General features: G+C 46.9%; 59 protein-coding genes and 2 pseudogenes (1 of these 61 running past the window's edge). 51 read left to right on the top strand and 10 right to left on the bottom strand.

What is annotated here, in order from left to right; all coding sequences use genetic code 11:
* The 13 genes and pseudogenes from ACTNB8_RS08715 to ACTNB8_RS08655 form a co-directional block, all read left to right on the top strand.
* Positions 1–36: the 3' end of an RNA-binding domain-containing protein gene (locus ACTNB8_RS08715; RefSeq protein ID WP_195255028.1), read on the top strand. Its footprint begins 1,287 nt before the window's first position; 36 of the gene's 1,323 nt are visible here — the last part of the coding sequence; its start codon lies beyond the left edge, outside the window; the stop codon is at positions 34–36.
* An 80-nt stretch (positions 37–116) separates the two neighbouring features.
* A complete protein-coding gene (locus tag ACTNB8_RS08710; RefSeq protein WP_441053888.1) occupies positions 117–332 on the top strand; it encodes a holin in 216 nt (71 codons plus the stop codon).
* Positions 332–1,741, top strand: a complete 1,410-nt coding sequence (locus ACTNB8_RS08705; RefSeq protein ID WP_441053887.1) for a phage portal protein — start codon at positions 332–334, stop codon at positions 1,739–1,741. The genes ACTNB8_RS08710 and ACTNB8_RS08705 overlap by 1 nt, the downstream gene beginning before the upstream one ends.
* A pseudogene (locus tag ACTNB8_RS08700) lies at positions 1,738–2,301 on the top strand (head maturation protease, ClpP-related); the annotation flags it as partial. The gene ACTNB8_RS08705 and the pseudogene ACTNB8_RS08700, both read left to right, overlap by 4 nt.
* Positions 2,302–2,694: 393 nt before the next feature.
* Positions 2,695–3,900: a phage major capsid protein gene (locus tag ACTNB8_RS08695; protein ID WP_118496677.1), complete on the top strand. Its 1,206-nt coding sequence runs from the start codon at positions 2,695–2,697 to the stop codon at positions 3,898–3,900.
* Between the two features lie 26 nt (positions 3,901–3,926).
* A complete protein-coding gene (locus tag ACTNB8_RS08690; RefSeq protein WP_118524254.1) occupies positions 3,927–4,265 on the top strand; it encodes a head-tail connector protein in 339 nt (112 codons plus the stop codon).
* A complete protein-coding gene (locus ACTNB8_RS08685; RefSeq protein ID WP_270203388.1) occupies positions 4,265–4,618 on the top strand; it encodes a phage head closure protein in 354 nt (117 codons plus the stop codon). The genes ACTNB8_RS08690 and ACTNB8_RS08685 overlap by 1 nt, the downstream gene beginning before the upstream one ends.
* Positions 4,596–4,973 (top strand): HK97 gp10 family phage protein, encoded by a 378-nt coding sequence (locus ACTNB8_RS08680; protein ID WP_441053884.1) that lies wholly within the window; start codon positions 4,596–4,598, stop codon positions 4,971–4,973. Before ACTNB8_RS08685 ends, ACTNB8_RS08680 begins: the two co-directional genes overlap by 23 nt.
* Before the next feature lie 10 nt (positions 4,974–4,983).
* Complete coding sequence (locus tag ACTNB8_RS08675) at positions 4,984–5,301, top strand: hypothetical protein (RefSeq protein WP_118524257.1); 318 nt, start codon at positions 4,984–4,986, stop codon at positions 5,299–5,301.
* 31 nt (positions 5,302–5,332) lie between these two features.
* Positions 5,333–5,947 (top strand): major tail protein, encoded by a 615-nt coding sequence (locus ACTNB8_RS08670; protein ID WP_107000215.1) that lies wholly within the window; start codon positions 5,333–5,335, stop codon positions 5,945–5,947.
* A 62-nt stretch (positions 5,948–6,009) separates the two neighbouring features.
* Entirely contained in the window at positions 6,010–6,837 is an 828-nt protein-coding gene (locus tag ACTNB8_RS08665) for an SPFH domain-containing protein (RefSeq protein ID WP_441053881.1), read from the top strand.
* A 66-nt stretch (positions 6,838–6,903) separates the two neighbouring features.
* A complete protein-coding gene (locus ACTNB8_RS08660; RefSeq protein WP_441053879.1) occupies positions 6,904–7,284 on the top strand; it encodes a hypothetical protein in 381 nt (126 codons plus the stop codon).
* Positions 7,281–7,445 (top strand): hypothetical protein, encoded by a 165-nt coding sequence (locus ACTNB8_RS08655; RefSeq protein ID WP_441053878.1) that lies wholly within the window; start codon positions 7,281–7,283, stop codon positions 7,443–7,445. Before ACTNB8_RS08660 ends, ACTNB8_RS08655 begins: the two co-directional genes overlap by 4 nt.
* A gap of 214 nt (positions 7,446–7,659) precedes the next feature.
* On the opposite strand, the gene ACTNB8_RS08650 is transcribed toward ACTNB8_RS08655, so the two are convergent.
* The 3 genes from ACTNB8_RS08650 to ACTNB8_RS08640 are packed head-to-tail and all read right to left on the bottom strand — an operon-like array spanning position 7,660 to position 8,682.
* On the bottom strand, positions 7,660–7,902 hold the full coding sequence (locus ACTNB8_RS08650; RefSeq protein ID WP_118491909.1) for a hypothetical protein: 243 nt from the start codon (positions 7,900–7,902) through the stop codon (positions 7,660–7,662).
* Entirely contained in the window at positions 7,883–8,464 is a 582-nt protein-coding gene (locus ACTNB8_RS08645; RefSeq protein WP_118651176.1) for a DUF3990 domain-containing protein, read from the bottom strand. The genes ACTNB8_RS08650 and ACTNB8_RS08645 overlap by 20 nt, the downstream gene beginning before the upstream one ends.
* Complete coding sequence (locus ACTNB8_RS08640; RefSeq protein ID WP_118651174.1) at positions 8,461–8,682, bottom strand: DUF3791 domain-containing protein; 222 nt, start codon at positions 8,680–8,682, stop codon at positions 8,461–8,463. Before ACTNB8_RS08640 ends, ACTNB8_RS08645 begins: the two co-directional genes overlap by 4 nt.
* Before the next feature lie 154 nt (positions 8,683–8,836).
* Between ACTNB8_RS08640 and ACTNB8_RS08635 the strand changes: the two genes are divergently transcribed.
* From ACTNB8_RS08635 to ACTNB8_RS08575, 13 genes are all read left to right on the top strand, one after another.
* Positions 8,837–14,746: a phage tail tape measure protein gene (locus tag ACTNB8_RS08635; RefSeq protein ID WP_441053875.1), complete on the top strand. Its 5,910-nt coding sequence runs from the start codon at positions 8,837–8,839 to the stop codon at positions 14,744–14,746.
* Positions 14,747–14,760: 14 nt separating this feature from the next.
* The gene (locus ACTNB8_RS08630; protein ID WP_118574001.1) at positions 14,761–15,537 is read left to right on the top strand and encodes a hypothetical protein; all 777 of its coding nucleotides are present in this window, start codon (positions 14,761–14,763) and stop codon (positions 15,535–15,537) included.
* A 15-nt stretch (positions 15,538–15,552) separates the two neighbouring features.
* Positions 15,553–17,466, top strand: coding sequence for a phage tail spike protein (locus ACTNB8_RS08625; RefSeq protein ID WP_441053873.1), 1,914 nt, complete (start codon positions 15,553–15,555; stop codon positions 17,464–17,466).
* Complete coding sequence (locus ACTNB8_RS08620) at positions 17,466–18,146, top strand: hypothetical protein (RefSeq protein WP_195488665.1); 681 nt, start codon at positions 17,466–17,468, stop codon at positions 18,144–18,146. The genes ACTNB8_RS08625 and ACTNB8_RS08620 overlap by 1 nt, the downstream gene beginning before the upstream one ends.
* A 20-nt stretch (positions 18,147–18,166) precedes the next feature.
* On the top strand, positions 18,167–21,565 hold the full coding sequence (locus ACTNB8_RS08615; RefSeq protein WP_441053871.1) for a hypothetical protein: 3,399 nt from the start codon (positions 18,167–18,169) through the stop codon (positions 21,563–21,565).
* A gap of 137 nt (positions 21,566–21,702) precedes the next feature.
* Positions 21,703–24,066, top strand: coding sequence for a GDSL-type esterase/lipase family protein (locus tag ACTNB8_RS08610; RefSeq protein ID WP_441053869.1), 2,364 nt, complete (start codon positions 21,703–21,705; stop codon positions 24,064–24,066).
* Between the two features lie 103 nt (positions 24,067–24,169).
* Positions 24,170–24,592 (top strand): phage holin family protein, encoded by a 423-nt coding sequence (locus ACTNB8_RS08605; RefSeq protein WP_107000202.1) that lies wholly within the window; start codon positions 24,170–24,172, stop codon positions 24,590–24,592.
* A 54-nt stretch (positions 24,593–24,646) separates the two neighbouring features.
* Positions 24,647–25,354: a LysM peptidoglycan-binding domain-containing protein gene (locus ACTNB8_RS08600; protein ID WP_441053867.1), complete on the top strand. Its 708-nt coding sequence runs from the start codon at positions 24,647–24,649 to the stop codon at positions 25,352–25,354.
* 65 nt (positions 25,355–25,419) lie between these two features.
* A complete protein-coding gene (locus ACTNB8_RS08595; protein ID WP_441053865.1) occupies positions 25,420–26,892 on the top strand; it encodes a glucosaminidase domain-containing protein in 1,473 nt (490 codons plus the stop codon).
* Positions 26,893–27,113: 221 nt separating this feature from the next.
* Positions 27,114–29,216: a recombinase family protein gene (locus ACTNB8_RS08590; RefSeq protein ID WP_441053863.1), complete on the top strand. Its 2,103-nt coding sequence runs from the start codon at positions 27,114–27,116 to the stop codon at positions 29,214–29,216.
* Positions 29,216–31,417 carry a recombinase family protein gene (locus ACTNB8_RS08585; RefSeq protein ID WP_441053862.1) on the top strand — a complete coding sequence of 734 codons (2,202 nt, stop codon included), beginning with the start codon at positions 29,216–29,218 and terminating at the stop codon, positions 31,415–31,417. Before ACTNB8_RS08590 ends, ACTNB8_RS08585 begins: the two co-directional genes overlap by 1 nt.
* Before the next feature lie 146 nt (positions 31,418–31,563).
* The gene (locus tag ACTNB8_RS08580) at positions 31,564–31,962 is read left to right on the top strand and encodes a hypothetical protein (protein ID WP_441053861.1); all 399 of its coding nucleotides are present in this window, start codon (positions 31,564–31,566) and stop codon (positions 31,960–31,962) included.
* Between the two features lie 124 nt (positions 31,963–32,086).
* Positions 32,087–32,908, top strand: coding sequence for a PD-(D/E)XK nuclease family transposase (locus ACTNB8_RS08575; RefSeq protein ID WP_441053860.1), 822 nt, complete (start codon positions 32,087–32,089; stop codon positions 32,906–32,908).
* A gap of 173 nt (positions 32,909–33,081) precedes the next feature.
* Here the strand turns inward: ACTNB8_RS08575 and ACTNB8_RS08570 are convergent, their stop codons facing one another.
* A complete protein-coding gene (locus tag ACTNB8_RS08570; RefSeq protein WP_441053859.1) occupies positions 33,082–33,423 on the bottom strand; it encodes a helix-turn-helix domain-containing protein in 342 nt (113 codons plus the stop codon).
* 111 nt (positions 33,424–33,534) lie between these two features.
* On the opposite strand from ACTNB8_RS08570, the gene ACTNB8_RS08565 reads away from it, so the two are divergent.
* From ACTNB8_RS08565 to ACTNB8_RS08555, 3 genes are read left to right on the top strand one after another with little or no spacing between them, the layout of a single operon-like run.
* Complete coding sequence (locus tag ACTNB8_RS08565; protein ID WP_441053916.1) at positions 33,535–34,071, top strand: recombinase family protein; 537 nt, start codon at positions 33,535–33,537, stop codon at positions 34,069–34,071.
* Positions 34,068–34,262: a hypothetical protein gene (locus ACTNB8_RS08560; RefSeq protein WP_441053858.1), complete on the top strand. Its 195-nt coding sequence runs from the start codon at positions 34,068–34,070 to the stop codon at positions 34,260–34,262. The genes ACTNB8_RS08565 and ACTNB8_RS08560 overlap by 4 nt, the downstream gene beginning before the upstream one ends.
* The gene (locus ACTNB8_RS08555; protein WP_441053857.1) at positions 34,250–34,537 is read left to right on the top strand and encodes a hypothetical protein; all 288 of its coding nucleotides are present in this window, start codon (positions 34,250–34,252) and stop codon (positions 34,535–34,537) included. The genes ACTNB8_RS08560 and ACTNB8_RS08555 overlap by 13 nt, the downstream gene beginning before the upstream one ends.
* 362 nt (positions 34,538–34,899) lie before the next feature.
* On the opposite strand, the gene ACTNB8_RS08550 is transcribed toward ACTNB8_RS08555, so the two are convergent.
* Positions 34,900–35,100 (bottom strand): hypothetical protein, encoded by a 201-nt coding sequence (locus ACTNB8_RS08550; protein WP_441053856.1) that lies wholly within the window; start codon positions 35,098–35,100, stop codon positions 34,900–34,902.
* Between the two features lie 291 nt (positions 35,101–35,391).
* On the opposite strand from ACTNB8_RS08550, the gene ACTNB8_RS08545 reads away from it, so the two are divergent.
* The 12 genes and pseudogenes from ACTNB8_RS08545 (at position 35,392) to ACTNB8_RS08490 (ending at position 42,291) form a co-directional block, all read left to right on the top strand.
* On the top strand, positions 35,392–35,640 hold the full coding sequence (locus ACTNB8_RS08545; RefSeq protein ID WP_441053855.1) for a DUF6941 family protein: 249 nt from the start codon (positions 35,392–35,394) through the stop codon (positions 35,638–35,640).
* 1 nt (position 35,641) lies between these two features.
* The gene (locus ACTNB8_RS08540) at positions 35,642–35,884 is read left to right on the top strand and encodes a hypothetical protein (protein WP_441053854.1); all 243 of its coding nucleotides are present in this window, start codon (positions 35,642–35,644) and stop codon (positions 35,882–35,884) included.
* 124 nt (positions 35,885–36,008) lie between these two features.
* The gene (locus ACTNB8_RS08535; protein ID WP_441053853.1) at positions 36,009–37,700 is read left to right on the top strand and encodes an AAA family ATPase; all 1,692 of its coding nucleotides are present in this window, start codon (positions 36,009–36,011) and stop codon (positions 37,698–37,700) included.
* 308 nt (positions 37,701–38,008) lie between these two features.
* Positions 38,009–38,887, top strand: a complete 879-nt coding sequence (locus tag ACTNB8_RS08530) for a DUF4365 domain-containing protein (protein WP_441053852.1) — start codon at positions 38,009–38,011, stop codon at positions 38,885–38,887.
* A 73-nt stretch (positions 38,888–38,960) separates the two neighbouring features.
* A pseudogene (locus ACTNB8_RS08525) lies at positions 38,961–39,128 on the top strand (VOC family protein); the annotation flags it as partial.
* Positions 39,129–39,509: 381 nt separating this feature from the next.
* Positions 39,510–39,794 carry a DUF7724 family protein gene (locus ACTNB8_RS08520; RefSeq protein WP_441053851.1) on the top strand — a complete coding sequence of 95 codons (285 nt, stop codon included), beginning with the start codon at positions 39,510–39,512 and terminating at the stop codon, positions 39,792–39,794.
* Positions 39,784–40,005 (top strand): DUF7723 family protein, encoded by a 222-nt coding sequence (locus tag ACTNB8_RS08515; RefSeq protein ID WP_005427329.1) that lies wholly within the window; start codon positions 39,784–39,786, stop codon positions 40,003–40,005. Before ACTNB8_RS08520 ends, ACTNB8_RS08515 begins: the two co-directional genes overlap by 11 nt.
* 2 nt (positions 40,006–40,007) lie before the next feature.
* Positions 40,008–40,289: a DUF4160 domain-containing protein gene (locus ACTNB8_RS08510; RefSeq protein WP_441053850.1), complete on the top strand. Its 282-nt coding sequence runs from the start codon at positions 40,008–40,010 to the stop codon at positions 40,287–40,289.
* Entirely contained in the window at positions 40,276–40,662 is a 387-nt protein-coding gene (locus ACTNB8_RS08505) for a nucleotidyltransferase domain-containing protein (RefSeq protein WP_441053849.1), read from the top strand. Before ACTNB8_RS08510 ends, ACTNB8_RS08505 begins: the two co-directional genes overlap by 14 nt.
* 389 nt (positions 40,663–41,051) lie before the next feature.
* A complete protein-coding gene (locus tag ACTNB8_RS08500; protein WP_441053848.1) occupies positions 41,052–41,531 on the top strand; it encodes a VanZ family protein in 480 nt (159 codons plus the stop codon).
* A gap of 129 nt (positions 41,532–41,660) precedes the next feature.
* Positions 41,661–42,044 carry an SMU1112c/YaeR family gloxylase I-like metalloprotein gene (gene gloA2, locus ACTNB8_RS08495; RefSeq protein WP_441053847.1) on the top strand — a complete coding sequence of 128 codons (384 nt, stop codon included), beginning with the start codon at positions 41,661–41,663 and terminating at the stop codon, positions 42,042–42,044.
* 115 nt (positions 42,045–42,159) lie between these two features.
* Positions 42,160–42,291 (top strand): GNAT family N-acetyltransferase, encoded by a 132-nt coding sequence (locus ACTNB8_RS08490; RefSeq protein WP_441053846.1) that lies wholly within the window; start codon positions 42,160–42,162, stop codon positions 42,289–42,291.
* Here the strand turns inward: ACTNB8_RS08490 and ACTNB8_RS08485 are convergent.
* The 3 genes from ACTNB8_RS08485 to ACTNB8_RS08475 all read right to left on the bottom strand — a co-directional run bounded on the left by ACTNB8_RS08485 (position 42,283) and on the right by ACTNB8_RS08475 (position 44,702).
* Positions 42,283–42,807, bottom strand: coding sequence for a GNAT family N-acetyltransferase (locus ACTNB8_RS08485; protein WP_441053845.1), 525 nt, complete (start codon positions 42,805–42,807; stop codon positions 42,283–42,285). The genes ACTNB8_RS08490 and ACTNB8_RS08485 overlap by 9 nt on opposite strands.
* Before the next feature lie 144 nt (positions 42,808–42,951).
* Positions 42,952–44,346, bottom strand: a complete 1,395-nt coding sequence (locus ACTNB8_RS08480) for an alanine/glycine:cation symporter family protein (protein WP_441053844.1) — start codon at positions 44,344–44,346, stop codon at positions 42,952–42,954.
* Between the two features lie 191 nt (positions 44,347–44,537).
* Positions 44,538–44,702 (bottom strand): helix-turn-helix domain-containing protein, encoded by a 165-nt coding sequence (locus ACTNB8_RS08475; protein ID WP_441053914.1) that lies wholly within the window; start codon positions 44,700–44,702, stop codon positions 44,538–44,540.
* A 214-nt stretch (positions 44,703–44,916) separates the two neighbouring features.
* Here ACTNB8_RS08475 and ACTNB8_RS08470 point away from each other — a divergent pair, with 214 nt between their 5' ends.
* From ACTNB8_RS08470 to glmS, 8 genes are all read left to right on the top strand, one after another.
* Positions 44,917–45,285 carry a hypothetical protein gene (locus ACTNB8_RS08470; RefSeq protein ID WP_441053843.1) on the top strand — a complete coding sequence of 123 codons (369 nt, stop codon included), beginning with the start codon at positions 44,917–44,919 and terminating at the stop codon, positions 45,283–45,285.
* Positions 45,286–45,466: 181 nt separating this feature from the next.
* Positions 45,467–45,874: a helix-turn-helix domain-containing protein gene (locus ACTNB8_RS08465; RefSeq protein ID WP_441053842.1), complete on the top strand. Its 408-nt coding sequence runs from the start codon at positions 45,467–45,469 to the stop codon at positions 45,872–45,874.
* A gap of 24 nt (positions 45,875–45,898) precedes the next feature.
* A complete protein-coding gene (locus ACTNB8_RS08460) occupies positions 45,899–47,080 on the top strand; it encodes a MerR family transcriptional regulator (RefSeq protein WP_441053841.1) in 1,182 nt (393 codons plus the stop codon).
* Positions 47,081–47,199: 119 nt separating this feature from the next.
* On the top strand, positions 47,200–48,219 hold the full coding sequence (gene rfbB / locus ACTNB8_RS08455) for a dTDP-glucose 4,6-dehydratase (RefSeq protein ID WP_296157734.1): 1,020 nt from the start codon (positions 47,200–47,202) through the stop codon (positions 48,217–48,219).
* A 2-nt stretch (positions 48,220–48,221) separates the two neighbouring features.
* Positions 48,222–49,169: a dTDP-4-dehydrorhamnose reductase gene (gene rfbD, locus ACTNB8_RS08450; RefSeq protein WP_441053840.1), complete on the top strand. Its 948-nt coding sequence runs from the start codon at positions 48,222–48,224 to the stop codon at positions 49,167–49,169.
* An 18-nt stretch (positions 49,170–49,187) separates the two neighbouring features.
* Positions 49,188–49,796 carry a dTDP-4-dehydrorhamnose 3,5-epimerase gene (gene rfbC, locus ACTNB8_RS08445; protein ID WP_441053839.1) on the top strand — a complete coding sequence of 203 codons (609 nt, stop codon included), beginning with the start codon at positions 49,188–49,190 and terminating at the stop codon, positions 49,794–49,796.
* A 45-nt stretch (positions 49,797–49,841) separates the two neighbouring features.
* Positions 49,842–50,738 carry a glucose-1-phosphate thymidylyltransferase RfbA gene (rfbA, locus tag ACTNB8_RS08440; RefSeq protein ID WP_441053838.1) on the top strand — a complete coding sequence of 299 codons (897 nt, stop codon included), beginning with the start codon at positions 49,842–49,844 and terminating at the stop codon, positions 50,736–50,738.
* A gap of 196 nt (positions 50,739–50,934) precedes the next feature.
* Entirely contained in the window at positions 50,935–52,773 is a 1,839-nt protein-coding gene (gene glmS, locus ACTNB8_RS08435) for a glutamine--fructose-6-phosphate transaminase (isomerizing) (protein WP_441053837.1), read from the top strand.
* 62 nt (positions 52,774–52,835) lie between these two features.
* Here glmS and ACTNB8_RS08430 read toward each other — a convergent pair whose 3' ends face one another.
* Complete coding sequence (locus ACTNB8_RS08430; protein WP_441053836.1) at positions 52,836–52,994, bottom strand: hypothetical protein; 159 nt, start codon at positions 52,992–52,994, stop codon at positions 52,836–52,838.
* Positions 52,995–53,115: 121 nt separating this feature from the next.
* Between ACTNB8_RS08430 and ACTNB8_RS08425 the strand changes: the two genes are divergently transcribed.
* Positions 53,116–53,952: a S8 family peptidase gene (locus ACTNB8_RS08425; protein WP_441053835.1), complete on the top strand. Its 837-nt coding sequence runs from the start codon at positions 53,116–53,118 to the stop codon at positions 53,950–53,952.
* A 115-nt stretch (positions 53,953–54,067) separates the two neighbouring features.
* The gene (locus tag ACTNB8_RS08420) at positions 54,068–55,276 is read left to right on the top strand and encodes an NADP-dependent isocitrate dehydrogenase (RefSeq protein ID WP_441053834.1); all 1,209 of its coding nucleotides are present in this window, start codon (positions 54,068–54,070) and stop codon (positions 55,274–55,276) included.
* Between the two features lie 36 nt (positions 55,277–55,312).
* On the opposite strand, the gene abc-f is transcribed toward ACTNB8_RS08420, so the two are convergent.
* Complete coding sequence (gene abc-f, locus ACTNB8_RS08415) at positions 55,313–57,226, bottom strand: ribosomal protection-like ABC-F family protein (protein ID WP_441053833.1); 1,914 nt, start codon at positions 57,224–57,226, stop codon at positions 55,313–55,315.
* Positions 57,227–57,344 lie beyond the last annotated feature (118 nt).

Here is a 57,344-nt window from a genome sequence, read left to right as displayed (position 1 = left end):
GGAAACGGAAGGCTGAGTACCTACGTTACCAAATAAATATCATTGTACGAAGAAGCATCTTGGCGAAAGTCAGGGTGCTTTTTTTATGTCATTTTTGATTTTGGAGGACAAGAACTATGAAGTATCTGATGAGTACAGAATGGTGGAAGGCAGCCGGCATCCGTGCTGCAAAGACGATGTTCCAGACCGGCGCGGCTCTGGTCGTGACCCAGATGCCCGGCGGAACTGTGGACTGGATGGCAGTTGGCAGTGCAGTGATCGTGGCAGGTGTTGCGTCCCTCGGTACCAGCCTTGCCGGTCTGCCGGAACTGGAGAAAGGGGATAAGGCTTAATGGGATTCTGGGAATGGATGGGGTTTGAGAACCCAAGGGATTCTCCCAAAACAGAACAGCCAAAAGAAGGTCTGCCGAAGGTCACGGATAACGTCCGAGATTCCGGGCAGACCTTTGTGTTTGGACGTTCCAATGCCGGGGAGCAGGTGGATGAAAAAGCTGCCATGCAGATCCCGACGGTATATGCCTGTGTCCGCCTGTTGGCAGAGTCCATTGCGGCACTGCCGCTGCATCTGTATCGGGTGACGGACGATAACGGCAACAAGGAAAAGGCACGGGATCATCCGCTGTATAAGATTTTATATCGCCAGCCAAACCCGGAGATGAGATCCTTTGTTTTCTGGGAAACGCTGATGACCCATCTGCTTCTCTGGGGCAACGCCTACGCACAGATCGTCCGGGATGGCAAGAACACGGTACTGGGTCTGTATCCGCTTTTACCGGAAAATGTCGAAGTTGACCGAGATGAAAGTGGCGAGCTCTACTATATCTACCACGCATACACGGATGAAGTTCCGGGAGAGCAGAACAAGGACATCTACTTCCGCCGGGACGAGATCTTTCATGTGCCGGGGCTTGGCTTTAATGGTCTGATCGGTTTCTCGCCAATCGCCATGATGAAGAACAGCCTCGGTACTTCCATTGCGGTAGATAAATACGGTTCCTCTTTCTTCAAGAACGGCGCACAGCCCAGTGGTGTGCTGGAGCATCCCGGCGTTGTGAAAGACCCGAACCGTATCCGTGATAGCTGGGAAGCGGCTTATGGCGGTGCAGCCAATGCCCATCGTGTGGCAGTGCTGGAAGAGGGCATGTCCTATAAACCAATCTCTCTTCCGCCAGAGGACAGCCAATTCCTCGAAACGAAGCAGTTTTCCGTGACGGAGATCTGCCGCATCTTCCGTGTGCCTCCGCATCTGGTAGCCGATCTGTCCAGAGCCACATTCTCCAACATTGAATACCAGTCACTGAATTTCGTGATGCACTCCCTGACCCCGTGGCTTGTCCGCATCGAGCAGGGCATCATCAAGGATCTGCTGCTGGAGGAGGAGCAGGATACCTACTTTCCAAAATTCAATGTGGACGGTCTGCTTCGTGGTGACTACCAGAGCCGGATGAACGGTTATGCGACCGGCATCAGCAACGGCTTCCTCTCTCCAAATGATGTGCATCGTCTGGAGAACATGGACCTCATCCCGGCAGAGGAGGGCGGTGACGACTACTACCTGAACGGAGGCTATGTGAAGCTGAAAGATGCAGGAGTGGCACAGCAGAATAAAGCTGCCGCAGTCCAGCAGAATCAGCCCAAACAGACACAGCCAGAGGAACAAGACCCGGAAGAAGAACCTGACAGCGATAACCGGCTGAGTGAGAGTAAGCCACGAAAGAATGAAGGAAGGAGAACCCGATGAAGAAATTCTGGAACTGGATCAAAAACAGTGACGATACCAGAATCCTCCGGCTGGAAGGCCCCATCGATGAGGAATCATTCTGGGGCGATGAGATCACGCCGCAGATGTTTCGGGATGAGCTGGAATCCGGCGAAGGGGATGTGACCGTCTGGATCAACAGTCCGGGCGGAAATGTGTTTGCCGCTGCCGAGATCTATACCATGCTTAAGGACTACAAGGGCAGCATCACGGTCAAGATCGATGCAATTGCGGCATCTGCTGCATCTGTTGTGGCAATGGCCGGTGATACTGTTCAGATGAGTCCTGTTGCCATGCTGATGATCCATGACCCCAGCACGGTTGCGATGGGCAACACCAAGGACATGGAGAAAGCCATTGAGGTGCTGACCGAAGTCAAGGAGAGCATCATCAATGCCTATGCTGCAAAGAGCGGACTCAGCCACGCCCGTATTGCCAACCTCATGAGCAATGAGACCTGGATGAATGCGAAGAAGGCTGTGGAGCTGGGCTTCGCAGACGAGATCCTCTTTGCAAAGAAAGAGGAGGAGCCGGACAGTGACCCGGCAGACCCGGAAAATCCGGAAGAAGACCCTGACAGTGAACCGGGCGAGGGCGAAGAAAAGAAGCCGTTCCAGAAGGATACGGCAGGGCACCTTTTCTCCAGCCGTCAGATGGATCTAATCGTCCTGAACCGTCTGGGGGTGAAGCCGGAAGACGTAGGTCAGAAGCACACTGAGCCGAAGGAGCCGCCTGCTGACCCGAAACCGTCTGCAGAGCCGACACCTCCGGCCGAACCACCTGCCAATTCTGGCCCTGTCCTTGATCTGGACGGAAAGACCGAGGATGGCAGCATCCCCTACAATATCCTGATGAAACAGCTTGAGTGCATGAAGTGATGTGCATTCAGGCTGTTTTTTATATCACCACAAATCAATCTATGGAGGACAAACACTATGAGTAAGATTCTGGAACTGCGCACCAAGCGCAACACTCTCTGGGAGCAGACCAAGGACTTTCTGGAGAAGAACCGCGGCGAGAACGGTCTGGTAAAGGCTGAGGCCGTGGAGCAGTACAACAAGATGGCACAGGAGGTCAAGGACCTGGGTGCAGAGATCGAGCGTCTGGAGCAGCAGGCACAGATCGAGGCACAGCTGTCCGCACCGACTTCCAGTCCTGTCCATGCTGACCCGAAGAACGGTGCCAAGAAGGATGTCAAGCCGACCGCCACTGCCGAGTATGCTGAGAACTTCTGGAACATGATCCGCAACCGCGGCCATTATGGCGAGGTCCGCAATGCCCTGTCTGTGGGTGAGGACACCGAGGGCGGCTTTACCGTTCCCGATGAGTTCGAGAAGAAGCTGGTGGAGGCACTGGAGGAGAACAACATCTTCCGTGGTCTGGCAACGGTCATCCGCACCAGCTCCGGCACCCGTAAGATCCCTATCGCGGAGGATACCGGTGAGGCAAGCTGGATCGATGAGGGTGAGGAGATTCCGGAGAGCGATACTACCTTCGGCCAGACCATGCTGTCTGCATACAAGCTGGGCACTATGATCAAGATCTCCAATGAGTTGCTGAACGACTCCGCTTTTGACCTCGCCACCTATATTGCCCGCCGCTTCGGTGTGCGTATGGGCAACGCAGAAGAGCGCGCCTTTATCACCGGTGACGGTGTGGGCAAGCCTCTGGGTCTGCTGGCTGAGACCGGCGGTGCCAAGGTCGGTGTGACCGCTGCCCAGAAGGATGCCGTTACCTTCGATGAGATCTTCAAGCTCTACTATGCACTGAAGGCTCCGTACCGCAAGAAGGCACAGTTCCTCTGCAACGAAGCCCTGGTGCTGCAGCTGATGACCATCAAGGACAACAACGGCAACTATATCTGGAAGCCGGGTCTGGAGATCGGCAAGCCGGATACCCTGCTGAACCGTCCGCTGAAGACTTCCGCCTTCATGCCGGAGATCAAGGGTGGCAGCAAGGTCATGGCCTTTGGCGATTACAGCTACTACTGGGTGGCTGACCGCCAGAACCGCACCTTCCGCCGTCTGAACGAGCTGTATGCCCGTACTGATCAGGTCGGTTTCCTGACCACCCAGCGTGTGGATGGCAAGCTGATCCTGCCGGAAGCCGTACAGCTTCTGCAGATGGCACCGCAGGGCTAAGAAAGTCTGGAAAGGAGGAGCCGGTTATGGCACTGATCCCGCTTTACGAAGCGAAGACCTATCTCCGCGTGGACAGCAGCGATGAGGATGCCCTGATCGGCATCCTTTTATCTTCTGCGGAGCAGATGTGTAAGGACGTGGGACGTTTATCGGAAGACCAGTGGGAGGCAGTTAATGCCGCTGACCGGGATGCCGAGAACGGAGTACAGCCCACAAGGGAACTGGAAGCCCTGCGCAGCACCTGCCGTGTGGCGATTCTGTATGCACTGGGGTATCTCTATGAGCACCGGGACGAAGCCGACCATAAGCAGCTGATGCTGACGCTTCGTTCCATTCTGTTTGCTGTGAGGGAGGGGGTGTTCTGATGATCGAGAAACTGAATGAGCGGATCACAATCGAGAAAAGCACGGTCGTGACCGATAAGGTCGGAAACCATCGGAACACATGGGAGGAATATTTCACCTGCTTTGCCTACGCTTCGACCTATCAGGCACAGGAAGAAGAAGGTGAGGTCACAGCCGAACAGAAGAGCGTGGTGTTTACGGTTCGCTGGTGCAGCGAGACCAGAGGATTAACTTCCACTGGTTACCGCATCCGCTTCCGGGAGCAGCTCTACAATATCGAATCCGTTGACCCGATGAACTATCAGAAGAAGATCCTGAAGATTCATTGCAGACTGGAAAGGAGGCAGCCGGATGAGCAGAACCGTCAGCATTGATGAGATGGCTGACGCCATCAACGAAGGCTTAAAAGAATATGCGACCCTTGCTTCTACGCAGGTGAAGAGTGCTGTCCGTAAGTCTGCCAAAACGGTCAGAGACCAGATCTCGGCCAATGCACCGTCCAGAACGGGCGCATACAAAGGAAGCTGGGTGGCGACCAAACAGTCCGAATCCAGCCAGAGCCTTCAGATGGTGGTGCATTCCAAGAACCGCTACCAGCTGGCACATCTGCTGGAAAAAGGTCATGCCAAGCGCGGCGGCGGACGGGTGGCAGGAAGACCCCATATCGCTCCGGCAGAGCAGGCCGGCATCGAGCAGCTCCAGTCTCTCATCGAAAAGGCACTAAAGTAAGGAGGAACCAATGACCCACGAAGAAGTAAAAGCTCTGGTGGAGGAGATGGGGCTTCCTTATGCGTATGACCATTTCGCAGAAGGGGAGAGCCCTGATCCACCGTTTATCTGCTTCCTGTATCCGAAAGCCGAGAATTTCGGTGCGGACAACCTTGTGTACCACCATTTCAACCGGCTGGACATTGAGGTGTATACCGATTACAAAGACCCGGATATGGAAGCAAGCATTGAAGAAGTCCTGACCGCACACGAACTCTACTATGAGAAAAGCGAGGTCTGGATCGAAACCGAAAAGATGTATGAAGTCCTGTATGAGCTGACCGTATAAGCCAGCCGCAGGACGATAGGAGGAATAACCTATGTCGAAGCAAAGCAATAAGGTCAAATTTGGCCTGAAAAACTGCCATTATGCCAAGGCAACCTTTGACGAGGATGGCAGCGTCACCTACGCAAAGCCGGTCCGCATCCCCGGTGCAGTCAGTCTTTCTATGGATGCCAATGGCGAGATCGAGCCGTTCTATGCGGACAATATCGCTTACTATGTCGTGAATAACAACTCCGGCTACGAGGGTGATCTGGAGATCGCACTGATTCCGGAGAGCTTCCTCACGGACATCATGCACGAGGAACTGGATGGCAACGGTGTGCTTGCGGAGAACGCCAATGTGGAACTGGAGCATTTCGCATTCCTGTTCGAGTTTGATGGCGACCAGCGCCACATCCGTCATGTGCTGTACAACTGTGTGGCAAGCCGCCCGTCCATCGAGGGTGAGACCAATGAGGACAGCAAGGAAGTCAAGACAGACACCCTGAACCTGCAGGCAACCCCTCTGGCAAACGGTTATGTCAAGGCAAAGACCGGCACCAACACCACCGATGATGTTTATAACAAGTGGTACGATGCGGTCTACGAGCCGCAGGCAGAAGCTGTAGACACCGAAGACACCAGTCACACCGAGGAGCCGCAGGGCTAAGTGACCGGCACACACTGCAGGGCTTCGGCTCTGCTTACATTATTATAAAGAGGTATATGACTATGAAGAAGATTTTCCCCGTGTTTGCAGTGATCATCGTTCTGGTGCTGGCTGTCTGCTCGTTCCACATCATTCCCACCGGCTACACCGGCGTGAAGACCAGTTTTGGTCAGATCCAGGAGACCACCATCCAGAGCGGCAAGCTCAACTTCTGCATTCCTTTTGTGCAGAGTATCCACAAGGTCAACAACAAGCAGCAGGATAAACACATCGAGGCTCAGGTCTGGGGCGAAGCCTCCGACAAGACTCCTGTGTATGCCGCTGATGTGATCGTGACCTATCAGGTGCTTCCTGAGAAGAGTGCATGGCTGTATGCGAATGTGTCCGACATCAAGAATTTGGTCGGTGACGAGCTGGTGGCATCTGCCATCAAGTCTGCAATGGCTGAACTTGGCCCCAATGAGGTGACCAACCGCACTAAGATCGAACCTTTGGCACAGCAGAAGCTGGCAGAGTCCCTTGTGCAGAAATACGGCGATGATGTTGTGTTTGTGAACAAGGTCGTCATCAACGATATGGATTTCGAGGACGCTTACAACGAAGCCATCCAGCAGAAGTCCATTGCACAGCAGAACGCTGACAAGCAGAAGATCGAGAACGAGGCCGCCATTGCCAAGGCAGAAGCGGATAAGCAGGTGGCGATCACCAATGCAGAGGCGGAAGCCCAGAAGACTTCTATTGCCGCAGACGCCCAGGCAGAGGCAAACCGCAAACTGTCAGAAAGCCTGTCCGATACGCTGATCGATTACCAGAAGATCCAGAAGTGGGATGGCAAGCTGCCGACTGTGAGTGGCAGTAATGCACTGGTCAGCATTGACCCGGCAGAGTAAGAAACACGATATATGGCAGGGCTTCGGCTCTGCCAATTTTACATGAAATTTTGGAGGATTACGATTATGGCAGTTACAAAGAAAATTGAGATCGATGGCAAGGAAGTCACCTTTAAGGCAAGTGCCGCTGTGCCTCGCCTGTACCGCATCAAGTTTGGCCGTGACATCTACAAGGACCTGCGCCAGCTGGAAAAGAGCGTGGGAGAGAACGACGAGGACAATTCCAACCTCGACCTGTTCAGTCTGGAAATGTTTGAGGACCTGGCATGGCTGATGGCCCGTCATGCAGACCCGGCCAATGTGCCGGACAGCCCGGAGGAGTTCCTTGACCAGTTTGACACATTTTCCATCTACCAGATTCTGCCCCAGCTGATCGAACTGTGGGGTCTGAATGTGCAGACGGAGGTGGAATCCAGAAAAAACCTCGCAAAAGTGAGCGGGAAATGACCACCCCGCTCTTTCTGCTGCGTTGTGTACAGCTCGGTATCAGCATCGCCGATCTCGACCTGCTGACCATCGGGTTGGTCAATGATATGTTTACGGAACGGCAGAACGACGACTATCCGTACAAGGAACTGGCAAGTCAGGCGGACTTTGACCGATTCTAAAGCAAAAAACAGACGACCGTGCTTATATTGTGAACGAAATAAGCACAATCGTCTGGTGATGGGTATAAAAAATCCCCCAGCCGTGCACAACTGGGGGAGAAAGAAGGTGGCCCGAAGGTCATCTTCCCGGTCTCGGACCTCGCAAGGTTACCGAAACCTAATCACTGTTAAAAGTATAGCCGATGTAGTAGTGCTAGTCAAGCAGAAAGAAAAATTAGGCAGTCTTTTTAGAATTGCAATAGTCATAGAGATTCAGAAGATAGTCGGGGCTTTCTCTCCAAATTCCGGTATCATAGTCGAAAAGTGTTTCATATACCTTTGAATTTGTGAAGCGTAACAGTGCATCTTCATAGGAAATAGTATCACGCAAAGCGAGTTCTTTGACCGTATCGCGCATGAGACTGACAGCACAGCTTTCTTTCTGCGTATCTGTGAAGTTATAGTTTGACATCTCCATAGCGGTCACTCCTTATATATTCAAGATGATTAACGGCGTCCTGCGTGCGAAAACAGAATTGGTCTTTTAGGCGATTGGGAAGAAGTTTTTCAATAGCTATTTTGTCTGCTTTCGGTGTGCCGGGGATACCAAAGTCAACGCCACCGATATACTGCTGTAAGGTGTGGGCTGTTTGGTCATCTGCAATTTTTCCACCGATGATGTCGATGGTGCCGTATTTTTTCAAAAGTTGTGGGAACAAATCCTTTTTTCGGTTTGCTGCTACAAAATGAAGCCATTCAACAGAGGCTCCTTGGAAACAGTAAGCTAATATGTTGGGATCGTAGTGGAATTTGTAAACAGATATCTGTCCGTCTTCCGGGTTGAAATCTTTTGGAACTGTACCAATACGCATCGCTTTCCTAACCGAAAGTTGAACGTAATTGTACGCTTGTTCGTAGGAAGATGTAAGATAAAAACCTCGGCCAAAATCGAGTCCACCAAAGCAGCGATTCAGGTCGATCGCCGGGATACCAATGTAGCTACCGTGGTACAGAAGCATCCCATCCTGCAATTCAATCATACGGATACACCTCGATTCTTTAACAAGGTTTCAACATCGTGAAGAACACAGGCGTAACCGTTTAGATGAAGGATGTCATAGCATTCAGAAATAAATCCAAGAATGTCGTATTTCTTAAAAAGTTCAGCGCAATCGCTGGGAGACATTTTCCACTTGGACTGAGCCATGCGGAAAACCCAGCACTGCATATCGGCAATGTCAATATTATATTCACTCATAGAGCGTACCTCCTTTGAGTACAATTTCTCAATTTAAGTATAGCTCTTTTTCTGTCGCTTAGCAACGACAGAATTGTAAATTTCAGATTATTTTCTGCCTGTCTGTCCCGTGCAGATGGGCTTTTTTCATGCCTGCGAGGAGGTGGTTATTCAAATGGCATCCAGAATCCAGGGCATCACCGTTGAGATCGGCGGCGATACCACAAAGCTCTCCAAAGCACTGGAAAGTGTAAACAAATCAATCAAGGGGACGCAGTCCGGACTGAAGGATGTCAACAAACTCCTGAAACTGGACCCTTCCAATACAGAACTGGTCGTCCAGAAGCAGAAGATGCTGAAGGATGCCATTGAAGCTACCAAGGAAAAGCTGGCAACTCTGAAGACTGCCGCACAGCAGGCCAATGAGCAGCTTGCCAATGGTGAGATCACCCAGCAGCAGTATGATGCCCTCCAGCGTGAGATCGTGGAGACCGAACAGAATCTGCGGTCTTTACAGGACCAGGCGGCGACCACCAATGCGACTCTTGCCAGGATCGATGAAGCCGGAGAAAAGCTCCAGAACATCGGATCTTCTGTGGAGAATGTAGGCAAGAAGTTCCTTCCGGTGACTGCCGCTGTAACGGGGCTTGGCACTGCCGCAGTGAAGACGGCAGCAGATTTCGATTCCGAGATGAGCAAGGTCTCTGCCATTTCCGGTGCGACCGGGGATGACTTTGACCAGCTCCGTGCGAAAGCCCGTGAAATGGGTGCGAAGACCAAGTTCTCTGCATCTGAGGCAGCTTCGGCGATGGAATACATGGCCATGGCCGGTTGGAAAACCGGGGACATGCTGAACGGCATCGAGGGCGTCATGAACCTCGCGGCCGCTTCGGGTGAAGACCTCGCCACGACTTCGGATATCGTCACGGATGCCCTCACAGCTTTCGGTTTGTCTGCGGCAGATTCCGGGCATTTTGCAGATATCCTTGCAGCAGCTTCCTCCAATGCGAACACCAACGTCTCCATGATGGGCGAGACGTTCAAGTACTGTGCGCCTATTGCCGGTGCGCTGGGGTTCTCGGCAGAGGATACCGCAGAAGCCATCGGTCTGATGGCAAACAGTGGTATCAAGGCTTCACAGGCTGGTACGTCCCTTCGTACCATCATGAACAACCTTTCCGGTGAAGTGACCTTTGTGGGTAAAAACATCGGTGAGGTCACGATTGCAACCAGCAATGCAGATGGCAGCATGAGAAGCCTGAACGACATCCTTGCAGACTGCCGTGTGGCATTCTCCGGGCTGTCGGAATCTGAGAAGGCCGCCAACGCAGAGGCATTGGTCGGCAAGAATGCGATGTCCGGCTTCCTTGCCCTGATGAATTCCAGCGAGACGGACATCAACAAACTGCGTGGTGCCATTGAAAACTGCGATGGCGCATCCGAGAGCATGGCAGAGACCATGCAGGACAATTTAAATGGTCAGCTCACCATCCTGAAATCTCAGCTGGAGGAGCTGGCTATTTCTTTTGGCGATATCCTGATGCCCACCATCCGCAAGATCGTATCTGCTGTGCAGCAGTTAGTGGACAAGCTCAACAGCATGGATGAGGGTACCAGGGAAACGATCATCAAGATCGGACTTCTGGCAGCATCCATTGGTCCGCTGCTCATTGTGCTGGGTAAGACCATATCGACCGTCGGCACAGCAATGCGGGGGTTCAGTTCTCTTGCAAAGGGTGTCCGGCTTCTCATCACCCATGTGGGCAGTGTCAGCGGTGTGTTCAGCAAGCTGGGTGTGGTTCTGGGTGGTCTGTCCGGCCCGGTCGTAGCAGTGGTGGCGGTCATCGGCACACTGGTGGCGGCGTTCATGAACCTCTGGAATACGAACGAGGAGTTCCGTACTGCCATTACCAGCATCTGGAACGATATCGTTTCCAAGGTGAAAGGGTTCTGTGATCAGCTGACACAGCGGATCAATGGGCTGGGCTTTGATTTTAAGGATGTCACCGAGGTACTGAAAGAAGTCTGGGATGGCTTTTGTCAGGTGCTTGCCCCGTTGTTTGAGGGAGCATTCCAAAATATTGCCACCATCCTTGGCGTTGTTCTGGATACGCTACTTGGTCTGTTCGATGTCTTTTCCAATGTGTTCTCCGGCAACTGGAGCGGCGCATGGGAAGCGGTAAAGGGTATCTTTTCCAGCATCTGGGATGGCGTGAAGTCCATTTTCTCCACGACCCTTACTGCTCTGAAGAGTGCGCTGGATGTGTTCCTTGGGCTGTTCGGTACGGACTGGCAGACGGTCTGGGGCAGTATCAAGAGCTTCTTCGAGACCGTGTGGAGCGGAATCAGCAGCTTCTTTTCAAATACAGTTTCCGCTATCCAAAGTGTGGCAACGACTGTGTTCACTGCAGTTTCGAGCTTTTTTACGACTGTCCTTACGAGTATCCAGACGACCTTCAGCACCATCTGGACTGCCATTTCCACAGCAGTTTCTTCTGTGCTGAATACGATCCATACCACGGTGACAACTGTGTGGACGGCAATCTCGACCGCGATCTCTACGGTCATGAACTCCATCAGCACGACGATTACTTCGGTGTGGAACGACATCTACAATACCATGAAACCTCTGCTGGATGCGTTCAAATATCTGTTTGAAACCATCTGGCAGGCGATCCAGATCCTGATCGGCGCAGCACTGACCGCAATTCAGACGAAGATCACTTCCATCTGGAACGCCATAGTTGCCTTCGTGACTCCGATGCTGACTGGATTGCAGACGACTTTCTCTACAGTTTGGTCAGCGATTCAGACAGCTATCTCCACGGTGCTGACTGCGATCCAGACTGCAGTGACGACGGTGTGGAACGCCATTGTGTCGTTCCTGTCTCCGCTGCTGACTGGCATCCAGACTCGGATGAGTACGGCATGGAATGCAATCAAAACGGTCATCTCGACTGTCCTTTCTGCGATCCAGTCCACGGTTTCTTCCATCTGGAATGCCATTAGCAGCAAGATCTACGGTGTGGTAAATGGCATCAAATCGGTAGTTTCTTCTGGCTGGAATGCCATGAAATCCACGGTATCGTCCCTCAGTAACAGCATTAAGAGCGCGGCGACCACAGCTTTTAACTCGATGAAATCCGGGATTTCCTCTACGATTTCCGGTATCAAGTCCACCATCACGAACGGTTTTAACAGTGCAGTTTCCTTTATCAAGGGTCTGGCTGGACAGGCGTTCTCGTGGGGCTCTGACATGATCGGCAACATTGTGTCCGGTATCCAGTCGAGGATTCAGGATGTGGCAAGTGCTGTATCGGGAGTGGCAGACCGTATCCGTTCCTTCCTGCACTTCTCTGTGCCGGATGAAGGACCTCTGGCAGATATGGAAAGCTGGATGCCGGACTTCATGCAGGGTTTGGCAAACGGTATCACGACCAACACCAGCCTTGTGACTGCGGCGGCGGAGAACCTGTCCACCACGCTGTCTACCTCCATCACCAACTCCATGAGGGGTGTGGAGCAGGCATACAGTAAGAGCTGGGCAGCCATCAGCCAGACGGTGAAAACCGGAACGGCAGGTGTGAGTGCTGCGATGAGATCCGCATGGAGTTCCATTACGACCAGTACCGCCAGCACATGGAATACCATCAAGTCCAGTATCCAGAACAGCTTCTCGGCGGTGAAATCCAATGTGACCTCTGCGACAGCAGCAGTGAAAACGTCCATGACCAGTGCATGGAATGCGGTGAAGTCGCTGACAACGACCAGCTGGAACGGAATTAAAACGGTCATTACCACAGCGTGGAACGGGATTAAATCCCTTACCACCTCTGCGACCGCTTCTGTAAAAACGTCCATGACCAGCGCATGGAATGCGGTGAAAAACCTGACAAATACCAGCTGGAATGGTATCAAAACAGTCATCACGACTGCATGGAACAGCATCAAGAGTCTTACAACTTCCTCTGTATCCGCAGTTCGCAGTACGGTCACAAGCGGCTGGAACACACTGAAATCTACCACGACCTCTGCCTTCAACAGCATCAAGTCCACGGTGTCTTCGGCAATGTCCAGCCTGCGCAGCACGGTTTCTTCTGGTGTTGCAAGTATCAGGAGCAGTTTTAACTCGCTCGGTTCGATTGCTTCTTCGGCATACCGCTGGGGTGCAGATATCTGTTCCCAGATGGCGTCAGGTGTCCGGGCAGCAGCCGGTTCCGTGATCGCAGCGGCAGAAAATGTCGCAAGCAGAGTCAGAAGCCTGCTGCATTTCTCTGTACCAGATGAAGGACCTCTGTCTGATGCAGATACCTATATGCCCGACTTCATGAAGCTGCTGGCGACCGGCATTAAGAAAAATGTCAAGTCGGTGGTGAAAGCCGTGCAGGGACTTGCCGGGTCTATGAGCAACAACCTCACGACCCCGGTAGATTCTCTGGGCGACTGGATGGATTCCGTGGTCGGCAGTTTTGCTACTACGATCAAGAAAAGTCAGAGCGGTATCGGTAGTGCTGCAAGGGATGTGGGCAGCGGTATCCAATTACAGTTGATGTCCGGGCTTTCCGGTCTGAAAACACAGTTCCAGCAGATCTGGACTGACCTGCAGGGTATCACCAAAACCGCAGTCGGCGGCATGAGCGATGAAGTGAAGCAGGGCTTTGCGGATATGAAGGATTCCGTTGGAGAGCTGAGTTCTCAGACCAGTTCTCTTGGAAATGCGATCCGCAGTCTTGGCGACACCTTCAACTCGGATTTCCTAAAGAGCCTGGGCAACGGCATCAGCAAGGTCGGTGACACGGTCAATACGGTCACGGGTCTAGTGGACAAGCTCGGCTCCATGAAGAACACCATCGGAAATCTCGGAAATACGATGCAGAACCTTGGCAATGTCCTCGGTACAGAGAACGGCGGTGGTCTGTTGTCCAACATCGGAGATTTCTTGTCGAAGATCGGCAGTGCAGATGGAGGTCAGATCGTGTCGAAGTTTGGCAATCTGATCTCTGGGCTGACCTCCAAAATGGGCGGTCTGGGAGAGGGAATCTCCGGCATCATCTCGAAGCTGGGAAGCCTTGGCTCCAGCGGTGGGGGAATCCTGTCGAATCTGGGTGGGCTGCTTTCCGGTGTAGTGTCGAAGATCGGCGGCTTAGGCGGCAGTCTTTCCGGTATCGTATCATCTATCGGTTCTTCGCTGGGCGGTATTGCCGGGACAGTCGGCACAACGCTTTCCGGTCTGCTCGGATCTGTGGGTACGACTGTATCCGGTCTGGCCGCTGGCGCGGGTACAGCCCTTGCAGGCGTAGCAAGCTCCGCAGGTGGGTTCCTCGCATCCGCAGGCACAGCACTTGCCGGCTTGGCGGGTCCTGCAGGTATCGCAGTGGCAGCCGTTGGCGGCATCGGTCTTGGACTGACGAGCCTCTGGAAAAACTGCGATGGCTTCCGGGAAGGTGTCACAAATATCTGGAACAAGGTTACGTCGGTATTCTCGAATGGAGTAAACGCCATCAAGAACGGTATTTCTAATGCGGCTTCTGCTATTGGCAATGTGGCATCGTCCATCTGGGGCGGTATCAAGAACGTGGCTTCTTCGGCAGTCAGCTGGGGCAAGGACATCGTTGGCGGTATCGCGGGCGGTATCAAGAAAGGCGTGAGCTGGGTCGGCAATGCGGTCAAGAGTGTGGCAAATGGCATCCGCTCGTTCTTGCACTTCTCTGTGCCGGATGAAGGACCGCTGGCAGATGCCGATACCTATATGCCCGACTTCATGAAGCTGCTTTCCGGCGGCATCAAGAAAGGCGAAGGCGGACTGATCAGCCAGATCAGGTCGATGGCAGCAAAGGTACAGCAGGGTATGGAGGGCATCAGCTCCTTCAGTCTGCCGGAACTGACCTTGCCACATTTCGATGGCTCCGGTTGGAACTTCCCGCAGGCGGCTCTGGCCGGAGGTGGCACCACCCGGACGACCAACCTTGGCGGTGTGTATATCACAGTCAACGGTTATAATGCCCGGAACGACGATGAACTCGCACAGACCGTTGCCGATAAGATCAACGGCATGATCCATGAGGATGATTCGGTCTTCAAGTAAAGGAGGAGATGCGTATGGGCTATAACACCCCAAAGCAAACAGTATCACAGTTTCAGTTAAAAGACAGATATGCCAGACAGTATCTGTCGTTTGCCGGGAAGTCCAGCAAAGACTTCCTATTATATTTGTCTGGTCCCGGTGTATATGATTCCCCGGCTGCGGATGTGGAGAGCACCTCCGTACCCGGCAGGAACGGAGACATCCTCACCGAGAATGCAAAGGCAGGCCGCCGCAGATATCAGAACGTGGATATCAAGTATAAAGCTTTTTTCTTCAACGGACTGCCAGCTAAGACAGCAGCAGTCAAGGCATGGCTTCTGTCGCCGGTGGGGTATCAGAAATTGCAGGATACCTACGACCCGGATTTCTTTCGGATGGCGGTCTGCAAGGATGCCCTTGCTTTTGATGTGACTGCTCAGAAAGCCGCTGAGATGGAGCTGGCATTTAACTGTAAGCCCCAGAGGTGGAGCGTGGACGGGCAGCGGACAATCCGGCTGGATGGCAGGTCGACCTTAAAGAACCCCTTCGCTTTTCCTGCACAGCCCATCTTCAAGGTTTACGGAGACAGCGGCGGCGAGCTGTATGTGGGGGAAGAGAAGATCACCATCCACAGCATCAAAGACTATGTGCTGCTCAACTGTGAGACGCACAACGCTTACAACGCTTCCGGCTTCTGCAATGAGACCATCCTTTCGGATGACTTCCCGGAACTGCCGGAGGGAAAGACACAGATCACATGGACAGGCGGTATCACGGCGGTGGAAGTCATTCCCCGTTGGTGGACGCTCTGAGGGGAGGTGCAGCCAGTGATCCCATGTTTATATGATTCCAGAGAAATGAAATTTGATAATAACGGCATTGGAAAGCTGGCAGATGCACAGTCTTGTACCGTGACTGAAAAACGAAACGGTAGCTATGAGCTGAAGCTCATCTGTCCGGCAGATGGCATCCATGCAGAGATGCTGGAGGAGGGAAACGTCATCCTTGCCAAACCATCTGATACGATGCAGCCGCAGCCGTTCCGTATCTACAAGATCACGACCCCTATTGATGGAAAGCTGGAAGTTCAGGCACGGCATATTTCCTATCAGCTCAACTTTATTACAGTTTCCCCGTTCTCAGTGAGTGGGTGCGCAGGAGCGGTGCAGGGGCTGAAAAGCCATGCGGCTTCCGACTGTCCGTTCTCAGTTTGGACAGATGTGGCATCCAGTGCGATGTTTACTGTGTCCGTTCCGGCATCTTTCCGAAACTGTCTGGGCGGTATGGATGGTTCGGTATTGGATACTTTTGGAGGAGAGTTCGAGTGGGACCGCTACACAGTCAAGTTTCACAGAGCCAGAGGTGCGGACCACAACGTTCATATCGTCTACGGCAAAAACCTGACGGATTTCAAGATGGAGAAATCCATCGAGAATACCATTACAGGAGTGCATCCGTACTGGGTGGACAACGAAACACAGGCGGTTATGGAACTGCCAGAAAAAGTGGTCATGGTCAGCCGAAAATCTGTGCCGTATCAGAAGATTACGGTGCTGGACTGCACCAGTGCCTTTCAGGAAAAGCCATCGGAAGCGGCTTTGCGAGAGTATGCACAGGACTATATTGATACGACCAGCCTGACAGAGCCGGAGATCGACATTAAAATCGACTTCATTCAGCTTTGGAATACACCCGGATATGAGGATGTTGTACAGGCAGAACAGGTCTCGCTCTGTGATACGGTTCATGTGTATATCTCGAAGCTGGGCATTGAAGCCAGTTCCAAGGTTACAGAAACCGAATATGACTCGCTTTTGGAACGGTATAACAGCATCACGCTGTCGAATTCTACGGTCAGCAGCCGAAATTCCTCCCTGACAAGCTCCCTTAACAGTATCCGAAATACAGCAACCGCCGCATACGATACCGCAGTCCGTGTGGAAACAGCAGTGGGAGAGCAGATGGGCGGCATTTCGGCCTCCATTATCTATGATGGTGCGTTGTTTGCTGCACTGTTCGGCCTTCATTATAAAAATGAGACGGACAGTAAGGGGAATACGACTCGGTACGCATTCAACGCAGCAACTCTGAAACAGTCAACGGTTGCGTGGAAGAATAGCCCGGCCGGATTTTTTGTTTCCACAGATGGCGGGAAGACATGGGGATATGGCTGGGAGTCAGATGATTCCGCAGTCAAAACAGCAATCCTGCTGGAGCAGACACTCAAGGAACTGGACGACCGTTACAAGAAAGCAGCCGAGCTTTCCGAGGAGTTGCTGGAGGAACTGGATGAGCGGTACAAAACAGCGACCGCTATTTCTGCAGAACTTCAGAAAACGCTCGATCAGCGGTATGAAACGGCAAAGAAGCTGTCCAAAGAACTGTATGAGGAACTGGATAGGCGATACAGCACCCTCACGGAAATCTCAGATGATTTGCAGAAGGAACTGGATGCGAAGTATCAGCCGTATATCCCTGTGTCCGAAAGTGCGCCGGAAGATCCGGCAGAGGATTCCTTCTGGGTCGATAAGAAGAACCTTCGGTTAAAACTGTGGGACGGAGAACAGTGGCAGACGATTGGATATGAACCGGAAGAACCTGATCCAGAGCCAACGGAACCGTCCACACCGACCGAGCCTGAAACCCCGGATACCGAAAAGCCGGGTAGTGAAGATAAGGATACGGAAAACAAAGAGGAAACAGATAATAAGGAGACGGATCAGGAAGGAGGGAGCTCGTAATGGTCACAGGCATTTATCAGGAAGTGGAATTGTCGCTGACGGAGAATCTGATCCCGGTGACGGTTCCGGTCAAGCAGTATGACAACAAGGCGAGAAAAGTTCGCTGTGTTTTGTATAACAACTCTGTGGAATATACCGTGCCGCAGAATTGTATTGTAGCCTGTTCCGGTACCCGTCCGGACGGTACGATCTTCCACTACACGAGCGAAACTGCGCCAGACCTTGTATTCGTTGAGAAGGGGGCGGTCCTCTTTACGATCACGACCTTCATGACGGCGCAGGCCGGACGTTTTCCGCTGGATGTTGTTATGCTCAGCACAGAAGGTGATGTCCTTGGCTCATTCTCTCTTACGTTAAAGGTGGAGAGGGCGGCCATCAATAACGGCAAGATCGCCACTTACACATTTGCAGCATTCCTGAAAGCTGTTCGGGATGGCATCCGAAATCTGTTTATAGACAAGGCAGGCTGCTTTGGCTTTGAGTCGGATGACGGTCTGGGACTGAGTGATAGATCGGAGTCTAGTTCCGTAGAAAAGCTGTGCCGTGAGATTGTGGAAGGATCGATTACGGAGGATGGCTATTTTGCATTTGAAACAAAATGCGACCTTGGGCTGATATTCACAACCGATGAAGAAGGACATCTGGTCGTGGAATATGGCGAGGATGATGTGTCAGTGTAAGGCTGACAGAAAGGGGTAATATGGCAAAATACACAGGCCGCCGGATCGTTCCTAAACATGCAGGCGAATGGGACATCCGGAAAGAATATGAGGAGCTGCAGATCGTACTGGATGCAGACAGCGGCAACAGTTTTATCTCCAATCTTCCGGTGCCGAAAGGAACGGCTCTGAGTGATGAGAAGTATTGGAGCCTGTTCAGCCTGCATAGTGAGCAGATCGCAGAGGCAGAGGAGCATCTGACCCAGACGGCCGAAGATATCCGCTCAGAGCTTTTGGAAACAGAAAACCGGATTAACAAAAATGTATCCGACACGGAAGGCCGTATCAATGAAAGTCTCTCCAGCACAGAAAGTAAGGTAAACACCAGCCTGTCCGAGACAGAAAACCGTGTGACTGCGCGTGTGGAGAATGCAAAATCGGATCTGACTGCAAAAGTCGCAGCGGCAGAGCAGCAGATGAATCAGAACGCCCAGGATGTCGCACAGACAAACAAGGCTCTGAATGCCCGGATGGATCAGATTGCAAAAGGGAGAACCTCTGACACAGAAGTCCTTGATGCAAGAGTGGATTCGGAGGGGAATACCTTTGACAACCTTGGAGCAGCGATCCGTTCCATCTATCCGAAAGCAAAAGAAGGGCTGGATGCACTGCAGGAATCCAAGGTGGATGCAAACTATGATGCGACCGGCGAACTGACAGAAGGCATTACAGTCAACACGATCAATGGAGAAACGCAGAAGTTTGAGCATGTCCAGACGACAGCACTGATCCCGGTAGATACCGCCTGCCAGAAAGTTTACTATACCGGGCAGGTGTTCAACTGGATCGGAGTTGCAGGCTATGATGCCAATGGCACGTTTGTGGCATCCATTCTGGATTCCAGGGATACGGAACAGCCGCAGGAGTACAAAGAAAAGGAATTGGAGATCCCGGAAGGGGTATTCCAGATCAGGGCAAGCTCCTATGCGAAGGACCTGAACCTGAAGGTGTGCGGAGAGTCTGTAAAGCTGTGGAATCAGGTTCAGAGGGAGCGACAGAATCAGAAAAAGATGGCAATCGAGATCGAAGCACTGCGAAGTGCGGATGATGCACTGGCAAAGGAAACGATGACCAGTTTGAACCTGCCCTTTTTATATGACGGTGTCAGCAATATCTGGGAAGGCAGCAGCCCGGTACTCCAGACCTACTATGTGCCGCTGACTGTTCTGCGAAGTGTGTTTATACAGGAAATCCAGTTCACACTTCGAACCATTGGGGAGACGAACCTGACTGCCATGCTTGAATCGGAAGAAGGCGAGGTGTTCCGCCAGTCGGTAGAACTAGTGAAGGGAGATAACAGGATCACCCTGATTCTGCACCGATTTATAGATGAAGGAGCATACAAACTGCGTGTGCGCAGTACAGACAAGGTGCTCTATTATCCGGTGCGCCCGAATACCGGAAAAGAAATCCGCAACGATTTCTTCAGCAATGAACCGTCCGGGAATGTGGAGTATGATTACAAAAACCGTCTGATCGTCTTTATGGGCAAGATCCTGATTGGTACAGGTAAGGTGGATACGACGCTATCCTATTCCGGAATGGCTGCGGATGCCGCCGTTGTAGGACAGGCTTTCAAGGATGAGCGGGAATACACGGATACCCTGGCATCCGGCAAGCTGGATGCAGTCCATAGCCGAAACCTCCTCGACCCTTCCAGGTATCGTCCGGGATGGTTTGCCTATGTACACTCGTCCGTTATTCAGTATCATGCAGACAATCTCCGATATGGTTCCACGGATTATATCCCGGTCAGCGAGAAAGGTCTTGTGACCAAAGGCTCCGGCACGAACGGTGTAACCAGCCAGGTCGTGTTTGACAAGGCGAAGAAGGTGCTCCGTTATGTAGATGCCAATGACCAGTACACCTATCAGGAAGGCGATGCCTATGTGATGTTCTTCTATATGGCCTCTTCCGGACAGAAGCTCTGCGTTGTTGAGGGAACGGAGTATGTATATGAGGCATACACGGATTATAAGCCGCTGGATGATTTGAAACAGGAAGTGAACTCCCTGCAGACGGAGGCGGATAACCAGAAAAAGCAGCTGACAAATCTGACGACCCGGCTGGATCAGCTGGTGGCCGTGCCGGAAAAGAAAGACCTTCGCCTTGTCCCGGCGGCCCCGGTGTATACGGTCTGTAATAACCTTTCGACCGCCAGAAACTATCATGTTTCAGTCTGGGTGGACCATCTGATCGCAGAGACCGGCTGGAAGGATAGAGCGGCTGGTTTTGGTACGGAGATGGAGGAGCGCTTTGACTTGTACTCACCGTTTACCAACACGGCAGTCAACAGTGGGGAGGATGTTCTGGAACAGACGGTAGAGAAATCGTTTGTGTCAGATGTCTATAAGACGCAGAAACTCAAATTCAAGCACCGCAGCACCTTGGCCAGTATGGGAAAGAACCAGTTCCCGAAGATCCTTGTTATCGGTGACAGTGTGACGGATGGGTATCTAGCCGGTGTTGGGAAAACAGATGCGGATCTTCCGACCCACTATTGGTCGTGGGTGCGCTACCTGTTTGATCTGGACCGCAAGGACGCGAAAGCGGCAGAAACCGAATACCGCTGTCTGATGGTCGGCATGCCGGGAACAATGAATGGCAAGCATTACGGCTCCTCGTCCTCGTTCAAGCTGGATGGAAAGACGGTTGTGAACTATGCGATGGGTAAGGGCGGCTGGAGTGCAGAGGATCTGAACCTTGCAACTTTTGAGAGCGCATCTAATATTAACCCGTTCTACGATGAAAAGACGAAGGGCTTCTCGCTGAAGGCTTGTCTGGATAAGTACAGGACGTTGGCGGATAACGGCATGACCCGGCTTATTCCCGGCGAAACCGCAGGCACGGAAGTAAAAGATGCCAACGCTTATGATCTGTGCACGCCGACCCATGTGGTGATCAACTTAAACCACAACAGTTCCCTTGCAGAGTACAAAGCCAATATCCCGGATATCGTGAAAACGATCAAGCGTGAGTATCCGGATATCATCGTGATCCTCATGTCCATTGATGAGACCGGCACTTACTTCCCGGCAAAATACCCGGAGTACCGGGCTTCTGAGATCACGCTGGGTGGACTTCACAGCAAGAATGTGAGCATCTACCAGTATTTCTGCGATGAACTGCAGGATGAGGCAAACGGTGTCTATGTATGCAGTGGGCATCTGATCCAGCCTGCCGTGGAGAGTTACCCTACACTGGATTATGTGTCTGCGGATTCGGTCGGCAGACAGAGTGGCAGGGTACTGCACATGGCATACGGCCGGGGTCAGTACGGAGGCCCCAACTGGCATCCGAACAACTACGCACACTGCGCATGGGGCTATCAGCTGTATGCGTTGGTCAAGTATACACTGGCACTACAGGATATGAAGTGATGCCGGGAATATCCCGGAGAAAGGAAAAACTATGATGAACCGTAATAATTGTCTGAAAATTCGGGGGGGGGGGGGTATCGGATTATCTGACCTGTGCAGTAATCTGATCTCTTCTGTGCTGAGGGGAGGTGTGTTCTATGCCTAAGTATGTTGGCAGACGCATCGTCCCGAAGCATGGCGGCATCTGGGACAAGACAAAAGAGTACGAGGAACTGATCATCGTGCTGTGTCAAGAAACTGGTGTCAGCTATATCTCCAAGCTGCCGGTCCCGGCTGGAACGGAAATCTTTAATGAACACTACTGGTCTGTATGCAGTCAGTTCAGTGAGCAGATCAGGCTGGCAGAGGATCATCTGACCCGGACAGCAGAGGACGTCCATACGGAACTGACAGAAACAGAAAGCCGCATCAGTAAAAATGTGTCCGAAACGGAAGAAAGGGTCACCCAAAAACTCACGGATACGGTGCAGAACGTGAATGACAGCCTGAGTGATACGACCACTACGCTGGCGAAGAAGGTGGCAGATGCTCAGAAGCAGCTGGAGGATGGACGGATAGCCATGCAGCAGAGTGCAGCATCCCTGAATTCCAGGATGAACAGCATTGCATCCGGTAAGACTACGGACAAGGAGACTCTGGATGCGCGGGTCGATTCGGCAGGGAAGACCTATGACTCATTTGGTGCACACTTACGGTCCAGAGCCGATAAGTTCTATGCCAACGGTATGCCTTTCTCTTATACAGGAGCAGTCAATCTGAATACCACAGAGCATCAGCTGGAGTTTTTTGGGAACTTTATCTATCTGGGTGCGAAGGGGAATAAGCTGCTTACGAAACCAGAGCCGGTTCCATATAACCCGGATGCTCTTTTGACCTATATCTCCTACGATACAGTGGAAGGGACGTTGGTGACAGCGGACTGGTCGGATTCTCCAAAAGAGAATGATGTCATCGTTTTTGTAGTGGACTGTAAATATCCGGAACGGTCTTATGGCTACTTTCCGTTCAAGGTGGATGGCAGGATGCCGTTTGGCGACCATACGCTGTCCGGCACGATGCTTCGGGATAAATCGGTGGACGGACAGAAACTCCTGGATGCTACCGTTACAAAGGATAAACTCGCAGATGCCTGTGTAAGCGCGGCAAAACTTGCACGGGATGCGCTGATGTCACAGAGCCTTGAAGTTCCATTCCAGCCCTGTGTCTTTTCCAAAGGAAAATGGGAGATCGTGGATGAAGGAGCCACCATCCATCATTTTTTGACGGAGTATGAGAGCGGGTATTATGGCGGCGGCATTAAAGTTCCCCGTGCGGAGCGGTTTGATAAGCTCTATGTCGAGATGGATTACTGCAACGACCAGCTGATGCACTACTATGTGGTTGGTTCAAAGTTGGTAAACCTTGGGTCGATTGCTTCTACAGATGGAAAACCAAAGAGGATCACGCTTGAAATCCCATCCAAAAAGCTGGAAGATGCCGGGTATAAGGATGATTATATCCAAATCGTGTTCACGAAGAACAGCACCTACGATATGACCATGTCCAACGTAAAGGCACATTACTTCAATGTGAATGGCAGCTACTTTGGGGAAGATTACAGCCTCCTTCATGAGCAGGCTGACACCAATACAAAGGAGCTTGCTACCTTGTCGGAAAAGGTCCGTGTAAATGCGGATGCGATCAAAACAGCAGATGCGAATATGCAGAACCTTTCCAAAACGATCAGTTCCGTGTCTACGGATATGCAGGTGGTCATGAAGCAGAAATCTGCGTTCACCGGAAAGAAGATCCTGTTTTTGGGAGACAGCATCACGGCACTGAACACATCGGAGCGTGGCTGGGTAAGATACTTCAATGAGATCATCCAGCCGGAGCGGTTTGTAAACCTGTCGGTATCCAGTGCCAGATGGTGCGATTATGAGGACAGCGTTTACGATGGCAACCCGGTCTTTTCCGGACCGGATCAGAACCACAACAATGTCATGGGCAATCAGGTGGAAAAACTCATCCGAGGCAAGGACAAGACCAGCCCTCACTACAAGGAAGTGACTGCCTACGCCGACTTTGATATGATCCTGATCGCCTGTGGTACGAATGATGGTGTTCCTTCCGGCGATATGGAAGGCTCTTTCACTTCAGAGAATGAAATGGTCGCCATCGAAGAGCTGGACCGCAGGGTGTTTGCATCAGCATTCCGGTACAGCATCGAAAAACTTCAGCAGCTATACCCGGCGGCGAAGATTTATATCTGTACGCCGATTCAGGGCTATATCACGACCCGGAGCTATGCACAGTCCAAGGCGAAAGGCGATTATCTGAAACTTCTTGCCGGCAGGATGTCTCTGGAAGTCATTGATACTTTCTGCTGTGGTATCTGTGACATCTACGAGAAAAAGAATGCCAATGGCCGCTACCTGATTGATGGTCTGCATCCGAATGCGGCAGGCGCAAAGAAGATCGGAATGTTCAATGCCAGTGCAGTGATTGCCAGCTATCGATAATCAAATCCCACGGCTTGTCCGTGTTTTTATATACAATCCATATCACAGGGCAGCTTCGGCTGTCTATTTTTATTGCCCGGATACGGGCGGAAAGGACGGAATTATGCAGAATGTGATCGACAAGATTGAATGGATGTTCGCAGGCCTGGGTGGTTTCCTGGGCTGGTTCTTCGGCGGGTTTGACGGCTTCCTGTATGCACTTGTAGTGTTCGTGGTCTGTGACTACTTCACCGGGGTGCTGGCGGCAGCAATCAAGCATGAGCTTTCTTCTGAAGTTGGCTTTAAGGGTATCGCCAAGAAGGTATGTATCTTTGTGCTGGTTGGTATTGCCAATATCATTGACACACAGATCCTCCAGAATGGAGCCGCCATCCGCACCGCTGTGGTGTTCTTCTATCTGGCAAACGAGGGTCTGAGCTGTCTCGAGAATGCAGCAGTGATCGGTCTTCCGGTGCCGGAGAAGCTCAAGGAGATGCTGGCACAGCTGAAAGACGAGCGCGATCAGGACAAAATCGACAAGCAGTAATCAACCGGGAGGGGCGATAAGCCTCTCCCACATTTTATTTAGGAGGAACGGACCATGAGTATGAAAGAATATCCCGTAAAGCTGACGACCGGCTACTACCGTGTGCGTGAGGACTGGGAAGATGAAGCATCCCAGCTTGGTGCATACCGTCTACTGGCGAATGCAAAAGCCAAGTGCGATGAGAATCCCGGCAGCCGTGTGTTTGACAATGACGGCAATGTGATCTACCCGGAGGAGGCTGTGCCGGTGACAGGTGCAGAAGAAGCGGAGGAAAAGCCGGTTATGGACGAGCCGGAAGGGAAAGCACCGGAAGAGGAATCTTCGGAAGAGAAGGACACCCCTGTGACGGATGAGCAGAAAGAGGAAGCCGGAAAGGAAGAGTATCCGACTGCAGAGGAACTCCCGGCAGCGATCGCCTATGGCAAGCTCAAGACTCTTATGAATATCCGGGAAATGCCGGATACCAGTGCAGAGGTTGTGACCATCTATAAGAAGAATACGCTGATCGAGATCGTGGAGTTCTGTGCCGGCTGGCTGAAGATCAAATGCCCGGAAGCGACGAGCGGTCTGGCCTATGTTCTCAACAGTGCGGATACCTATGCCTTTACCGCCAGCAAGATCTACACCGTTGTTCCGGGCGACAACCTCTGGAAGATTGCAGAGAAGGAACTGGGGGATGGCAGCCGTTGTGCCGATATCCGTGCACTGAACGGCCTGACCTCCAATGCCATCCGGGTCGGCATGAAGCTGCTGATCCCTTAAACACAATAACACAAACACATGAGACTCGGAGTGATCCGGGTCTCAATTTTTTAGGAGGAATCAATATGGGATACACCAATAGTCCACTCGTTGTTTATACCAAACTCTCCCCGAACCATTCCGGGCAGAGAACACACAGCATTGACCGCATCACTCCGCATTGCGTGGTAGGCCAGCTTTCTGCAGAGAGCATTTGCGGATGTTTTACCAGCCCGACCCGTCAGGCCAGCTGCAACTATGGCATTGGCACGGACGGCCGTGTTTCTCTGTGCGTGGAGGAGAAGAACCGCAGCTGGTGCTCGTCCAGCAATTCCAATGACCAGAGAGCAGTCACCATCGAATGTGCCAGCGACATGAACGAGCCGTATGCGATGAACAGCGCCGTATATGGCTCGCTCATTAAGCTTTGCATCGATATCTGCAAACGTAACGGCAAGAAGAAACTGCTGTGGCTGGGCGACAAGAATAAAACCCTCAACTACGCTCCGGCAGCAGACGAGATGATCCTGACTGTTCATCGCTGGTTTGCCAACAAAAGCTGTCCCGGAAACTGGCTGTATGCCCGTCTGGGTGATCTGGCCGCAAGGGTGACGGCGGCACTGGGCGGTTCAGCTTCATCCTGCCTGCAGGCATCTTCCCTTAAGAACCTGTCAGAAGCAGAGGCAGTGGCAAAGATCGGCCCGCTGTTTACCGAAAACCAGAAGCAGTCCGGCATCCTCGCCTGCGTGTCGATGGCGCAGTTTATTCTGGAGTCCGGCTATGGTAAATCTGAGCTGGCACAGAATGCAAATAACTGCTTTGGCATGAAGACCTCTCTTTCCGGGAACAGCTGGAGTGGCAGCAGTTGGGATGGTAAGTCTGTCTATACTAAGAAAACGCAGGAGCAGAATGCCGATGGCAGCTATGTCACGATCACCGCTGATTTCCGAAAGTACGCCTGTGTGGAGGACTCCATTGCCGACCATGCGGCATATCTGCTCGGTGCGATGAATGGCAGCAGGAAACGTTATGAAGCTCTGGCTGGATGCATGGACTACAAGAAGGCTGTGCAGATTATCAAGGACGGCGGCTATGCCACCAGCCACACCTATGTGCAGAATCTCTGCAATATCATCGAACGCTGGAACCTGACACAGTATAATGCCTCAGCCCAGAACCAGGGAGGTAACATCTCTGGCTGGTATCGTGTGCGTAAGAGCTGGCAGAATGCAGCTTCCCAGAAAGGGGCGTTCCATGATCTGGCCTATGCGAAGCAGTGTGCGGATGCGAATCCGGGGTATACGGTCTACGATCCAGCCGGCAAGGCGGTCTATCCTGTGACCCAGACTGCATCTGTGCCGTATGCGGTTCGCGTGTCCATCAACGATCTCAACATCCGTAAAGGACCGGGAACAAACTACGGCAAGACCGGTTATTACACCGGAAAGGGCGTGTTCACCATCGTGGCAGAATCTGCGGGTGCTGGTTCTGTGAAAGGCTGGGGCAAGCTGAAATCCGGTGCTGGCTGGATTGCACTTGACTTCGCAGCACGTATCTGACATTCATGGGCTTTCCTGAAAAGGAGAGCCTTTTTACATACAATGCAATCGTCAGTTTTGCCCGACTATGTGGGCAGATATTCTACGATTTATAGTTCGGATATCACTTGCTATAAGTGCCGGATAGAGCAAATATGTCACTACCCGAAGATAGGAAAAGGCGGTGGCATTACCACACGTTTTCCTTTCGGAAGGAAAATCTGACGAAAGGAGAGGATGATATGGATTCAAATGCTTTTCTGAATGATCTTATGTCAAAGATGAAGCTGCCGGAAGCAAAAGGTAAGAAAAAGGCAGAACAGAGTGAATCGGTGGCGCAGATCCTTGCCGCCATGCAAAAAGTCAGGGCTGAGAAAAAGAAGCCGCCCGTAACCAGCTATGCACCAGTAAAAGAAATGCCGGTGAATGAGCCGGAGAGTATGGAAGACTTCTCCCAGCTCGCATCCGATGTGATGCAGGAATGCCGGCCGGCAATGCCGACGGTGCCAGCAGCAAGCCAAGAGAAGGCTGTTCGGGTCGCCGCATATATCCGTGTTTCCTCCACCAATCCGGCACAGGAGGATTCGTATGAAATGCAGGAACGCTACTTTATGTCACTCCTGGCAGGAAATGCAGGGTGGACATCCGCCGGCATTTATTCCGATCATGGCATTTCCGCAACAAGCAGGGAAGGACGGACAGGTTTCAACCGTTTGCTCCGACACTGCAAGCAGGGGAAGATTGACCGTGTGATCTGCAAGTCCATCAGCCGTTTTGCCCGAAACACGCAGGACTTTCTTGTGGCATTGCGGACCTTAAAGGAAAACAATGTCACGATCCTGTTTGAGCGGGAAGCGATGGATACAGCGGATGCTTACAGCGAGTTCATTCTTACTACGCTGGCTGCCATTGCCCAGGAAGAGAGTCGTTCGATTTCAGCAAACATTGCATGGAGCAATCAGAAACGGTTTCCGGCCGGAAATGTCTGCAACAAGGATATTTACGGATACGAATTCTGCAAAGGGGAGTATACAGTGAACGAGAACGGATACCGATACCGGGCAGTGTTCATCATCCCGGAAGAAGCAGAGATTGTTCGGATGGTGTTCCGGCTTTTTACAAAAGAAGAGCTGAGCTTCACACAGATCGCCCAGAAGCTGGATGCCCTGCATATCCCGCCGCCGAACAGCGGATGCAGACAGCGGCAAAAGCGGAAGCCGACTGTGCTGCCAGCTGGCGCACTAAAGGAAGAAGATAAGCGGGGGTGGACGGCAACGGATGTTCGGTACATGATCGCAAATGTTCGTTACTGCGGTTCCGTACTTTGTCAGAAGACCTACACCGATCACAGGAATGGGCATAAACAGAAGGTCAATAAGGGGGAAAAGCCGAAATACCTGATACGAAATCATCATCCGGCTATCATTTCGGAAGAATTGTGGCAGGAAGCACAGGAAGTCTGGAAGGCATACACGGCAAAGTATAGGGGCATCGAAAAGGGAAGAAACGAAAGAAACTATTCCAAGCTCCTGCTGTGTGGAGAATGCGGACGGTATTTTCAAGGCCATTCCACAACAAGGACAACCATCTGGCGGTGTGCGACGAAGCTCGCCCAGCAGGGACAGAAGCGCTGCCGAATGGAACCGATTTATGAAGAGCAGATCCAGACGCTGCTTTGCAAAGCATTTGCCGAAAAATTCAAGCTGGGTGAGAAGATGGATGCAGAAGTCCATGAGGTCATGCAGATGATCTCCAAAGCACCCATTGATAATGCGAGAAATCAGGCATTAAAGAACCTGACTGAGAAGCTGAGAGAGATCCATGATTTCGACCATATGGAGCAGGAAGGGGATTTTCTGAAACGCCAGCTGTCTGCAGTGAACTATAGCATTCGGGATGTCCACCAGCACATTCGGGATATTCAGGCGGAAAAAGAAGCATTGAAAGTGCGATGTGAGGTGCTGGGAGAACCGAGAGATAAAGAAGCAGTCACAGAGTTAGAAAACCGACTTCTCAATGAAGAAGAACAGCTGGAGAAGCTGGAACATGAAGCCCAGCAACAGGCCGAACAGGTTCGGTACATGGAAGATTACTGGAAGAAGCTGGAGCAGACCCATGAAATCCGGGAGAAAACGCTGCAATGGCTGGATTCTCTGGCGGGAGGGACGCAGATGTTTCTGGATGAAGCAGTTGGAACGTATGTGAAAGCCTTTGTGCTTTCCGTTACCATTTTTTCACCGAAACATTTTAGAATCCACTGGTTTGATGACACCTGTACGGAAGTGGAGTGTGACAGCGTATTTGAGGGCTATCAGCAGCCTGGCATGATAAGGAGGAAGTATTGATGAACAGACAAATGACACAAGGGACGGTTGCAAACAATGTGCAGGTGATTCCGGCAACGAAGCGGAGAGTGTCTGCCGGCGGTCAGCTGAAAAAGGCAAAGGACATTCGGGTTGCCGCTTACGGCCGTGTTTCAACCGATGAGCTTGCCCAGCAGACTTCGTATGAGGGGCAGAAAAGCTATTACACGAAGCTGATCAATGAAAGAGAAGGCTGGACTTTTGCCGGAATGTATGCAGATGAAGCAATCTCCGGCACCAACCGTAACCACCGCACCGAGTTTAATCAGATGATGCAGGATGCGCTGGACGGGAAGATCGATTACATCATTACAAAGTCCATTTCCCGATTTGCACGAAATACGGTCGATACGCTGAATTGCGTGAGACAGCTTCGGCAGTGTGACCCGCCAATCGGTGTATACTTCGAAAAGGAGAACATCGACACGCTGGATGCGTCTGGCGAACTGCTCCTGACCATCCTTTCAGCATTGGCACAGGAAGAGAGCAATTCGATCTCCAAGAATATCAGCTGGAGTATTCAAAAGCGGTTTCAGGAAGGGATTGCCTTTGGAAATCCACGGTCGGTCTACGGTTATACGGACGGTGAGACGAATAAGGACTGGGTCATTGTAGAAGAACAGGCCAAGGTGGTGCGGTTCATCTTCGATGAGTTCCTTCTGGGAAAATCTTCTTACAAAATCAGCAATGAACTGAATGAAAAGGGAATCCCTTCATCCAAAGGGACAAAATGGCAGAGCGAAAGTGTGGATTTTATCCTCCGGAATGAAAAATATGTTGGTGACTGCGAAATGCAGAAAACGGTTACCGTCGATTTCCTGAGCCACAAGACGATTCCAAACAATGGAGAAGCTCCGAAATTTTATGTGACGGACCACCATGTCCCGATTATCAATCGCGCGGTATGGATGCGGGCACAGGAAATCCTGGCACACAGAAAGAAAAACCGAACGAAAAAGGATGAAAAGCGGGAAAAACGAGTGGGCAAGGATGTCTTTGATAACCTGGTATGCGGAAAGTGCGGAGCCCCCTTTTACCGCAGAACCCTGCAGGCAAGAGCAACGCACTTCGAGGATGACAGGTGTCTGGATGCCTGCCGCAGTGAGCTGTTGGCACAGGGCAGTTCGCCGGATGATTACTATGAACGATATTATTATACCTATCCCGTTTGGCGGTGCTCAAGTCTTAAGGATACCTCACCGACCAACGATGGGCCATTTATGGGAAAAGCAGACCCGGATGTTGCCTGGCATCCGATTTATATCGGCGAAGGGGATGCAAAGTGCCCTTCCCATTTTGTATACGAGACGGCGGTCAAGCAGAGCTTCATGGAAATGTTGTACGCCATCAAGCGCGACCATGAAGAAAACGGGGAGAACGCATGGATCGATTCGGAATTCCGGATGGTCTACCAGAAGGTACAGGAGCATGTCGCAGAACGGGATTCTTCCAGAAAAGCCGAACTGGATGAGCAGATTCTGCAGCTGGAGGAAAAAATGGCTCAGATGCAGGGGCGGCTGAAAGAAGCAGTAGAGCGTGGCCGCCAGAAAGCCAGCCCGGAGATTGATACCTACGAAAGACTGGTGGATGACCTGCGGGAGCGTTTGAATGAGAAAATGGACGAACGGCAGCAACTCAGCCAGGAAGAACAGCTTCTTTCGGAGATGAAGCACAACTACGACTTTTTCATCCGCTGCCTGGAAGCCCTGCCCGAAATCAACAAGGCCGGCATGAAGCTGAATGTCAATGGTCTGGATACAGATGGAAGCTGCCTGCGTGACTTTGGCGGCAAGGCACGAAGCAAAATCCTGAGTGATATCCGGCGTGGAAAAAGAAAGATGGGTGCAGACCGGGTGGAACAGGCTCCGGATTTCCTGGAATTTGAAAAGGGCGTTTACTTCGCATTCATCAAGGAAGGAATCGTTGACGGTGATGTGATCACCTACACGACGAATTTTGGAGTCAAGCTGACCAGCACCGGCAACAGCCGGACGCTGATGGCTTTCATCGGATTCCGCAGATGCAATCCGAATAAAACGGTCGAGGTGCTGATGGACGGCTGGCAGGTCAACGGACTCTGCATTCGGTACCATAGAGAAAAGAGAAAGGAAAAAACGGCACACACGCTGATGATCCGGAAACGGAAAGCACAAGAACGAGCATTGCTGGAGCAGGAAGCGTGATTTTGGGAACCCCACTGGATGAGACACTTTGTCTTGTCTGGTGGGGATTTTTTTCTTTTGGAGGATTTTTTTCCGAACCCATTGCTATGTGCAAAATTCTGCTATATGTTGAGAGTACAGAAATACACATAGCAGGAGAGAACGACATGAAGAGATTAGCATGGCTTTCAGTAGAAGATTATGCAGCGACCCAGATGGAGCTGGTGGTCATGAGTGCAATGAAAGGATATCTGCGGCGGATGCCGGAGAAAGAAGCATTTAAAAAAGTAGAGGCTATCCTTGACCCGAAGGTAATCCGGTTAGCCGGTGATGATGGCGCACCGATGCCTATACAAAGCAATGTTGACGGAGCAAAGCTCGCTGCGTTCATCGATGCGGCCGTGGCAGACAGCATCAGGGAGCTGGAGAAGAGAGAAGATGACTTGTCAAAAGCTGGTGTGACCATGCTGGAGAATGTTGATGGCAAGAGCATAGTGGAGCAGATGAGTCCCCAGTTTTTGGAATTCGTGCTGGATGCGTATCGGGGTTTGAAATACACACGATGACCAACAAAAATTGCTGGAAAGTTCACAGATGACTGCTTGATAAAAGGGCATCTTTATGGTAACATGAAAATACAATAGGAGTATTATACACTCTAGTTGAAAACACTTTGAGGAGGTGGCGCCGATGGCTGAGACACTGGAGGAACGAAAGAAAAGACATCACCAAGAAGATCTTCAACGTTTACGTGGCTTTAGACCGATTGATGATACTTTTATGCGTTGCCTTTTTAGAAATAACGTTCCATTAGCAGAAATGGTACTGCGCATTATAACAGGGAAGAATGATTTACAGTTGGTTTCTTGTGAAACCCAGGCTGATTTAAAACGTGTAACAGGTGCGAAATCTATTCTTTTGGATGCTTATGGTACGGATTCAATGGGGAAAAAGTACGATATAGAAGTTCAAAGAGCAGATATTGGAGCAGACCCACACCGTGCTAGATATCACTCCAGCATGATGGACATTGAGAACCTTGATGCGGGAGAGGATTTTAGTAGCTTACCAGATACTTATGTAATCTTTATAACAGAAAACGATTATTTTGGAGAAAACCAGCCATTATATCCTGTACAGAATATAATTACCACAACTGGAAAACCATTTAATGATGGAACGCATATTATATATGTGGATGGCGAGTATCGTGGGGATTCTGATGTTGGTAAATTGATGCATGATTTTAACTGTACCCAGGCTAATGATATGATTTTTCCATTAATGGCTGAGAAAACCAGATATCTTAAAGAAAACCCGAAAGGAGTGAGCGAAGTGTGCAAGCAGATGGAAGATTTAAGAAATGAGAGTATTCTTGAAGGCAAGATTCTTACACTGATTGACTTGGTTCAGGATGGAACTCTTGATATTGAGATAGCGGCAGCAAAAGCAAATATGACGGTGGATGAGTTCAAAGAAACAATGGGTAAAGCCCCATTAAAGGCGGTATAAGAAAGTAAACATATCCAGCCCACTGGCGAACTGTGTAGAATCCTACATGGTACGCTGGTGGGCTTCTTTTTTTGCCTCATCCAGCATGAACCACAGACAGCACCCCGGCATGCTCCGAAGTGCAGTTGTGGCTTATGCGGGCTTTTTTGTTATGTGGTCAACGGGTTACAAAATCATACTCCCAATCCGTATAAAATCGCTTTCAGTTCCTTTACCATTCGGGTAAGAATCTCCTGCTCCAGTGTGTTGCAGTCCAAAAGCAGACGGTGAATCTCGGAATCGGCAGTGGAAGCCGAATGTGCCAGACTGTCTACGAGAAGATCGTCTGCGGAAACATTCAGAAAGTTTGCAATCTGAACGAGTGATTCCAAACTTGGCTTGCTCTTTCCAAGTTCTATGTTACTAATGTGCTTATTTCCTACTCCGCATCTGAAAGCAAGTTCTTCCTGTGATAAATTTTCCTTACTCCTGAAATCAGCGATACGCTGTCCAAGTGCAGTATAATCAATTGCCATGTGTGGTCCTCCTTATGAATCCCGCATAAGGCAGTACGATTATCCCGCATGAAAATGCACATAGCAACTGATTATAGAAGAGTTTAAGACCGCAAAAGCCCACACCCCTATCTGCTGTGTGATCTTAGCACTTTTTTCCATCTGCTAGATGGAATTTTTAAGTACACTCCACCTGTCAGATGGAGGTCAAAACGCCACACACACTCTGCCTATGTACGTGTTTCCACTGACAATGATGAACAGACCTCCTCGTATGAGCTTCAGAAAAATTATTATACGGACTACATTAAGGCCCAACCCGGCTGGGAGTTTGTTGGCATTTATGATGATGAAGGAATCAGCGGCACTTCGCTGGCACACCGCAAAGGAATGCAGCAGCTGATCGAGGATTGTAAGGCGGGAAAGATTGACCTGATTCTTACAAAGTCCATCGCCCGTTTTGCCAGAAATATCGTTGACTGCCTTTCTGTTATCGAAACGCTGAAGAATCTTGACCCACCCGTAGGGGTAAAATTTGAAGCGGATAATATCTACACCCTGGACAGTAACGGACGCATGATTCTGACGATTCTGGCATCCGTGGCAGATGTATTGCCATTCGGCCGTGCGAAAAGAGCAATCCGAATGCAATCCGCTGGGGTAGATTGAAAGAAGGACGCTGGTGTGCAAGTACCCTTGGGTGTCGAGGACTGGCAAAGGCTCTTTTTGATATCATGGAGTGGGACGAAGATTTGAAGTACCGCTTCCGTGGGCAGCTTGTGGAGCAGGGAAGCGATAAGCTGATGCTCTTTGAACTGGATGAGCCGGAGATGCAGGAGCTCATCGAGTGGGAAAGCTGAATGAGTTCAGCAGCTGTGAGATCAAGTGCGTGGCCTTCGTGCGAATGGTTTATAAAAATGCCAAATGGGATAAGCGCAGATCTTACCGCATGATTGGAAATCTGTTCCCGGAGCAGAGGTTGGTCAGCTTTCAAATTCAAGAAGCACTGCCGATTGAAAATGGAAAAGTGCTGGACGGGACGGTAAGCCCCACGTTTGCCCTGTGTCGGGCAGAAGGCTCTCCATCGCAAAACAATCCCACCCCGGAAGAAAAAGCCGACAGTGGGGAAATGTGAGGGGCGTGTGGCGAAGCAAAGGAAGAGTTCGGCACTGAAAAATAGAATATCCGAAATTAAAGAAGCCTACTTGGTCACTATCCGGCTTGCTTAAAGCGTAGCAGACAGGAACGGGAACCAGGTGGGCTTTTTTCAATAATCAAATAAGTGAGCTTTTTGCACCGATATTTAGGTCATCAATTTTCGAGTTGATGGCCTATTTTTTGCGTCTAAAAACGTAGAAACGCTATATGTAGTGGTTAATGATTATTTTATACCGATATATTGTATTTTGCCGAAGAAATGCGTAGTAAAGGAAATTTCTGTACGCCAACGGCGGTAGTGAAACATATATTAACCGTCCTGAGGGGCGGTTAATATATTTATTTGCAATTGTTTTTGGTGTACGGTGGTTGGTAATGATAAACTGATTTATAGGATTCCAGTTCATATTCATTGGCAATACCAGAGGGAATCAGACCTGTACAGTCATGAGCAGATGCTGTATTTGAGATGTAATCATAAGAGTCAATGATTTTTTGATTTTCAGACTGAGAATTGTTGATTGCTTTTTTGCTTTTCATATACTGACCTCCTGAGGATTATTATAATTATTAATGTATACAGATAATTAAAGAATATACGTAAAACTTGTTATTTATCGTAGTATGAATAATTCCTCTAAAAAAGGAGAATCAGAAAATGAAGACGTAAGTGACCGAATATTTGAATTAGTGAACTACTCGGCAACTGAGTTACCAGAGCATCTGAAATCTGGCGGGATACCGCCTTTTTTCAGGGTGCGTCCATGACACCAATACTGCTTGCCTTTCGGCTATTCTATTTTTTGTAGTATATTGGATTTGGAAGAGGGAATGCATACGATTAATATGCAATTTATTAATCCGAAGGAAGAAATTATTGCGAATCTTGAAGGCCCAATACCATATGAAGAAAATCAGGAGATTGATATACCTCAAAAATATAGAGGTATAAATATCAGTTCTAATTGGCAAAATGTCTTGCTGAAAGAAAATGGAGTTTACAGGACAACAGTAAAAATAGATGGAATTGATCGTGGATCTTTTGAGATATATGTAAAAGGTAAAAATGGGGTTGATTAATATGCCAGAAGCTGCATTGAATGCAAATTTTTATTTTGTTAATACGAATAGAGTAATGAGGGAGAATTTGGGGAGACTTTGTCCTGATAAATCATTAAGAGGCAGCGCAGCATTGAAATTTTATAAATCTGAAACGTATAAGACATTGCAGGAAACAGAAAATGGATTGTGGGCAGAATCAGCAGAATATATAACCGATAGATACTATGAGGAAGTTGGAGATAATTCAGGTACTGATTATTGAGGATTAGCGTGGGAAGAGCGAAAGTATCAACTTTACGGAAAACAGGTTTCATGATATCATTGTTACATAGAAAACAGAGATATCGTGAAGCCTTTTTTATATGGAATCACAGGAGGTGACAGCAATGGCATTAAAAAAGAAACTGCCTGTAGGAGTGGAATTTTTCAATGATCTGATCCGACAGGATTTTTACTATGTAGATAAAACGGGATTGATTATAGATCTTGTGAATAATCAGGCTAAGGTGAATCTTTTTACCCGTCCTCGACGGTTCGGTAAGTCCCTGAATATGCGGATGTTGCAGACATTTTTTGAAGTGGGATGTGATCCGTCTTTATTTGATGGGTTAAAAGTATCGCAGGACAGCGAACTTTGCAAAAAATATATGGGCCAGTTCCCTGTGATTTCTATTACTTTGAAAAATGTAGAAGGGCTTTCTTTTGAGGCTGCAAAAAAATCACTGAAAGATACGATTGCTACAGAAGCCCGGAGGTTCTATTTTCTATTAAAAAGTGACAGGCTGGAAGAGAGTGACAGGAAATCTTATGAGACATTGATTTCCATTAGTGAAAATGGAGAGTACGATATGCCGGATACTGTCCTTGAAAAATCTCTGTTGAGGTTGTCGATTCTTCTGTCCCGTCATTACGGCAAGCAGGTGATTCTTCTCATTGATGAATATGACGTGCCTCTGGATAAGGCCTTCCAGTATGGTTACTATGATGAAATGGTATCCCTGATCCGAAATCTTTTTGGAAATGCATTAAAGACCAATCCGGACTTATATTTCGCTGTATTGACCGGCTGCCTGAGGATTGCAAAGGAAAGTATTTTTACCGGGTTGAATAACTTTTGCGTAATGTCTATATTAGATAAAGAATTTGATGAATATTTTGGATTTACAGACAGTGAAGTAAAAGAAATGCTGTCCTATTATGACCTTTCAGACCATTTTGATTCTGTAAAAGAGTGGTATGATGGTTATCAGTTTGGCAGCAGAGAGATTTATTGTCCCTGGGACGTGATTAATTATTGCAAAAAACTCTGCGCAGATCCGGATGCCTGGCCGGAGGATTACTGGTCTAACAGCAGCGGGAATGCCATTGTCCGTCGTTTTATTGATATGGCAGATGCCCAGACCCGCAGCGAGATCGAGCAGTTGATCGTAGGGGAAACCATTACAAAAGAAATCCGTCAGGAACTGACTTATAATGAATTGGACACGACTATTGAAAATCTGTGGAGTGTATTATTTACTACCGGTTATCTGACCCAGCGGGGAAGGATAGATGGGAAAAAATATCGTCTTGCTATCCCGAACAGAGAGTTGAGAGAACTGTTTGTCAGCCAGATCCGGGAGTGGTTTAAGGAATCCGTAGGGAAAGACAGAAAGAGTCTGGATAATTTCTGTGAGGCTTTTTTACAGAAAGATACTACAACCATTCAGGACTTGTTCGGTGATTATCTCTGGAACACCATCAGTATCCGGGATACAGCCACGGCTTATAAAGAGAATTTTTATCATGGAATTCTTCTGGGGCTCTTTGGATATATGCGAGACTGGATCATTAAGTCCAATATAGAATCCGGTATCGGTTACAGTGACATTCTGATCGAAGCCCCCAGGAACCGTACCGGAATCATTATTGAACTGAAATATGCCGAAGATGGAAATATGGACGCTGCCTGCCAGAAGGCACTGGCTCAGATCGAGGAGAAACAGTATGCTGCTCTGCTGAAGGAAGACGGCATGCGAAACATCATCAAATATGGCATTGCCTGCTACAAAAAAGACTGCCAGGTTGTGGCGGGATAAAATAGCAAAGGGTGAGATATATTTCATACATTGAAATTTTTACCGGGTGTCAGGCACAATTAAGGCCAAATAAAATACAATAAAAAAGTTGTCAGGCATTATTAAATTCAGAGTATAACAGATGAATAGAATGTTTGTTAACCGTCCTGAGGGCGGTTAATATATTAAATGCATACTTTAACGAATTAACTTTGAAAACACACAATTATTTACAACCAGAGGATAAGGAAGTGTTGTTGGCAGAAATATTACATGGTAAAATTAGAGAAAAATATATAGATATACGAGATAAAGTTGAGGATACATAAATGATAGATGTTGCAAGAGTAGGAGTTTCTGGAGTGAGTTCAATTTTTGAGAAAATTGGTTATGCATTTCGCGAACAGTCAGTAGAAGATTATGGAATTGATGCAATAGTAGAAGAGCGTAGTAATAATGGGCTTACTGGAAAACTGATAGGTGTGCAAATAAAATCAGGAGAATCTTTTTTCAAAGAAGTAAAAGAAAATAAAGTGATTTTTCGAGGAAAGATGAGACATTATGAATATTGGACACATTATTCTTTACCGGTAATTATTGTGTTATATAATCCGGAAACAGAACTATGTATATATGAAGTTTTTGCATCTGATAAGGTTTGTAGAACTGAAAAGGGCTGGAAAATAGAAATAGATATGAAAAACTATTTAAAGAGTGCAGCTAATGATTTGAAAAATATCAATAAAACTCAAACAGAATATCAGATAAGACTGGGTACGCTGGCTTTTTCAAAAAGTTTAATGAAATTAGCACAGCAGGAAAAACTTATTGTTGAAGTATGTGAGTGGATAAATAAAAGTTCTGGAAAAGGAGATTTTTTTATAAAAACGATTGATGATAAGGGTAATGAAACAGAGTTGTATAGTAAGACTATTATAGGATTTGGAATTCGTCCATATGATGAAGTTCTTCCGGAGGTATTTCCTTGGGCTGATTTGGAGCTAGATACTGAGTATTATGAAATGTATGGTGATCGGGATTACATAGAATATCGTAGGCAATTTAATTCAAATATATATCCATATTGTAATTCCGCTAATGAGGTTGATTGGTATAGATTTCGACCAGTGATTAATTCAGTGGGTAAATCATTCTTGATATTAGATGATTTTCTTAATAATGAAAGTATGTATAATATTGAGTTTTAAGAATTATACAATTAAAATGAATGGAGAATCCTGTAAATTACCGGTGTTATGTTATGTGTTTGAACAGGGAGACTGTGGCCTGCGTCACCTTGCGTTCTGCGTTGATAACGTGGAACAGACAGTGAAAGAACTGGCAGCGGTCGGAATTGAATGTAAGCCGATTCGTGTTGACGATTATACCGGCAAGAAGATGACTTTCTTCCATGACCCGGACGACCTGCCGCTGGAACTGCACAAATAATCATGGGAGAGAAAAGAGCGGCCCGTATATCAATGAGGCAGAGCATACGCTTCGAATCATGCAGCAGGCAACGCTGAGATAGCGGCTCAGTGTGAGAAAATAAGAAACACATAGATAAGGTTTTGTAGAAACAGGTATGTAGAAATCTGATATAATTTGTCGAATATATTTCATGGAAACTTCATAAAATTTTGCTATGATTTCTGCTAAGTATTGTATTTACAGGGCTTGCGGGAACGGGCGATAGACAGGAAATGTGGGTTTTGTGATATTGTTGTGACAAATGCCGGGAAAAACACAAATTTACTGGCTAAGAAAGCAGTAGAAAAGATATGACGGTTCGGTTATAATAAAGAAAAAGTATCGAAAGGTGTGGAGCAGATGAAAAAGACAGCAGATAACTGTGCCATATTAAAAAGCGACAGCCAGTATACGATATTCATTTTTAAAGATCAGGTTATCCGTTTTGCGACATCATCAAAACTGGAAAGATATACAGAAGTAAAAGAATGGGATAAAGGATATCTGGTTGTAATGGCAAAGTATAAGAACCTGAATGAAATGGAGGAATATATTGACCTGGTTCCGATTCTTCAGAACTTATATTATGATGTAGATGAATTCCTTGCACCGATAAAGGAGGTTCAGATTGATTATGCAGCTTGATATTAAAGACGTAGCAGATGCAGCAGACATGATTATTAATGGATATGCATATACGCAGGAGGGAAAATATATTCGGATACTTAATCTGAATAGACCAAACCATGCTGCAGTTATATACGATGATAAGATTGTGGAAACCAATATGGATGATATCGAAAATCAGATAGTTTTGGATTACTATTTGAATAATAAGCAGTTTATGGAGGACTAGCCATGCCGAAATACTACGAGTTCAAAGTGTGTGGCTATTATCTGTATTACACTGCAAGCTGTGTGATTGAAGCCATGCATGTTCATGCCAGTGACAGAAAACTGACAGAATCAGGATCAGCGAAATTCTTTGTCAAAAATAATGGCGATACAACTTTGGAGAAACAAGGAAACTTGACTGATCGTGAAGTAAGAAAAATCAGAGCATTCATTAAGGAACATTACAAAGAAATGTATCTGAAATGGATTGAGATTGCTGATACTGGGTTTTATGGTGAAAAATAAAAAAGATATCGAAGAAAAGAACAGGATACGTGTGCCGATAGCAATAAAATTGCTGTTAGATCAGTATATCGAAATATTACAGAAGATATACGGAAATCATTTAAAGACAGTAATTTTGTATGGTTCCTATGCAAGAGGAGATTATAAGGCAGATTCTGATATAGATATAATGATTCTCCTGGACTTGTCAGACATGGATATTAAACAATATCGCCATGAACTGTCAGGAGAAACTTTTGATTTTAACATGGACCATGGCCTTGATATTAAACCGATAGCAAAAAGCCAGCAGCACTTCCAGAACTGGGTTGATGTATACCCGTTTTATGCGAATGTGAAAAGAGAAGGGATAAAATTATTTGATGTCTCTTAATGCAAAAAAAAATGATAGAGGTTAGAACTGTTAAAAGTTCTGGCCTTTTTGTATGAAGATATGCTTTTGATTTATCGAAAAATGTTGAATTATAATCTATTGTGTTATTGCTACATTGGAAGTATGGTTATTGGTGTCTGGCACCAATGTCAGTAAGGTAGCGTTACAGTAAAAGGTGTCAGGCACAATTAAGACCACATTATTGTCAGGCAACTATTAATTATGCTTACATATTGTGTAGAATCCTGCATGTATTTAAAAAATGCAAAAATGCAACGATTGAAAAATAGCAGAAGGTGATATATATAAGATACATTGAAATTTTAACAGCTGATTTTACAACACCAGTAGAAAGTATGATCCCGTCTTTTTTTGCTGGTGCACTGATTATGGGAATTATCTGGCTGGTTTACAGATTCAGCCACATGAAAGTATTAGACAGATTTGTTTGCAGCAAAAAAATTATGCTGGTATGGCTGTTATTTATCAGCTACGTTATTGTTGTAATCGAGACAGCATTTTTTTCGAGAGAGCCGGGCAGCAGAAAACAGGTGAGTCTGAAGTTATTAGAAACATGGGGAAATACATTTCAGATGCATGCTTATTTTCTGGAAAATATCATTATGTTTATTCCGTTCGGGATTTTGCTGCCTGTTCTTTTCCGACATATGAGAAAGATGAAATATTGTGTCGCAACAGGCTTTGGCTGCTCCTGCCTGATAGAAGCGGTACAGTTTATCACGCAAAGGGGATTTTTGCAGGTTGATGATGTTGTGACAAACACAGCAGGAGCGCTGGCTGGATGGCTGATTTGGTGTCTGATGGGACGGTTTTGGGAGGTAAAAGGTGTCAGGCACTTAAATTATTAGAAGCTCTCTACAAGTAAACAACTGGAGGTTATCCCTGCAAAAGTAGTGGAGGGGCTTGGAGAAAGCACCTCTGCTTATCTGGGAGCAATACAGCAGATAAAAAATAAAAGAAATGGAGTATGAGAAAAAATGAATTTATCAAAAATACATCATATTGCAATCATCGTATCTGACTACGAAGCAGCCAAGGAGTTCTATGTGAACAAGCTGGGCTATACTGTCATCAGGGAGAACTATCGCCCGAAACGCAAGGACTGGAAACTGGATCTGCGTGTCAATGAATATACTGAGCTGGAGATTTTTGCTGAGGAAAACCCGCCGAAGCGTGTGAACCGCCCAGAGGCTTGTGGCCTGCGTCATCTAGCATTCTGTGTAGACAGCGTAGAGCAGACAGTGAATGAACTGGCGGAGGTAGGCATTGAATGTGAGCCGATTCGGGTTGATGATTATACCGGCAAGAAGATGACTTTCTTCCATGACCCGGATGGATTGCCACTGGAGCTACATGAGTAAAGAGGGAGAAAAAATGATATTTCGTAAGGCAGAAAAAGAAGATTTTTACAAAATAAGATCCCTGTACTGGGCCTTGATTGATCAGCAAACAGGATGATCCGTCATTTCCGCTGAAGTGATAGTTCTTCATGTTTTGGCAGTTCACCCGGATCATCGTGGAAAAGGACTGGCGCGGAGATTAGTCGAGAATGTAATTGAACAGGAAAGAAAAGCCGTCTCCTACTTGTCTTTTTTATACTTACCCTAAGTATTTTTCAAGACATACTAGTTGCACATTGGGAATCCCATTAAATGTGCAATCTACAATATCAATTTCCTCGTATCCTAACTTTTGATATAAATTTCTTGCTCTTTTGTTTCGCGCGTTTGTATCCATGCGCAATGTGATACAATGATGTTGTTTCGCATAATTTTCATAAAATGCTACAAATGCTTTCCCATACCCATTACTTTTCTGGCAAGGGTCAACAGCTAGTGCATGTAATACCATAACTTCCGTATCTTTCACACTATGTTTCCATGCGGCATACCTATATTCCTCCACTTGAATCTGATTAATGACAGCTACCGCTACAATTTTATCTTCGTCCTCCATAACGAATAAATCCCCACGCACCAAACCATCTTCCGCAGTTTTTCTTGTCGGATATGTATTTCGTATCCAACCGATGGTAGTCAATCCTTTTTCTTCCTCGTCATGTATGGCTTCATATATTTTCTCGATATAATCTATATCATTTTTTGTCGCACTACGTATTTCCATTCAATCTGTCCTTCTTTCTCTAATTTGCTTTTGTTGCTCACGCAAAACCTGATTTGACACTGAGAAATTCCCATCCTCTTTCTTACAAAAATATATCAGAAAAAGGCCATACTTTCAATTAGAAATGATTGAAAAAGGAGCGGTTTAACTGCGCCCTTTGATTTCTGATTGAAATGCTTTGATATCGTCTGCGATTTCGCCGCTGAGGAGCAGCATGCAGATAAGGTTCGGGATTGCCATAAGTGCGTTTGCAATATCGGAGAAGTTCCATACGAGACTGAGTGTCTGGGTACAACCGATATAAACAACCAGTGAAAATACGATTCTGTAGATCATATTATATTTATGTGAGCCGAGAAGGTATTCAAAAGCTTTTTCACCGTGGTATTCCCAGCCAAGGATGGTAGAAAATGCAAACAGCGTGATTCCTATTGTAACAAGCCATCCGCCGGAAGTTCCCAGAACTGTTTTAAATGCGGCAATCGTAACATCTGATCCGGTGAGAAGCTGTCCGGAAGCATCAGTTGTTCCGAGTACTCCGGAAGAGGCGATTGCAAGCCCTGTGATCGTACAGACAACGATAGTATCCCAGAAAGTACCGGTCATATTTATGTATCCCTGGCGAACCGGATTATCTGTGGTTGCAGCTGCAGCAGTGATAGCAGCAGAACCCATACCGGCTTCATTGGAAAAAACACCTCTGGCAACACCGTATCTCATGGCATTCATCATAGTTGCGACAATAGAACCGCAAAGTCCGCCGCCGACAGCTTTTACGGAAAAGGCCATTTTGAAGATCATTGCAAGTCCGGATGGCAGATTGGAAATGTTTCCAAAGATTACGATAAGTCCACAGATAACGTAGAAAATTGCCATAACAGGTACGACAACAGAGGAAACTTTGGATATTGATTTGATTCCGCCTACAATGATGAGCAGTGTGAGAACAGTGATAACTGCTCCCGTGATCTGTGTCGGAACCTGGAATGTGGCATGCAGGGCACCGGCAATAGAATTTCCCTGTGTCATATTTCCGATACCAAAGGAAGCTATAACTGCAAACAGTGCAAAAAGCCAGGCAAGGACAACGCCAAGAGTTTTGTTTTTCAGTCCTTTTTTCATGGTATACATGGGACCGCCGCTCATTTCTCCTTTGGCGTTGACTTCGCGGTATTTAATCGCAAGCATGCATTCACTGAATTTTGAAGTAAGACCGAAGGCGGCGGAGATCCACATCCATACCAGTGCACCGGGGCCACCGGAAACCATGGCTGTTGCAACGCCGACGATATTGCCGGTACCAATCGTTGCAGCAAGTGCAGTAGTGAGAGCCGAAAAGGGAGACACATCGCCTTCCCCGCGATTTTTGGTGCGGGCTTCTTTGCTGAGTGTACTTCTCAGTGCATATCCAAGATTACGCCAGGTAAGAAATCTGGTTCGGAATGTAAGAAATATGCCTGTACCGACAAGCAGGATCAGCATGACCGGACCCCATACAAAGTCATCAATTTTGGTAATAATTTCATTTAAATTTTCCATAGAGCATTTCCTCCCTCTGAATTTTATACATCCACATTAGAAATAATTCCAAAAAATGCAAAAAGAGCCATGTTGTGAACAACATCGCTCTTTTTATGTGTATGTATTAAGTTACGGAAAGTATACTATTTTTTATAGTATATTGTCAAGAAAAAGTATTTCTGTCCTGCGAAACAGTAATAGGGATGATTTTACTTTTTGAAAGAAAATATATCATTAGGTGTGCAGTCAAGAATGTCACAGAGTTTTTCAATAGTGAGAACAGTGACATTTTGATTTTTTCTAAGCTGGTCAAGCGTGTGCTTGTCGATGCCCTGGTTGATAAGAGCATATTGAGAAATCCTACGCTTTTGCATAGTATCCCATAAAGGACTGTAATCAATCACGGTATCTTCCTGCCTTTCTCTGAATTTGGAATAAAATGCCATTTTTTTTCATTATAATTGTCGAATTAAATAAAAAATATGGTGGACATATTCACCATATACGTTATAATTTGAAATAAAAGGAGTTATAACGAAATATAAAACAGAAAAAAGTCGGATAATATGTGAGGGAGGTGGGTAACAGATGAAGATAGAGAGATTTTTTTATGATGAAAAAGAAAAAATGCTGAATGAGATCCGGCAGGAAATAAAAACTGAACAGCAGAAATGGGAACCGGAGAAAGACCGGATATTTATGGATATGGTAAAAAGGTTGATGCAGTTTGCTGAAAACGCTGCCTGTAATATTAAGATTGAAACAGACAGTGACAGATCAGCAATGATAAAAATGCAGACAGATGGAATCTGGATTCTCTGTAATGGAGAAACATCTCTGGAAGAAAAAGCGGTCATGCAGGAACTGTTTCAGAAAGCCGGTTATATTCATATAGGAAATGGAGAACGGAAGGGGAAACCTGTTGTGAAGCTGGAATTTAATTTGAAATTTGAGTGAAAAACCTGCTGGAGATCAGATCTTCAGCAGATTTTTTTACGGAATTATAGCATCTGTGAGAAAAAATACAAATGATAACAGGGCGGCAAAATCCCGAAACATACATTTACAGAAAATGAAAAATGGGATAAAATATAAGAAATTGTAAAGCAGAAATATATTAAACAGAAACGGAGCCACGATGGACAGAAACAGTGACATGAATAAAGCAATTTCCACAGAAAAAAACAGACAGACAGAGGAAGATTTCTTTGTCGGAAGGCTGGTTGAGCTTCGGGCTGACAGGGAGGTTTCCGCACGCAAAATGAGCCTTGATCTTCAGCAGAACTCAAGTTATATTAACCGTATCGAAAACAAAAAAGCGTTCCCTTCCATGCAGCTTTTTTTTGATATCTGCGAATACCTTCATGTTACGCCGGGGCAGTTTTTTGACCGGGGGGGGGTACCGGCCGAAATTTCAGAAGAACTGAAAGAACTGTTTGTTTTGATACAGGGACTTACACCGGGGCAGCGTGAGATCATACGGAGTGTGGCAGAGGAATTTCTTGCTGCCGGAAGTGCAAAAGAACCCCCGGAAGCAGACAGATAACATAATGATCGTACAGGAGCTGTGATGAAATTACCAGGTTATTATTCTTCAGGTGAATTTGCCCGAATGGCGCATATCACCAAAAAAACAATACGATATTACGATGAACATAATATTCTGAAACCGTCTTTAGTAAACGAAAACGGTGCCAGGTTTTATACAGATGAGGATTTTGCAAGACTGCATCAGATACTTTTTCTGAAATATCTGGGCTTTTCGCTTGATGATATCAGGGAAATGACTATCCGGAATTCGGATCATCATTTTATGTCTGAGTTTCTTCATATGCAGCTTGGGTTTATTGAAGAGCGGATGGAACAGATGGAGCTTATGAAACAGGCACTTCTTGATGCTTCGCAGGCGATCGACAATGGAGAGACTGTGGACTGGAGCCAGATGTTACAGCTGGTAAACCTTAATGAAATGGAACAGAAGCTTAAGAAACAGTATCTGAATTCTTCTAATATTACTGCGAGAATTAATCTTCATAATGAATTTTCCACAAACGGGCAGGGCTGGTTTCCGTGGATTTTTCAGCAGTGCGGGATCAGGAGCGGGGAGCAGATTCTTGAACTGGGATGTGGAGATGCTTCGCTGTGGATCGAAAACAGAAAGGATATCCCCGAAGATGTTTCAGTCATTCTTTCAGATATTTCCGATGGAATGGTGCGTGATGTAAAAAAAACCATCGGCACTGCAGACAGAAGATTTCATTATGAGGTAATGGATGCCCATCATATTAATGCGGCAGATCATTCTGTAGATCTGGTAATTGCCAACCATGTGCTGTTTTACTGTGAGGATCTGCAAAAGGTTTACAGGGAAGTTGTTCGTGTCCTGAAACCAGGCGGACGCTTTATCTGCAGTACGTATGGAATGAACCATATGAAGGAGATCAGTGAGCTTGTTCAGGAGTTTGATGACAGGATCCTTCTTTCAGCAGACAGGCTTTATGAGAAGTTTGGTAAAGAAAACGGGCAGGAACTTCTGGAGAAATTTTTCAGCCAGGTTCAGTGGAAACAGTATGAAGATTCTTTGAATGTGACAGATGGTGAGGCACTGGCGGCGTATGTGCTTTCCTGTCACGGTAATCAGAACCGTTATATAGTAAACAGATATAAGGATTTTCAGGCTTTTGTTGAAAAAAAGACCCGAAAAGGTTTCCATATAACCAAGGATGCGGGGATATTTGTGGCGATGATCTGAAAAAAATACAAAAAAATACAAAAATAGTACTTGAAGGTGCCCTAAGGGCACCTTTTATGATAGTATCAGACTTGAAAAAATGCTAATAATGAATTTATAATTATAAGGAGATTAAAAAAATGAAAATTATCGTTACCGGCGGTGCCGGATTTATCGGAAGTAACTTTGTATTTCACATGTTAAAGAAATATCCGGATTATCGCATCATCTGCCTGGACTGCCTGACTTATGCAGGAAACCTTTCCACACTTGCTCCTGTTATGGACAATCCGAATTTCCGTTTCGTTAAGGAAAGTATTACAGACAGAGAAGCTGTTTACAAACTGTTTGAAGAAGAACATCCGGATATGGTTGTTAACTTCGCAGCAGAAAGCCATGTAGACCGTTCCATCGAAAACCCGGAAGTTTTCCTGGACACAAATATTAAAGGCACAGCAGTTCTTATGGACGCATGCCGCAAATACGGAATTAAGAGATACCATCAGGTATCTACAGATGAAGTTTACGGAGATCTGCCGCTTGACAGACCGGATCTGTTCTTCACAGAAGAAACTCCGATCCATACAAGCAGCCCGTACAGTGCTTCCAAGGCTTCCGCAGACCTTCTTGTCCTTGCATATCACAGAACATATGGACTACCGGTTTCCATCAGCCGCTGCTCCAATAACTACGGACCATATCATTTCCCTGAAAAACTGATCCCACTGATGATCGCAAATGCACTGAATGACAAACCGCTTCCTGTATACGGCGAGGGACTGAATGTCCGTGACTGGCTGTATGTAGAAGACCACTGCAAAGCGATTGATCTGATCATTCACAAAGGTCGTGTCGGAGAAGTTTACAATGTAGGTGGACACAACGAAAAACAGAATATTGAGATCGTTAAACTGATCTGCAAAGAACTCGGCAAACCGGAAAGCCTGATCACACATGTAGGAGACCGTAAGGGCCATGATATGCGTTATGCTATCGATCCTACCAAGATCCACAACGAACTTGGCTGGCTGCCGGAAACAAAATTTGAAGATGGTATCAAGAAGACAATTAAATGGTATCTGGACAACCGTGAATGGTGGGAAACTATCATCAGTGGTGAATATCAGAACTATTACGAAAAAATGTATGGAGACAGATAGGAATGAAAATTTTTGTTACAGGAGTAGGCGGACAGCTTGGTCATGATGTAATGAATGAACTGAACGGACGTGGATATGAGGGCGTTGGCTCTGATATCCAGCCTGTTTACAGTGGCATTCAGGATGAAAGTTATGTCTGCACTGCTGATTACAGACAGATGGATATTACAGATGCGGCATCTGTAAAAGCGATTCTTACAGAAATCAAACCTGACGTGGTCATTCACTGTGCTGCATGGACAGCAGTAGATGCAGCTGAGGATGAAGATAAACAGGAAACAGTCCGCAAAGTCAATGCAGTAGGAACACAGAATATTGCAGATGCATGCAAAGAACTGGACTGCAAGATGGTTTATATCAGTACAGATTATGTGTTTAACGGACAGGGTACTGAACCGTGGCAGCCGGACTGCAAGGATTATGCTCCGCTGAATGTATATGGTGAAACGAAACTTCAGGGTGAACTTGCTGTTTCCAATACTCTTGAAAAATATTTTATCGTACGTATTGCATGGGTATTCGGAAGAAACGGCAAGAACTTTATTAAGACAATGCTGAATGTAGCAAAGACGCATGACCATCTGAAAGTAGTAAACGACCAGATTGGTACGCCTACCTACACTTATGATCTTGCAAGACTTCTTGTTGACATGATCGCAACAGAAAAATATGGTTATTATCATGCAACAAATGAAGGCGGTTATATCAGCTGGTATGATTTTACAAAAGAAATCTTCCGTCAGGCTGTAGAACTGGGACATACAGAGTATTCCGAAGAAAAAGTTACCGTGACACCTGTTACAACAGCAGAATACGGTGTTTCAAAGGCAGCAAGACCGTTTAACAGCAGACTGGATAAAAGTAAACTTGTTGAGAACGGTTTCCAGCCACTGCCGACCTGGCAGGATGCTCTGCACAGATATCTTGAGGAGATTATTGAGACAATATAATTTAGGAGATGAATGACAATGGGTCAGATTAAAGTACAGAAAAATGTTGGTGGTATTGAAGGTTTATGCGTGATTGAACCTGCAGTTCACGGTGATTCCCGTGGATATTTTATGGAGACTTACAACCAGAAAGATATGGAAGAAGCAGGTCTTAATATGGTATTTGTACAGGACAATCAGTCCTGCTCAACTAAAGGTGTTCTCCGCGGACTTCATTTCCAGAAAGAATTTCCACAGGGCAAACTGGTTCGTGTTATCAAAGGTTCTGTATATGATGTTGCAGTTGACCTGAGAAGCAGTTCTGAAACTTATGGCAAATATTTTGGAATTGAACTTACAGAAGAAAACAAAAAACAGTTCTATATCCCGGAAGGTTTTGCACATGGTTTCCTTGTTCTTTCTGATGTTGCAGAATTCTGCTACAAAGTTACAGATTTCTATCATCCGGGAGATGAAGGCGGTATGGCATGGAACGATCCTGAGATCGGAATCCAGTGGCCGCAGCTGAAAGGTGAATATAAGGGAACTGCTTCCGCAGAAGGATATACTCTGGAAGATGGAACAGCTCTTAACTTAAGTGACAAAGACCAGAAATGGCTCGGAATCAAAGATACTTTTAAATTTTGATAATTTCCGGTAACCGTATGGTGCCGGTACAGAAGGAGTATAAATATGAAAGGTATTATTCTTGCTGGAGGATCCGGTACACGCCTTTATCCGTTGACAATGGTAACTTCCAAACAGTTACTTCCAATTTATGACAAACCGATGATCTATTATCCGATGTCAGTTCTGATGAATGCAGGAATCCGCGATATCCTGATCATCTCAACACCGCAGGACACACCGAGATTCCAGGAACTTCTGGGAGACGGACATCAGTTTGGTGTAGAACTTACCTATGCAGTGCAGCCAAGCCCGGACGGACTGGCTCAGGCATTTATCATCGGAGCTGATTTTATCGGTGATGATACAGTTGCCATGGTTCTGGGAGACAATATCTTTGCAGGACATGGATTTAACAAACGTCTGAAAGCTGCTGTACAGAATGCGGAATCCGGAAAAGGAGCTACTGTTTTCGGCTATTATGTTGACGATCCGGAGCGTTTCGGTATTGTTGAATTTGACCATAGCGGAAAAGCAATTTCCATCGAAGAGAAACCGGAGCATCCGAAGAGCAATTACTGTGTGACAGGTCTTTATTTCTATGACAACAAAGTTGTAGAATATGCAAAGAACCTGAAACCGAGTGCCAGAGGTGAACTTGAGATCACAGACCTGAATCGCATTTATCTGGAAAAGGGTAATCTGAACGTGGAACTTCTGGGACAGGGATTTACATGGCTTGATACAGGTACACATGAGAGCCTTGTAGATGCAACTAACTTTGTGAAAACTGTAGAAACACATCAGCATCGTAAGATTGCATGCCTGGAAGAAATCGCTTATCTGAATGGCTGGATCACAAAAGAAGATGTACTGAAAACTTATGAAGTTGTAAAGAAAAACCAGTATGGCCAGTATCTGAAAGATGTACTGGATGGAAAGTACAGAGAACAGCTGTATTAATTAAAAAGAAATCAGTATGGAGAGAAGCTTCCTGTGAGAGATCACGGGGAGCTTTTTTTATTGTGTAGTTATGTCTGTCTGAGTTCAAAACTTGCAACTTAAAGACAAATGTGTTAGAATGGACAAAAATTTGATTTTTTTGTGCAAATTATTTCTTTAAATTGTATATATTAATTTTAGAAGAGGAGAACAGATTATGTGTGGAATAGTAGGTTTTACCGGTATTCATCAGGCAGCGCCGATCCTTCTGGATGGACTTTCCAAACTGGAATACAGAGGATATGATTCAGCGGGGATTGCTGTTCGTGACGGAAATGGAGAAACAGAGGTCATCAAGGCCAAGGGACGTCTGAAGATCCTTGCAGAGAAGACAAATAACGGAGAATCCGTACCTGGTACCTGCGGTATCGGACATACCAGATGGGCAACTCACGGAGAGCCGTCAGAGAATAATGCACATCCGCATGTCAGCGATGACGGGAATGTCGTTGCAGTTCATAATGGTATTATCGAAAACTATCAGGAACTGAAAGATAAGCTGCTTCGCAAAGGATATACTTTTTATTCTGAAACAGATACAGAAGTTGCCGTTAAACTGGTAGATTATTATTACAAAAAATACGAAGGAACACCGGTAGATGCTATCAATCATGCACTGGTACGTATCCGTGGTTCCTATGCCCTGGCAATCATGTTCAAGGATTACCCGGAAGAGATCTATGTGGCAAGAAAAGACAGTCCTATGGTTCTTGGTGTGGCAGATGGTGAATCTTTTATCGCATCTGATGTTCCTGCAATCCTGAAATACACAAGAAATGTTTATTATATCGGCAACCTGGAAATGGCTCGTGTACGCAAAGGTGAGATTACTTTCTATAATCTGGATGGTGAAGAGATTCAGAAAGAAAGCAAGGCTATCGAATGGGATGCTGAAGCAGCAGAAAAAGCCGGATTTGAGCATTTCATGATGAAAGAGATCCATGAACAGCCAAAAGCTGTAACAGATACTTTGAATTCTGTTATTAAAGACGGTGCCATTGATCTTGGCGAAGTTGGTCTTTCCGATGAAGACATCCAGAATGTGAGCCAGATTTATATTGTTGCCTGCGGCTCTGCTTATCATGTAGGTGTGGCTGCACAGTATGTACTGGAGGATTTTGTACGTATTCCTGTACGTGTGGAACTGGCATCTGAGTTCAGATACAGAAATCCGATTCTTGATAAGAACGGTCTTGCTGTGATCATCAGTCAGTCAGGAGAGACGGCAGACAGTCTTGCAGCACTAAGGGAATGCAAATCAAAAGGAATTCGTACACTTGCTGTTGTTAACGTGGTTGGTTCTTCTATTGCCCGTGAAGCAGATAATGTATTCTATACTCTGGCAGGACCGGAAATCGCAGTTGCTACCACAAAGGCATACAGCACACAGCTGATCGCAGCCTATGTTCTTGCAATCCAGTTTGCAAAAGTAAAAGGTCAGATCGATGATGAGCAGTATACAGCTTATATCGAAGAACTCCAGACTCTTCCGGACAAGATCCAGCGTATCATTGATGACAAGGAACGCCTGCAGTGGTTTGCTTCCAAACAGGCAAACTCCAGAGATGTATTTTTTGTCGGAAGAGGAATTGATTATGCCATCAGTATGGAAGGCAGCCTGAAGATGAAAGAAATCAGCTATATTCATTCTGAGGCTTATGCGGCAGGTGAGTTGAAACATGGTACGATCTCTCTTATTGAGGATGGTACTCTTGTGATCGGTGTTCTTACGCAGCCGGCACTTTATGAAAAAACAGTCAGCAACCTGGTTGAATGTAAGAGCCGTGGAGCATATCTTATGGGTCTGACCACATTTGGAAATTATAATATTGAAGATACTGCTGATTTTACAGTATATATCCCGAAAACAGATCCGCATTTCGCAACTTCTCTTGCGGTTATTCCGTTACAGCTTCTGGGATATTATGTCAGCGTTGCAAAGGGTCTTGATGTTGACAAACCGAGAAACCTTGCAAAGAGTGTTACAGTAGAATAAAACATAAAGAGAAACTGCCACATATAAAACGTCTGCCGGTGATGAGCCTGCAGACGTTTTGTCTAACTGGTAGGATGTTTATGTTGTTTCATCCATGATCTGATGTACTCCATCTGTTCCTGATCTGATATTTTCTGGGAACCAGGATCGTTTCCGGCGGCCAGACAGCAGAACAGTACAAAGGACTGCAGACAGAAGAAAAGCAGTAAAAATATGATCATGACTGAGCCTCCTTTTTATGGATATCCTGTTGCTGTGAGCAGTAACGATATCTTTAAGTATTGGCACTTTTGTGAGAATTATACAATACAATAAAATAAAACTTCTTTTTGGAGTATATTCATGGAGAGACACTTTTATACCGGAAAAGGCATAGGCGTGGCAATGCTGGATACCGGAATTTATCCGCATATTGACTTCGGTGATCGTATCTGGGGATTCTGCGATTTTGTTTCAAATAAAAAACAGATATATGATGATAACGGACATGGCACCTGTGTGGCAGGAATACTGGGAGGCAGTGGAGCGGCTTCGGATGGAAGGTACAGAGGAATGGCACCTGAGTGTGGGCTGGTAGCTCTGAAAGTACTGGATCGCTTCGGAAATGGGAGCAGAGTTGATGTGCTCAGGGCATTCAGCTGGATCATAATGAACAGAGAACAGTACAGGATCCGGGTTGTAAATATTTCTGTAGGAACAACTTATCGTACAAGAAATGATCATGATGATCTTGTGCGCGGTGTGGAGAAGCTGTGGGATGAAGGACTTGTTGTTGTAGCTGCTGCCGGAAACCAGGGACCGGATCCCGGAAGTGTCACTGCACCGGGCTGCAGCAAAAAAATCATCACAGTTGGTTCAAGCGATATGCTGACAGGTGAGCGTGCAGTATCAGGAAGAGGCCCTACATTTGAATGCGTCTGTAAACCTGATCTTGTTGCTCCGGGAAAGAGGATTACTGCCTGTGCACCCGGAAAAGGAAATCCGTATGGCGTGAAAAGCGGCACTTCCATGTCCACACCTCTGGTGTCAGGAGCTGTGGCATTAGCGCTCCAGAAAGATCCGCTTCTTACAAACGTGGATATCAAGATGATGCTGCGTGACAGTTCTGTAGATATGGGACTGCCAAGAAACCTTCAGGGCTGGGGAAAATTTGACTGTAAAAAGTTTCTTTCGTTGTAACTTTTGAAAATTAATGAAAATTTAATATAGTAAAGGACGAAAGTATTGACGGCAAAGGAAATATTGGTTAAAATGGTCACTATGGATATTAATATATGCCTGAGAGGAGATTATCATGAAAAAAATTCAGATGAATACACCCCTTGTTGAGATGGATGGGGACGAAATGACCAGAATTCTCTGGAAAATGATCAAAGAAGAACTTCTGATGCCTTACATTGATCTGAACACAGAGTACTATGATCTGGGACTGACACATCGAAATGAAACAGATGATCAGGTAACGATAGATGCAGCGGAGGCAACGAAGAAATATGGTGTTGCGGTAAAATGTGCGACTATTACTCCGAATCATGCACGTATGGAAGAGTATAAGCTCAAAAAAATGTACAAAAGTCCGAATGGAACGATCCGTGCAATTCTGGATGGAACCGTATTCCGTGCTCCTATTGTTGTGAAAGGGATTGAACCCTGTGTAAAAAACTGGAAAAAACCAATCACTCTTGCACGTCATGCTTATGGAGATATTTACAAAAATACAGAATTTTATATTGATAAGCCGGGTAAGGTAGAACTGGTCTATACATCTGAAGACGGAGAAGAGAAGCGTGCCCTTGTACAGGACTTTAAATCTCCTGGTGTTGCCATGGGTATGCATAACATGGAAGCTTCCATTGAGAGTTTTGCAAGAAGCTGTTTCAATTATGCACTGGATACAAAACAGGATGTATGGTTTGGGGCAAAAGATACAATTTCCAAAACTTATGATGCGAAATTTAAAGAGGTTTTTCAGACAATATTTGAAAATGAATTTAAAGAAAAATTCCAGGAAGCGGGAATCACATATTTCTACAGCCTGATCGATGATATTGTTGCCCGTGTGATGAAAGCAGAAGGCGGATTTATCTGGGCATGCAAAAATTATGACGGAGATGTTATGAGTGATATGGTTTCTTCCGCATTTGGTTCTCTTGCAATGATGACTTCTGTGCTTGTTTCTCCTCATGGTTATTATGAATATGAGGCTGCTCACGGCACAGTTCAGAGACATTATTATCGTCATATGGAAGGCAGGGAAACTTCTACAAACTCTGTTGCAACAATTTTTGCATGGACAGGAGCACTCCGCAAACGTGGAGAACTGGATGGCAATCAGGAACTGGCTTCTTTTGCAGATAAACTTGAAACTGCAACTCTTTCAACTATTGAGAATGGAAAGATGACAAAGGACCTGGCACTTATAACCAGTCTCAAGAATCCAAAAGTCCTGAACAGCAGAAACTTTATTCTTGCGATAAAAGCAACTCTGGAAAAAATGCTCTGATCTGTACAGAAAGAATAAAAAAGGGAAATCCCTGCATTATGCAAGGGTTTCCCATTTTTCATATAATTCTTCAAGTTCTTCCTGGATTTTATCTTTTTCACGGCTGAGTTCTGCACACTTTCCGACATTTGTGCAGACATCCGGGAGAACAAGGGTTTCGTCGATTTCTTTGTCTCTTGTTTCAAGTTCATCAATTCTTTTTTCGATTTTTTTCAGTTCATTTTCCTGTTTTCGTTTACGTGCCTGTTCTTCTTTCTGTTGCTGCCAGGTAAGCTTTCCTTCGGAAGAAGTGTCATTGTTTTCCTCCTGTATGGATTCCTGCATGGGAGCGTATTTTTCGGTGAGCTCTTCTTTTTTGTCCAGATAGTAATCATAATCGCCGATATAATTTACAACCGCCTGGTTGGTAAGCTCCAGGATGCGGGTTGCTGTCTGGTTAATGAAGTATCGGTCGTGTGATACGTAGAGCACTGTACCGGTATAGCTGTTCAGTGCTTCTTCAAGAATTTCTTTTGAAGCGATATCCAGATGGTTGGTAGGCTCATCGAGGATCAGGAAGTTGGCTTCAGAGAGCATCAGTTTTGCAAGAGAAACCCGGCCTCTTTCGCCGCCGGAAAGAGCGGAAATTTCTTTAAAAACATCATCCCCTGTAAAGAGGAATGCTGCCAGCATATTGCGGATCTCTGTTTCTGTAAGCGTCGGATAGGTGTCGGAAATTTCCTGAAAAATTGTCTTTTCCTGATGAAGAACATGATGTTCCTGGTCGTAATATCCAATCTGGACTTTGGCTCCGAGAGAAAAAGTGCCGCTGTCTGCAGGTATGAGATCATTAAGGATCTTCAGCATAGTAGTCTTGCCTGTACCGTTGTTTCCGATGAGAGCCACACGTTCTCCACGTTTGATCTGAAATGAAATATCAGAGAAGAGGAGCTGACCTGGGAAACTCTTGGAAAGTTCTTCTACAGTAAGAACATCGTTACCGCTGACAATACGGGGCTCCAGAGTCAGGCGCATCTGGCTCATAACTTCCTGCGGTTTTTCGACGCGCTGAATTTTGTTCAGCATTTTTTCGCGGCTTTCTGCACGGCGGATGGATTTTTCACGGTTGAAGGATTTCAGCTTTGTGATGACTGCTTCCTGATGTTTGATGTCACGCTGCTGGTTCAGCCATGCCTTGTACTGGGCGTCACGAAGCTGCGCCTTTTTTTCTGCATAAGCAGAATAGTTGCCACTGTACATGCGGACTTTTGCGGCGTCAATCTCGACAACTTTTGTGACTACCTTGTCAAGAAAATATCGGTCATGGGAAACAATAAAAACAGCTCCCGGGTAATTCAGAAGATAGTTTTCAAGCCATGCGATACTTTCCATATCCAGATGGTTGGTGGGCTCATCCAGAAGGAGAATGTCCGGCTTGGAAAGAAGCAGTTTGCCAAGTGCAACACGGGTTTTCTGACCACCGGAAAGTGTTTCGACATATTTTCCGGAATCTTCTTCCGAAAAACCAAGACCATTAAGCACACCGTTCAGTTCGCTTTTGTATGCATAGCCGTTTTCGAGTTCAAATTCATGGGTCAGTCTGGTATAGGTGTTCATCAGACGTTCAAGCTGCTCGCCGGAAGTCTGGTTCATTTCCAGTTCCATGCTGCGCAGACGGTTCTCCATGTCAATGATATACTGCTTGGTAGAAAGCAGTTCCTGGTAAATTGTCAGATGACCTTTGATGTCCTGGTACTGGGCCAGATAACCGATCTTTTTGTCTTTCATAAGGACAGTCTGTCCGGAATCGGCCGGAATCTCATTCATAATAATACGGAGAAGAGTTGTTTTTCCGGCACCGTTATTTCCGATCAGAGCAGCCTTTTCACGTTCTTCTATATGAAATGAGGCATCATCGAGAATCACTTTTTCGCCGAATGATTTACTGATGCCCTGGCATGATAAAATCATTTTTTTTCCTGGTATATTGTAATTGACTCATCTAACGGTCATTTACAAATATACCTTTTCCTTTCTATCAACCTACTATCTGTGGTTGATTACGGTGTTATACATTTGTATTATTAAA

The organism is Blautia sp. HCP28S3_G10 (genome assembly GCF_052065235.1).
GTDB lineage: Bacteria > Bacillota > Clostridia > Lachnospirales > Lachnospiraceae > Blautia_A.
This window is presented reverse-complemented; position numbering and strand designations above follow the sequence as displayed.

Excerpts from the sequence above, each read along its gene's own strand:
- ACTNB8_RS08710 (WP_441053888.1), top strand. The coding sequence starts at position 117 with ATGAAGTATCTGATGAGTACAGAATGGTGGAAGGCAGCCGGCATCCGT.
- ACTNB8_RS08705 (WP_441053887.1), top strand. The coding sequence starts at position 332 with ATGGGATTCTGGGAATGGATGGGGTTTGAGAACCCAAGGGATTCTCCC.
- ACTNB8_RS08695 (WP_118496677.1), top strand. The coding sequence starts at position 2,695 with ATGAGTAAGATTCTGGAACTGCGCACCAAGCGCAACACTCTCTGGGAG.
- ACTNB8_RS08690 (WP_118524254.1), top strand. The coding sequence starts at position 3,927 with ATGGCACTGATCCCGCTTTACGAAGCGAAGACCTATCTCCGCGTGGAC.
- ACTNB8_RS08685 (WP_270203388.1), top strand. The coding sequence starts at position 4,265 with ATGATCGAGAAACTGAATGAGCGGATCACAATCGAGAAAAGCACGGTC.
- ACTNB8_RS08680 (WP_441053884.1), top strand. The coding sequence starts at position 4,596 with ATGAGCAGAACCGTCAGCATTGATGAGATGGCTGACGCCATCAACGAA.
- ACTNB8_RS08675 (WP_118524257.1), top strand. The coding sequence starts at position 4,984 with ATGACCCACGAAGAAGTAAAAGCTCTGGTGGAGGAGATGGGGCTTCCT.
- ACTNB8_RS08670 (WP_107000215.1), top strand. The coding sequence starts at position 5,333 with ATGTCGAAGCAAAGCAATAAGGTCAAATTTGGCCTGAAAAACTGCCAT.
- ACTNB8_RS08665 (WP_441053881.1), top strand. The coding sequence starts at position 6,010 with ATGAAGAAGATTTTCCCCGTGTTTGCAGTGATCATCGTTCTGGTGCTG.
- ACTNB8_RS08660 (WP_441053879.1), top strand. The coding sequence starts at position 6,904 with ATGGCAGTTACAAAGAAAATTGAGATCGATGGCAAGGAAGTCACCTTT.
- ACTNB8_RS08655 (WP_441053878.1), top strand. The coding sequence starts at position 7,281 with ATGACCACCCCGCTCTTTCTGCTGCGTTGTGTACAGCTCGGTATCAGC.
- ACTNB8_RS08650 (WP_118491909.1), bottom strand. The coding sequence starts at position 7,902 with ATGGAGATGTCAAACTATAACTTCACAGATACGCAGAAAGAAAGCTGT.
- ACTNB8_RS08645 (WP_118651176.1), bottom strand. The coding sequence starts at position 8,464 with ATGATTGAATTGCAGGATGGGATGCTTCTGTACCACGGTAGCTACATT.
- ACTNB8_RS08640 (WP_118651174.1), bottom strand. The coding sequence starts at position 8,682 with ATGAGTGAATATAATATTGACATTGCCGATATGCAGTGCTGGGTTTTC.
- ACTNB8_RS08635 (WP_441053875.1), top strand. The coding sequence starts at position 8,837 with ATGGCATCCAGAATCCAGGGCATCACCGTTGAGATCGGCGGCGATACC.
- ACTNB8_RS08630 (WP_118574001.1), top strand. The coding sequence starts at position 14,761 with ATGGGCTATAACACCCCAAAGCAAACAGTATCACAGTTTCAGTTAAAA.
- ACTNB8_RS08620 (WP_195488665.1), top strand. The coding sequence starts at position 17,466 with ATGGTCACAGGCATTTATCAGGAAGTGGAATTGTCGCTGACGGAGAAT.
- ACTNB8_RS08615 (WP_441053871.1), top strand. The coding sequence starts at position 18,167 with ATGGCAAAATACACAGGCCGCCGGATCGTTCCTAAACATGCAGGCGAA.
- ACTNB8_RS08610 (WP_441053869.1), top strand. The coding sequence starts at position 21,703 with ATGCCTAAGTATGTTGGCAGACGCATCGTCCCGAAGCATGGCGGCATC.
- ACTNB8_RS08605 (WP_107000202.1), top strand. The coding sequence starts at position 24,170 with ATGCAGAATGTGATCGACAAGATTGAATGGATGTTCGCAGGCCTGGGT.
- ACTNB8_RS08600 (WP_441053867.1), top strand. The coding sequence starts at position 24,647 with ATGAGTATGAAAGAATATCCCGTAAAGCTGACGACCGGCTACTACCGT.
- ACTNB8_RS08595 (WP_441053865.1), top strand. The coding sequence starts at position 25,420 with ATGGGATACACCAATAGTCCACTCGTTGTTTATACCAAACTCTCCCCG.
- ACTNB8_RS08590 (WP_441053863.1), top strand. The coding sequence starts at position 27,114 with ATGGATTCAAATGCTTTTCTGAATGATCTTATGTCAAAGATGAAGCTG.
- ACTNB8_RS08585 (WP_441053862.1), top strand. The coding sequence starts at position 29,216 with ATGAACAGACAAATGACACAAGGGACGGTTGCAAACAATGTGCAGGTG.
- ACTNB8_RS08580 (WP_441053861.1), top strand. The coding sequence starts at position 31,564 with ATGAAGAGATTAGCATGGCTTTCAGTAGAAGATTATGCAGCGACCCAG.
- ACTNB8_RS08575 (WP_441053860.1), top strand. The coding sequence starts at position 32,087 with ATGGCTGAGACACTGGAGGAACGAAAGAAAAGACATCACCAAGAAGAT.
- ACTNB8_RS08570 (WP_441053859.1), bottom strand. The coding sequence starts at position 33,423 with ATGGCAATTGATTATACTGCACTTGGACAGCGTATCGCTGATTTCAGG.
- ACTNB8_RS08550 (WP_441053856.1), bottom strand. The coding sequence starts at position 35,100 with ATGAAAAGCAAAAAAGCAATCAACAATTCTCAGTCTGAAAATCAAAAA.
- ACTNB8_RS08545 (WP_441053855.1), top strand. The coding sequence starts at position 35,392 with ATGCATACGATTAATATGCAATTTATTAATCCGAAGGAAGAAATTATT.
- ACTNB8_RS08540 (WP_441053854.1), top strand. The coding sequence starts at position 35,642 with ATGCCAGAAGCTGCATTGAATGCAAATTTTTATTTTGTTAATACGAAT.
- ACTNB8_RS08535 (WP_441053853.1), top strand. The coding sequence starts at position 36,009 with ATGGCATTAAAAAAGAAACTGCCTGTAGGAGTGGAATTTTTCAATGAT.
- ACTNB8_RS08530 (WP_441053852.1), top strand. The coding sequence starts at position 38,009 with ATGATAGATGTTGCAAGAGTAGGAGTTTCTGGAGTGAGTTCAATTTTT.
- ACTNB8_RS08520 (WP_441053851.1), top strand. The coding sequence starts at position 39,510 with ATGAAAAAGACAGCAGATAACTGTGCCATATTAAAAAGCGACAGCCAG.
- ACTNB8_RS08515 (WP_005427329.1), top strand. The coding sequence starts at position 39,784 with ATGCAGCTTGATATTAAAGACGTAGCAGATGCAGCAGACATGATTATT.
- ACTNB8_RS08510 (WP_441053850.1), top strand. The coding sequence starts at position 40,008 with ATGCCGAAATACTACGAGTTCAAAGTGTGTGGCTATTATCTGTATTAC.
- ACTNB8_RS08505 (WP_441053849.1), top strand. The coding sequence starts at position 40,276 with ATGGTGAAAAATAAAAAAGATATCGAAGAAAAGAACAGGATACGTGTG.
- ACTNB8_RS08500 (WP_441053848.1), top strand. The coding sequence starts at position 41,052 with ATGGGAATTATCTGGCTGGTTTACAGATTCAGCCACATGAAAGTATTA.
- gloA2 (WP_441053847.1), top strand. The coding sequence starts at position 41,661 with ATGAATTTATCAAAAATACATCATATTGCAATCATCGTATCTGACTAC.
- ACTNB8_RS08485 (WP_441053845.1), bottom strand. The coding sequence starts at position 42,807 with ATGGAAATACGTAGTGCGACAAAAAATGATATAGATTATATCGAGAAA.
- ACTNB8_RS08480 (WP_441053844.1), bottom strand. The coding sequence starts at position 44,346 with ATGGAAAATTTAAATGAAATTATTACCAAAATTGATGACTTTGTATGG.
- ACTNB8_RS08475 (WP_441053914.1), bottom strand. The coding sequence starts at position 44,702 with ATGCAAAAGCGTAGGATTTCTCAATATGCTCTTATCAACCAGGGCATC.
- ACTNB8_RS08470 (WP_441053843.1), top strand. The coding sequence starts at position 44,917 with ATGAAGATAGAGAGATTTTTTTATGATGAAAAAGAAAAAATGCTGAAT.
- ACTNB8_RS08465 (WP_441053842.1), top strand. The coding sequence starts at position 45,467 with ATGGACAGAAACAGTGACATGAATAAAGCAATTTCCACAGAAAAAAAC.
- ACTNB8_RS08460 (WP_441053841.1), top strand. The coding sequence starts at position 45,899 with ATGAAATTACCAGGTTATTATTCTTCAGGTGAATTTGCCCGAATGGCG.
- rfbB (WP_296157734.1), top strand. The coding sequence starts at position 47,200 with ATGAAAATTATCGTTACCGGCGGTGCCGGATTTATCGGAAGTAACTTT.
- rfbD (WP_441053840.1), top strand. The coding sequence starts at position 48,222 with ATGAAAATTTTTGTTACAGGAGTAGGCGGACAGCTTGGTCATGATGTA.
- rfbC (WP_441053839.1), top strand. The coding sequence starts at position 49,188 with ATGGGTCAGATTAAAGTACAGAAAAATGTTGGTGGTATTGAAGGTTTA.
- rfbA (WP_441053838.1), top strand. The coding sequence starts at position 49,842 with ATGAAAGGTATTATTCTTGCTGGAGGATCCGGTACACGCCTTTATCCG.
- glmS (WP_441053837.1), top strand. The coding sequence starts at position 50,935 with ATGTGTGGAATAGTAGGTTTTACCGGTATTCATCAGGCAGCGCCGATC.
- ACTNB8_RS08430 (WP_441053836.1), bottom strand. The coding sequence starts at position 52,994 with ATGATCATATTTTTACTGCTTTTCTTCTGTCTGCAGTCCTTTGTACTG.
- ACTNB8_RS08425 (WP_441053835.1), top strand. The coding sequence starts at position 53,116 with ATGGAGAGACACTTTTATACCGGAAAAGGCATAGGCGTGGCAATGCTG.
- ACTNB8_RS08420 (WP_441053834.1), top strand. The coding sequence starts at position 54,068 with ATGAAAAAAATTCAGATGAATACACCCCTTGTTGAGATGGATGGGGAC.
- abc-f (WP_441053833.1), bottom strand. The coding sequence starts at position 57,226 with ATGATTTTATCATGCCAGGGCATCAGTAAATCATTCGGCGAAAAAGTG.